The following is a 57,537-nucleotide window of genomic DNA, read 5'->3' as shown; positions in this document are numbered from 1 at the left end:
GACGGGAGGGTGCGGGCCTCCAGCAGCCGCTCGACGTACTTGGCGAGGACGTCGACCTCCAGGTTGACGCTCTCGCCGACGGCCCTGGTGCCCAGGGTGGTCAGCGCGAGGGTGGCCGGGATGAGGCTGACGGTGAAGCTGTCGCGGGCGGCCTCGACCACGGTGAGGCTGACGCCGTCGACGGTGATCGAGCCCTTCTCGACCAGGTAGCGCGAGACGGAGTCGGGCAGCGAGAACCGCAGCACCTCCCAGCGGAGTTCGCCGGCCGCGTCGCGCTGCCCCGGTTCGCGGCTCAACAGCCGGCCGGTGGCGTCGACATGGCCCTGCACCAGGTGCCCGCCGAGCCGGGCGCCGAGCGCCATGGCGCGCTCCAGGTTGACCCGGCCGCCGGGCTTCAACTCGCCCAGACTGGAACGGTTGAGCGTCTCGGCCATCACATCGGCGCTGAACTCACCGGTGCCGGAGGCGAGTTCCTCGGGGGTGTCGACGACGGTCAGGCAGACGCCGTTGACCGCGATGGAGTCGCCGTGCCGCGCGCCCTCGCAGACCACCGGGCCGCGCAGACGGATTCGCGAGGAGTCGCCGATCTCCTCGATCGACACGACCTCGCCGAGCTCTTCGATGATGCCGGTGAACACCCGGGTTCTCCTCGCGCTTGGGGCGCGGACTCCGGGGCGTGGCACGGGAGAAGGACGCGGACAGGTGTGGGGACGGGGGTACGCGGACCGCCGGACGGCAACGGGACCCGTCGCCGGGCTGCCGCCGAACCGGGCGCCGGAACGAGGGGGGACCCCGTCCGTCGCCGCACACCGCCTCCCGAGGTCCACCGGGGGACCACGGGCCCTGCTCACTCGTCCGCCGCGCACGCCTCCCATCCGGACTTTAACCGTCGGTCCAGGAATTTCACCTGGTCAACCGGCCGCTGGCTGCGGACGGGTCGCGGACTGTAACCGCCGGTTCGGATTTTCACCGACCCCGGAGTGCGCTGAACGTCACTGCTGATTCTGCCGTCATTCTGCCACGGTCCGCGCGGAGCCAGGGAGAGGCGTCCACTGTGGTCTCTTTCACTCGGCGCGGGGGAATGGACGGCGCGGGGTCGGAAGGGGCCGCCGTCGGGTGGTCCGGTGGCGGCCCGAGGGCGCCCGGTGGCGGGCCGGGGTGCGTCGGGCGCAGGCTGGTGGTACCGGGGCGGCGGCCCGCGCCGCCGCGGGCGACCGCAGGAGGTGCGGGAGCTATGGCCAAGTTCATGGACGTCCACCACGGGATGGCCGGCATCACCGAGGAAGAGTTGCGGATGGCGCACCAGGCGGACCTGGCGATCCAGGCCGAGGAGGGCGTGACCTTCGAGCAGGCCTGGGCCGATCCGGAGTCGGGCCACGTCTACTGCCTGTCCGAGGCTCCGTCGAAGGAGGCCGTGCAGCGGATCCACGAGCGCACCGGGCACCCGGCGGCCGAGGTGCACCCGGTTCCGCTGATCGTCTGAGCACGACCCGGCGGCGGGCCCCGACCGATCAGGGCGCGGGGACCGGCGTGAAGTGGGTGACCTCCGGCGGGTGGGCCAGGTAGCGAAGTTCGCCCTCCGACCAGACCGGCCGGATCCGCCACATCGGCCCCGCGTAGCCGAGCAGCGCCGCCTCGTCGCGCCAGCGGCTGACCACGAGCACCCGGTACCCGCCCTCGGTGACGGAGCGCAGCAGCTCGCCGCCGAGGCAGCCGTCGGTGCGCCCGAGTTGTGGGAGCACCTTGCTGGTCAGCACCTCGCAGAACTCCTCGATGTACCCGGCCATGACCTGTCCGGCCCAGATTCTGACGATCACGGCGACCACCTGCCCAGAAAGCGTCCTGGCCCCATTATCGACGCGAAAACGCTGGTGGCGAGGGGTTCGGAGGGGATTTCCCGGCGGCGAACGGCCGCTCCGGCACGGGCTCGGCTACCTTGATCGGTATGACCAGCACACCGGAGTCCGTTGTTCCGTCAACCCCCGGACCGGAGCTGCCCTCCGGCCTGTTCGAGGCGCTCGCCGCCACCTCCGTCCGTGACGCGGCCGGGCTGCGGGAGGTCTACGAGCAGCCCGGGGACCACGCCCACCGCAAGCAGGTGGACCGCATCCACGAGGTCGCCCGGCAACTGATCGCCTGCTCCTCGCTGGTCTTCCTGGCCAGCACGGACGCGGACGGGCGCTGCGACGTGTCCCCGCGCGGCGGCCCGGCCGGACTCGTGTCGGTGCTCGACGAGTTCACCCTGGCGATCCCGGACGCGACCGGCAACAAGCGGCTGGACACCCTCCACAACATCGTCGGGACCGGCCGGATCGGGCTGCTGTTCGTCGTACCGGGCCGGGACACCACCCTGCGGGTCAACGGGCGGGCCTGTGTCTCCACCGACCCCCGGCTGCTGGAGCAGCTGACGGCGGTCGGCAAGCCGCCGCGCAGCGCGATCGTGGTCGCGGTCGAGGAGGTGTTCGCGCACTGCCCGAAGGCGTTCCTGCGCGCCTCGGCGTGGAAGCCGGAGAACTGGCTCGCCAAGGACGCCCAGCCGAGTTCGGCCGAGGTCACGCTCTCGCACCTGGCGGACCCGACGCTGACCGTCGAGGCGATCGAGCAGAACGAGCGGGAGGCCCTGCTCTACCGCTACGAGTAGCGGCGCGGGGGCCCGAAGGTCGGGCGCGGGGGCCTTGCCGGACGGGGGCGGGGCCGGAACGACGACGGTTCGGGGCCGGCCGGGGCGCTCGTGCAGCCCCGGTCCGGCCCCGCACGGACCCGCCGGGGTCAGGCCGCTGCCACGGATTTGGCGACGTCCACCACGCTCGCGCCGTTCGCCGCCCGCTGGACGGCGTCGACGCCCTTGTGGGCGGCGTCCTTGCTCGCGTAGCCCTGGCCGGTCGCGACGATCTCGCCGTTGCCCGCCTTGAGCCGGAACCGGTACTTGCCGCCGGCGTCCTCGTACACCTCGAACTTGCCCGCCATCCGGGCCACCTCCTCGTCGACGGGACGCGCCGCGCGTCCCCTCTGCACGGTGCGCCCGGCCGCCGCCGGACCGCACCCGCTCGGGGTCCGGACGGGTGACCCGGGCGGGAGCGCGTGCCGGGACGGCCCGGGGCCGGTTGAATGGACGGATGGACTGCGTCTTCTGCGCGGTGGTCGCCGGTACGGAGCCCGCGCACCGGGTGCTGGACGACGAGGTGGCGGTGGCCTTCCTGGACCGTCGGCCGCTCTTCCCCGGCCACGTGCTGGTGGTCCCCCGCGACCACCACGCCACCCTCACAGACCTGCCGCCGGCGGCGGTGGGCCCCTTCTTCCTGCGGGTGCGGCGGGTGGCCGCGGCGGTGGAACTCGGGCTGGGGGCGGCGGGGAGCTTCGTCGCGGCGAACAACCGGGTCAGCCAGTCGGTGCCGCACCTGCACATCCATGTGGTGCCGCGCAACCCGAAGGACGGGCTGCGCGGCTTCTTCTGGCCGCGCCGGGCGTACTCCGACGAGGCGGACGCGGCGCTGGTCGCCGAGCGGCTGCGCGGCGCGCTCGCCCTCTGAGGCCGGTCGGGCCGGCCGGGCGGCCGGGCGGCCCGGCGGCCCGGCGGCCCGGCGGCCGGGCGGCCCGGCTCAGCCGACCCGGACGTTGTCGAGCACCCAGTACCAGTTGTTGCTGCCGGTGTAGCGGAAGCGCAGCCGCAGCCGGCTCGCGCCCGCCGGGACGGCGAGGTCCAGTCGCTGGCGGCCGTTGGTGTCGGCGGTGTAGCTCTTCACCTCGACGGGCGTGCCGCCGTCCCAGACCGCCAGCACCCGCGCGGTCTGGACGCCCTCCGGCCGGTAGAAGGTGTTGAAGGCGACCGGGACACTGCTCCGGCCCGCCACCGGGTACTCGGGGCTGACCAGGGTGGAGTCGTAGTTCCCCTGGAAGGTCCGGTCGGCCCACTCGTCGGAGTCGGCGACGGCGAAGACGTTGCGGGAGCGGACGTTGAGTTCGCGGTTCTGGTCGCGCTGGGCCTTGGTCCAGAACTCGTCGGTGGTGAACGACCAGCCGCGCCACTCGGTGACCCCGCCGGTGCCCATCGCCGAGTTGTCGACGGACCAGCCGGCCGGCGCGGTGCGGGTGAAGCCGAGGACCCCGGCGGCGATGCCGGTCTCGTCGACCCGGCCGGTGAGCTGCGGCCGCAGCGCGTCGAAGTCGTCCGGAACCAGGGCCGGGACCGGGGCGCCGTCGAGGCCCCAGGCGGGGTCGGCGGCGATGCCGAGGTGGGCCAGGGCGGTGGGCGCGATGTCGACCATCCGCACGTCGTGGCGGACCGAACCGGCCGGGAACGCCGAGCCGTTGGCGATCAGGAAGGTCTGCCGCTCCTCCCAGGTGGAGCCGCCGTGGCCGCCGGTGGGGGTGTGGCCGTGGTCGGCGGTGATCATCACCAGCCAGTCCTCCTGGGCGTAGCCTGCCCGGCCCCGGACGGCGGTGAGGATCTGGCCGACCTGGGCGTCCACGCCCCGGATCGCGTCCAGGTAGGCCTGGCTGGCGGAGCCGCTGCTGTGGCCGGCGTGGTCGACGTTGTCGAGCTGGACGAAGACCGCGTCGGGGTTGCCGTCGCGCAGCCGGGCGACGGCGCGGGCGGTGGTGCCGGTGTCGTACTCGGCGGACGGGGTGGCGACCCGGGTGTCGACCCGGCCGGAGTAGATGGTGTCGGCGATCGGCGCCCAGGAAGCCACCACGTAGGTGGCGAGCGCCGGGTTCGCGGTCTCGACCCGGGTCAGGAAGTCCGGGTAGGCGGCGAAGGCGGGGGCGGTGAAGTCGTTGTCGCGGACGTTGTGCTTGTCCGGCCAGACGCCGGTGGCGATGGTGGACCAGCCGGGGCCCGAGGAGGTGCCCGCCATCGGGTTGGCGTAGAGGCTGCTCGCGGCGGTGAGGCCGCCGGCCATCAGGGCGGCGAGGTTCGGGGCGCCGGAGTCCTTGACGCGGGTGAGCATGGTGCCGTCCAGGCCGATGACCAGGACCTTGGGGGTGCGGGCGGTGGCGGCGGTGACCGTGCGGGCGGCCGGGGCGGCGGTGGCCGCGTGGGCGGCGGTGGCGGCCAGCGGGCCGGCGGCGAGGGCCGCGGCGGTGCCGAGGAGCAGTCCCCGGCGGGACAGGCCCGGGGCGGCGGGGGCGGGCGGGGCGGTGTGGCTCGGCGGGGTGGCGTGGCTCTGCTGCGCGGCGGGGATCCGGGGGGTCACGTCGTTCTCCTGATGCGTCGTCATGGCGCGGAACGGGGCGGTGACTACGGTCGGAGCAGCGGGTGTCCAAGGGTCGCCGGATTTCCGACCCGGGTGTGAACAACGCCCGAATTCGGTCCAGACCCGTTACCTTCTCGTGATCATGAGCGGCCCGCCGAGGGGGTGGGGGGCGGTCAGTCCGCTTCGAGCCGGGTGGTGAAGCTGAACCGGTCGCCCCGGTAGAGCGAGCGGACCCGCTCCACCGGCCGGTCGGCGTCGTCCCTGGTCAGGCGGTGCAGCAGCAGCATCGGCAGCGCGGGCGGGGTGCCGATCAGCAGCGCCTCGCGCGGGGTCGCCAGCACGGTCTCGATCCGCTCGTCGGCGGCGCCGAAGGAGATGCCCACCTTCTCGCCGAGGTACGCGTACAACGAGGACCCGGGATCGAACTCCTCCTCCAGCCCCGGCACCCGCCCGACCGCCAGATAGGTGCTCTCCAGGCCCACCCGCTCACCGTCCGCGAGCAGCACCCGCTCCAGGTGCCAGACCGGATCGCCGGGACCGATCCGCAGCTGTCCGGCCAACTGGGGGTCGGCGCCGAGCCGTTCGAGGCCGATCAGGGTCCGACCCGGCACCCGGCCCTGGCGCCGCACGCCCTCGGTGTAGCTCGCCAGCGAGAGCGGCTGCTCCAGCTTGGGGCCGGCCACCACGGTGCTGCGGCCCCGCCGCCGGACCCGGCCCTGGATCAACAGCTCGCGCAGGGCCTGGCGGAGGGTCTCCCGGGCCACCTCGAAGCGGGCGGCGAGCTCGCGCTCGGTCGGCAGCACGCCCCCTTCGCCGAGCTCGTCGAGCAGCGCCTCCAGCCGGCCCTTGACGGCGTAGTACTTGGGCACCCGGCCGTGCTCCGGGATGCCCGACCTGATCGGTGCGCCGGGGCCCGACCGGGCGTCGGCGTCGGGGGTCTGGTCCACCCCGGCATCCTCGCAGACCCGGCGGCGGGGCCGCGACAGACCGTCCGGTGCCCCCTCGGCGGGCGTCGCCCCGGCCCCTTTCCGGGCGATTCGCCCCGACCCCCTTGACAGGTATAGACCACTCCGCTTGAGTCTGGGACAGCCCCGCACCCGGCCCGCACCCCGGTCGGCCCGTCCCCCACGACGCGGCCCCACCGCGGGGCCCGGCTCCCCTGCCCCGACCTCCCGTCCTCCACGACCGTGCGGCCCCCACCGCACAAGGGGTGATCAAGTGTCCACGAAACGCCTGCTCGCACTGCTCTCCGCCGTCCTCACGGCGCTCGCGGTGATCCTGCTGCTGCCCGCCGCCAACGCCAGCGCCGCCGTCTGCGCGACGCCCTGGAACTCCTCCGCCGTCTACACCGGCGGGGCCGCCGTCTCGTACAACGGCCACAACTGGCTCGCCAAGTGGTGGACCCAGAACGAGCCGCCGAGCACCGGCGGTTCGGGCGTCTGGTCCGACCAGGGCGGCTGCGGCACCGGCCCGAACCCGACCGGCACGCCCACCCCCACGGGCACCGTGAACCCGGGCGGATTCCCGGTCAGCCAGGCGCAGTTCAACCAGATGTTCCCGAACCGGAACCCCTTCTACACCTACCAGGGCCTGATCGACGCCCTCTCCGCGTACCCCGCGTTCGCCGCCACCGGCACCGACACCGTGCGCAAGCAGGAGGCCGCGGCGTTCCTCGCCAACGTCAACCACGAAACCGGCGCGCTGGTGTACGTGGTGGAGCAGAACACCGCCAACTACCCGCACTACTGCGACACTTCACAGCCCTACGGCTGCCCCGCCGGACAGTCCGCCTACTACGGGCGCGGGCCGATCCAGCTGAGCTGGAACTTCAACTACAAGGCCGCCGGCGACGCCCTCGGCATCGACCTGCTGCGCAACCCCAACCTGGTGCAGACCGACCCGGCCGTGGCCTGGAAGACCGCGCTCTGGTACTGGAACACCCAGAACGGGCCCGGCACCATGACCCCCCACAACGCCATGGTCAACGGCGCGGGCTTCGGCGAGACCATCCGCAGCATCAACGGCTCGCTGGAGTGCAACGGCGGCAACCCCGCGCAGGTGCAGAGCCGGATCGACGCCTACCAGCGCTTCACCCAGCTGCTCGGCACCGTCCCCGGTAACAACCTGGGCTGCTGACGGACCGGCGGGACGGCCGCGCCGTACGTCCCGGGGACGAGCGGCGGGTGCCGAAATCGTCGCCTCGGTGGACGCCACTGCCGTCCCGCCCCTCCTAGGCTCGTACTCATGAACGATCTTGGCAGCCTCGTCCAGCAGACCGCCGACCGCCTCGCCGGCCAACAGGTCGGCGCGGTGGTCGCCGGGCTCGCCCGCGGAACAGTGGAGATCCGCGGCGCCGGACGCACCGGCCCCGGGGCCGCCGGCGGTCCCCCCGGTCCCGACACCCTCTTCGAGATCGGCTCGGTGACCAAGGTCTTCACCTCGCTCGCGCTCGCCCGGCTGACGCTGGCGGGCACCGTCACCCTGGACGACCCGCTCGCCGACGTCCTCGCCGACGCCCTCCCGGCCGGCGTCACCGTCCCGGCCAAGGGCTCGGAGCCGCTCGCCCTGAGGCACCTCGCCACCCACACCTCCGGCCTGCCGAGGCTGCCCGCCGGCATGCTGCTCTCCTCCCTCCTCAGCCCCAACAAGCCCGACCCGTACGCGCACTGCACCGCCGACTCCCTGCTGGCCGGCCTCGGCCGGACCAGGCTCCGGGCCGCCCCCGGCCGCAGCTTCCGCTACTCCAACCTCGGCGCCGGACTCCTCGGCCTCGCACTCGCCCACCGGGCCGGCGTCGGCTACGGGGAACTCGTCCGGCGGGAGGTCTGCGAACCGCTCGGGCTGGCGGACACCGTCCTGGAGCCCGACCCGGAGCAGACGGCCCGCCTCGCCCCCGGGCACACCCCCGGCGGACGGCCGGTCCCCGCCTGGCACCTCGCCGACCTCGCCGGCGCGGGCGGACTCCGCTCCACCGCGGCCGACCTGGCGGTCCTCCTCCAGGCCCAACTGACCGGCGACGCCGAGGACACGCCGCTGGGGCCCGCGATCGCCCTCACCCGCGAGGTGCGGCACCGGGTCAACCCGGTCGCCTGGATGCACCTCGGCTGGCTCGGCCACCGCCTCCACTCACGCCAGGGCGGCCACCTCCAGATCTGGCACAACGGCGGCACGGGCGGCTACCGCTCCTTCATCGCCTTCGACCCGGAACGCCAGGTCGGCGTGATCGTCCTCGCCAACACCCGCCGCTCCGTCGACACCCCCGCCGTCCGCCTCCTGCGCACCCTCCAAACCACCCGCGCCACCTTCCCTGGCCGGTAGCGGGACGGGACTTTGCAAAGTCCCCGCTGACTTTGCAAAGTCCCGCTCCGGCCCGGGCGGGACTTTGCAAACACCTCGGGCGACTTTGCAAAGTGGCCAGGCGGGCCGGCGGACCACCACGCCCGGGGCTCCTCCCGGCCGCCGCTGTCCGGCGGCCGGGAGGCGGACGCACGGGCACGGCCGGGGCAAGGGGCCGGGAAAAGGGACCGGGTCAAGGGGCCGGGGCCCGGGCGGGACCGCCGGCCGTCGCCCCGGCCACGCGTCCACCCCGCCCGTTCACCCCACCCGCCCCGTCCACCCCGGCCCCCCCCCGCCCGCCCGGGCGGCGGGTGACCGCTCCGCGGAGCGGCTGTGCCGTGCGGGGGTGGTAGGGGGCATGGGAGGATGGCAGGGCTGATGGGACGACCTCCGGGCGGTGCTGGCCATGGTGACCGAGCATGGTGAACGAGCGTCGTGAGAGCGAGGCCGACGCGCCCGGGCGGGTACCGCCCGGCGACGGGGTGCGCCCCGAGCCGGCCGAGGGGCCGGACGCGCTGCTGATGGTGCCGATCGCCACCGCGCTGATCGAGGCCGACGGCCGGATCCTGCACTGGAGCAGCGATGCCGAGGCCCTGCTCGGCTACTCCGCGGAGGAGGCGATCGGCGCGCGGGCCGCCCAGTTGCTGGCCTCGGAGGAGCAGCGGCCGGAGGTGTTGGCGCTGTTCCAGAAGATCCTGGACGGCCGCGGCTGGTCCGGGGTGTTCCCGGTGCGCCACCGGGACGGGCACCACGTCAACCTGGAGTTCCGCACGCATCCGGTAGTCGGTCCGGCCGGCAGGCCGCTGGTGCTCGCGGTGGCCTCGGACGTGACCACACTGCGCCGGATCCAGGCGGACCTGGCGGTGCTGGACGGCTTCTTCTCGCAGTCGCCGGTCGGGATGGCCGTCTACGACTCCCAGCTCGCCTTCGTGCGGATCAACGAGGCGCTGGCCCGGGTCAACGGGCTGCCGGTCGCGCGGCACCTCGGGCACCGGCTGACCGAGCTGCTGCCCGGGATCAACGGCGCGGAGAGCGAGGCCGTGATGCGCCGGGTGCTGGAGACCGGCGAACCGGTACTGGACGCCCGCTCGCACGGCCGCACCCCGGGCGACCCGACCCACGACCACGCCTGGTCCGCCTCCTACTTCCGGCTGGAGGAGCCGGGCGGCCGGGTGCTCGGCGTGAGTTCGACCATCATCGACATCACCGAGCGCTTCCGGGCCGACGCCCGTGCCGCCCGCGCGCAGGAGCGGCTCGCCCTGCTGGTCGAGGCCACCGCCTCCATCGGCACCACCCTGGACCTGCGGCAGACCGCCCGGGAGCTGGCCGACGCCATGGTGCCCGAGGTGGCCGACATCAGCGGCGTCTTCGCCCTGGAGGCGCTGGCGGCCGGCCGGAGCGTCGAGCCGCTGGACCCGGCCGCGCCGCAGCACGTGCGCCGGCTGGCCCTGGCGACCTCCGATCCGCTGTACCCGGCGGAGGCGCTGCCGGTCGACACCGTGTACGAGCTGACGCCGGACTCCCCGTACGCGCGGGCGCTGGCCACCGGGCGGACGGTGGTGGTGCCGTCCTGGGAACTGCCGCCGCTGAGCGACACGATCACCGAGAGCCGGCGGCAGGCCTTCCTCGGCGACCGTCCGCGTTCGGTGCGGATCACCCCGCTGGTGGCGCGCGGCACCACGCTCGGCATGATCGTCTACTCCCGGCGCGGCGAACGGGAGTCCTTCGCCGCGGCCGACATCACGCTGGGTGACGAGCTTGCCTCCCGGGCCGCCGTGGCCATCGACAACGCGCGGCTCTACCTGCGCCAGCACCAGATCGTGCTCGCCCGCCAGCAGGCGCTGCGCGAGGCCAAGGCCGCGCAGGAGCGGCTCGCGCTGGTCAATGTGGCCTCCGCCCGGATCGGCACCACCCTGGACCTCGCGCAGACCGCCGAGGAGCTGGCCGCGGTGGCGACCCCCCGGCTGGCCGACACGGTGGTGGTCGAAGTGCTGGACGACCTGGTGCGCGGCGAGCGCGAGGCGCGGCCGTCCGGCGACGGCTCGGCGCTGCTGCGGCGAATGGCCTTCCATTCGGCGGACCGCTCCACCCTGCGGCCGATCGACCGGAGCGGCGGGGTGCACCGTTTCCCGGCCTCCTCCCCGTACGCCTGGGCGCTCCGCCACCGCCGTCCGGTGCTGGTCCCGCGGATGGACGAGGCCGGGATGGCCTGGTTCCGGGACGATCCGGTGCGCGCCGCGGCGGTGCACGAGCAGCAGGTCCGCTCGTTCATGGTGGTGCCGCTGATCGCGCGCGGTTCGCCGGTCGGCGTCGCGGCGTTCTACCGGACGGTGGTGGAACGCCCGTACGAGGACGACGACCTCGCGCTGGCCGGCGAGTTGGCGGTGCGGGCGGCCGTGTCGATCGACAACGCGCTGCTGTTCACCCGGGAGCGGGACGCGGCGGCCGCCCGGCAGCGCGCGCTCGACGAGGCGTGGGCCGCGCAGCAGCGGCTGTCGCTGCTCAACGAGGCGTCCAACCGGATCGGCACCACCCTGGATCTGCACCGCACCGCCCACGAGTTGATCGAGGTGGTGATCCCCCGGTTCGCCGACTTCGTCACCGTCGACCTGCGCGAGGCGGTGCTCGGCGGCGAGGACCCGGCGCCGGTGCCGCCGGACGGCTCGGTGCTGATGCGGGCGGTGGCGGTCGGCGAACTGGACGCCGACGGGCTGATGTCGGACGCCGCCGACGCGGTCGGCGAGACCTCGCAGTCGGCCCAGGTGTACGCGGAGAGCCTGCGCACCGGGCGGTCCATCCTGGTGTCGGAGGTCGACGAGGCGGGGCTGCGCCGGATCGTCGCCTCGGAGGACCGGGTCCAGCCGGGCCTGGACGCGGGTGTGCACTCGTACCTGATGGTGCCGTTGATGGCGCGCGGACTGGTGCTGGGCGGCGCGGAGTTCATCCGGACCCGCAATCCGCTGCCGTTCGGCCCGGCGGACCGCGCGCTGGCCGAGGAGCTGGTCGGGCGCACCGCGCTGGCCATCGACAACGGCCGGCTCTACCGGCGGGAGCGGGAGACCGCGCTCACCCTCCAGCGCAGCCTGCTGCCGCAGGAGATCCACCGCACGCTGGGGCTGGAGATCGCCTACCGCTACCTGCCGAGCAGTGTGGTGAGCGAGGTCGGCGGGGACTGGTTCGACGTCGTCCCGCTCTCCTCGGGCCGGGTCGCGCTGGTGGTCGGCGACGTGATGGGGCACGGCATCAGGGCCGCCGCCACGATGGGCCAACTGCGCACGGTGGCCCGGACGCTGATCACGCTGGAGCTGGCGCCCGACCGGGTGATGCAGCGGCTGGACGAGGCCACCACGGCGATCGGCGAGGGCCAGTTCGCCACCTGCGTCTGTGTGGTGTACGACCCGGTCGACCGGAGCTGCACCGCCGCCTGCGCGGGCCACCTGCCGCCGGTGGTGGCCGACACCGGGGGGAACGCCCGGCTGCTGGAGCTGCCGCCCGGCGCGCCGCTCGGGGTCGGCGGAGTGCCGTTCGAGAGCGTCGGGTTCACCCTCCCGGAGGAGGGCCTGCTGGCCCTGTACACCGACGGCCTGGTCGAACGGCGCGGGCGTGACCTCGACGAGGGGCTGCGGCTGCTGTGCCGCACCATCGCGGACCGGCGCGGCTCGCTGGAGCAGACCTGCGACGCGGTGCTCTCCGAACTCACCGGCCGCAGCAGCGAGGACGACATCGCGGTCATCATGGCGCAGGCCCGGCCGGCCGGTTCGGACCGGATCGCCACCCTTCCGCTCGACGACGACCACGCGATGGTGGCCCACTCGCGCCGGTTCACCCGGGAGACGCTCACCGGCTGGGGGCTGGCGCAGCTGGCCGACTGGGCCGAGCTGTTGACCAGCGAACTGATCACCAACGCGCTGGTGCACGCAGGTTCGCCCACGCAGCTGCGGCTGCTGTGCAACCGCACGCTGACCGTGGAGGTGGCCGACCGGGACGCCGGTACGCCCCGGATGCGGCGCGCCGACGAGGAGGACGAGGGCGGGCGCGGCATCCACCTGGTGAACGAGCTCGCCCACCGGTGGGGCACCCGGCGGACACCGGACGGGAAGGTGGTGTGGTTCGAACTGGAGCTGCCGCCGGGGCTGTCGGAGCGCTGAGCGCCCGGCGCGTTCCCGGCGGTGACGGGCCCGGGGCCCGTCCCGCCGAGGGTCGGTGGTCGCGCCGGCCCGGGCCGGGCTACCAGGACTCCGGGTCCGACCAGGCCGCCAGGGTCCGGCGGCTCTCGAAGCGGCATGGACGGCCGGTCAGCGGGTCGGTGAACTCCATCGCGGCGGAGAGCAGTTGGAGCGGGCGGCGGAAGTCGTCCGGGGCCGGCTCCGGCAGCACCACCGGGTACACCGGGTCGCCCAGGATCGGCAGGCCCAGGCCGCTCATGTGCAGCCGCAGCTGGTGCGTCCGGCCGGTGGACGGCCGCAGCAGGTAGTGGCCCAGCCCGTCGCGCCGCTCCAGCAGCCCGATCAGGCTCTCGCTGTTCGGCGGCGCGTCCAGCTCCTGGGCGGCGATCACGCCGCGCTCCTTCACGATGTGGCTGCGCACGGTGCGGGGCAGCTCCACCGCCGGGTCGTGGGCCGCCACCGCCCGGTACTCCTTGCGGACCAGCCGGTCCCGGAAGAGCGACTGGTAGGCGCCCCGGTCCTGCGGCCGCACCACGAACATCGCCAGCCCCGCCGTCAACCGGTCCAGCCGGTGCGCCGGGCTCAGCGCGGGCAGGGCCAGCGTGTGCCGCAGCCGGCTCAGGGCCGTCTCGACGACGTGCCGCCCGCGCGGGGTGGTGGCCAGGAAGTGCGGCTTGTCGACCACCACCAGGTGCTCGTCCCGGTGCAGCACCTCCAGCTCGAACGGGACCGGCACCTCGGCCGGCAGCTCCCGGTAGAACCACAGGTGGGCGCCCGGCCGGAACGGGTCGGCCGCGCCGACGGACCGGCCGTCCTCGCCGACCACCTCCCCGGCCCGCAGCAGCCCGTCCACCCGCTCCACCGCCACCGCGGGCAGCCGCTCCACCAGGTACTCCCGCACGGTCTCCCACGGCCCGCCGGTGACCGGCAGCCGCAGGTGCACCGGATCCACCCCCCGCCGCTGCGGCAGGGGGGAGGTCGGGGCCGCGCTCCTACGTCTCATCGCGTCGGTCAGCCTAGTTCGTCCCGGCCCCCGGGCGGACGGCGGGCGGACTCGGTACGGCGGGCGGGCGGACCCGTACGGCGGGCGTACAGAGGCCGGTACGGCGGGCGCCGGGATGCCGGTGGGGCGGGCGGCGGTGGAGAGTGGACGGAGGGGGCGGCGCCCCGGTGGGCGCCGCCGTCGAGTCGTCGGACCGTCGAGTGTCCTGGAGGCGGGTGCGTGAGCGCGAGCGGCGAGGGCCCCGAGGGCGCCGCGGCACCGGAGGCCGTGCCGCCGCCCCGGCTGCCGCGGCGGACCAGGCTGCTGCTCGGCGGTGCCTTCCTGCTGCTGGTCGGGGCCGTCCTGACGGACCTGCTGACCGGCCCCGGCAGCACCCTGTCGCCGGTGCTCGCCGCGGCGCCCGTCCTGGTCGGGGCCACCACCCGCCGGGCCCGGGTGCCGCTCGCCACCGGTGTGGCCGCCGTCGTCGTGGCCGGTCTGCTGGAGGAGTTCAACTCCCACCTGCCGCTCTCCGTCCACCTCGCCTCGCTGATCACCATCACCGCCACCACCCTCGCCAGCACCGCCAACGTGGTGCTGATCGCCGCCCGCGAGCGCGAGCTGTTCCAGGTGCGGACCGTCGCCGAGGCGGCCCAGCGGGCCCTGCTGCGCCCGCCGCCCGAGCGGATCGGGCCGCTGCGGATCGCCGTCCGGTACGTGGCGGCGGCGGCCGAGGCGAGGATCGGCGGCGACCTGTACGAGGTGGTGGACACGCCGTTCGGGATCCGGATCCTGCTCGGGGACGTCCAGGGCCACGGCCTGTCGGCCGTCGAGACCGCGGCGGACGTGCTCGGCGCCTTCCGCTCGACCGCGCGCACCGAGCCGGACCTCGCCCGGCTCGCCGAACACCTGGACGCCGCGCTGGCCGGGCGGCCCGCCGAGGGGCGGTTCGTGACCGCGGTGCTGCTCGGCGTGGACCGCGGGGACAGCGCGGCCCTGCTGGTCAACTGCGGCCATCCGCACCCGCTGCTGCGCCGCGCCGGCCGGGTCACCGAGCTCGTTCCCACCCGGCACGCCCCGCCGCTGGGCCTGCTGGGCCTGCTCGGGGACGGCCGCTACACCGCCGAGCCGGTCGACCCGTGGCCCGGCGACCTGCTGCTGCTGTACACCGACGGGGTCTCCGAGGCCCGTGACGCGGCGGGCGAGTTCTACCCCCTGCCCGCCCGTTTCGCCGAGCTCCCGGCCGGGACCCCGGACGACCTGATGGACGCCCTGCTGCCCGACCTCGCCTCCTGGGTCTCCCCGGGCGGCCTCGCCGACGACGCCGCCGCCCTCGCCGTCCGCTGGGACCGCTGACCGCTGACTGCTGACTGCTGACTGCTGACTCTCGGACCGCCGGCCGTTCCGGGGCGGGTTGTCAGTGGGACGTGCGAGGGTGGGCCCGCGGTCGGTACTGACCGGGCGCGCGGGCTTCGTCGAGGGGACGGTGCGATGGGCGGCAGGGCGAGTGGGGCCTTCGAGGTGACGGCGTTCGAGCCGGAGGAGACGGACGAGCAGCCGGGTGCGACGCTCGGCCGGGTGCGGATCACCAAGGAGTTCACCGGCGGGCTGACCGGGGCAAGCGTGGTGCGGATGCTGTCGGTGCTGGACGGCGCGGGCGGCCCGGCCGCGTACGTGGCGGTGGAGCGGTTCACGGGCGCCCTGGACGGGCGGCAGGGGTCGTTCGTGCTGCAGCACTCGGCGCCGGGCAGCCACGGCGAGCGGCTGGCGATCCGGGTGGTCGCGGGCACGGGCTCGGGCGAGCTGACGGGGATCACGGGGGTGTTCGAGCTGGAGGTGGACGAGGAGGGCCGGCACACCTACGTCCTGGAGTACGAGCTGGGCTGAGGCGCGGCGCCGGTGCGGTACGTCCGACTGCTGTCACGATGATGCGATCAATACACGGTCGACATCGGAGAGTGACGGATGGCCGGGGTATCGACGGAGAGTGACGGATGGCCGGGGTATCGACAGGGCGCACGGACGGGGCGCGGGGGATCGACGGCGTGCTCCGGCGGCTGCGGGCGATCGGGGCCGGACTGCCGCCCACCGACGGGGTGGCGGTGTTCAACCGGATGTACCTGACCGTCACCGAGGGCGTCCGGACCGGACTGGGCGGGTTCGCCGATCCGCCCGCCGTGGCCGCGCTGGACGTGCTGTTCGCCGGGCGCTACCTGCTGGCGGTGGACGCGGTGGACGCGGTGGCGGCGGGCCGGCGGCCACCGGCCTGCTGGCGGCCGCTGTTCGAGCTGCGCGCCGATCCGGAGGTGCACCCGCTGCAGTTCGCGCTGGCCGGGATGAACGCCCACATCCAGCACGACCTGCCGCTCGCCGTCGTCGACACCTGCCGGCGGCTCGGCCGCGAACCGGAGCAGTTGGAGGACGACTACCACCGGATCAACGCCCTGCTGGCGGCGGTCGAGACGGCCGTGCGCGAGCAGCTGATGCCCGGGCCGGACGTGCTGGAGCGGCTGGAGCCGATGACGCACCGGATCGGGGCGTGGTCGGTCGGCACCGCCCGGGAGGCGGCCTGGGGCTCGGTGCTGCTGCTCTGGGGGCTGCGCGGGCGGCCGTCGGCGGCGCGGGCGTGCGCGACGGCGCTGGACGGGGCGGTCGGGCTGCTCGGCCGCGCGCTGCTCCTGCCGCTGGGCCTGCGGGCCCCGGCGGTCGGGCCGCCCGCGGCCGGGGTGCCGGGCACGCCTGTCGCCGGGGCGCCCACCGCGGCCGTGCCGGTGGCCGTAGCACCGGTGGCCGGAGCGCCGGTGGCCGGCCTGCTCCCCGTGGCGAGGAGCGGACCGGCCACCGACGCGACGCGTACCGGGCGGTGATCAGGCCCAGCTGGTGTGCAGCGGCTTGCCCTCGGCGTAGCCGGCCGCGCTCTGGATGCCGACCACGGCCTTCTCGTGGAACTCCTCCAGGCTGGCCGCGCCCGCGTAGGTGCAGGAACTGCGCACGCCCGCGACGATGGAGTCGATGAGGTCCTCGACGCCCGGGCGGGCCGGGTCGAGGAACATCCGGGAGTGCGAGATGCCCTCCTCGAACAGCGCCTTGCGGGCGCGGTCGTACGAGGAGTCCTGGGCGGTGCGGTTGCCCACGGCCCGCTTGGAGGCCATGCCGAAGGACTCCTTGTACTGGCGGCCGTCCGCAGTGGTCTGGAGGTCGCCGGGCGACTCGTAGGTGCCGGCGAGCCAGGAGCCGACCATCACGTTGGACGCGCCGGCGGCCAGCGCCATGGCGACGTCGCGCGGGTGGCGCACCCCGCCGTCGGCCCAGACGTGCTTGCCCAGCCGGCGGGCCTCGGCGGCGCACTCCAGCACGGCGGAGAACTGCGGGCGGCCGACGCCGGTCATCATCCGGGTGGTGCACATGGCGCCCGGGCCGACGCCGACCTTCAGGATGTCCGCGCCGGCCTCGACCAGGTCGCGTACACCGGCGGCCGAGACGACGTTGCCGGCGACGATCGGGACCTGCGGGTCCAGCCCGCGCACGGCGCGCAGCGCGCTGATCATCGACTCCTGGTGGCCGTGCGCGGTGTCCACGACGAGGGTGTCGGCGCCGGCCTCCAGCAGGGCCTTGGCCTTGCCGGCGACATCGCCGTTGATGCCGACGGTGGCGGCGATCCGCAGCTTGCCGGCGGCGTCGACGGCCGGGGTGTAGAGGGTGGCGCGCAGCGCGTTCTTGCGGGTGAGCAGGCCGACCAGGCGGCCGTCGCGGTCGATGACGGGGGCGAGCTTGCGGTGTGCCTCGCTGAGCCGGTCGAAGGCATCGCGCGGGTCGATGTCCTCGTCCAGCAGCAGCAGGTCGCGGGACATCACCTCGGCGAGCGAGGTGAAGCGGTCGACGCCCTGGCAGTCGGAGTCGGTGACGACGCCGACGGGGCGGCCGTCCTCGACCACGACCAGCGCGCCGTGGGCGCGCTTGTGCAGCAGCGAGAGCGCCTCGGCGACGGTGGCGCCGGGGTCGAGGGTGATGGCGGTGTCGTGCACCAGGTGGCGCTGCTTGACCCAGCCGACGACCTCGGCGATGACCTCGGTCGGGATGTCCTGGGGGATGGCGACCAGCCCGCCGCGGCGGGCGACGGTCTCGGCCATCCGGCGGCCGGCGATGGCGGTCATATTGGCGACGACCAGCGGGATGGTGGTGCCGGTGCCGTCGTTGGAGGAGAGGTCGACAGCCTGGCGGGAGCCCACGGCGGATCGGCTGGGGACCATGAAGACGTCGTCGTACGTGAGGTCGTACGAGGGCATGAGGTCGTTCAGGAAGCGCATGAAACGGGGCTCTCTGGCTGGGAGAAATTACATCTCGGGTGCGGGTGCGGCACGGCCGCAGGGCGCACTCGGGAGCCCCTGCACCCAACGTTCGATTCTCCGGCACCGGTAGGACAAACGCCAGCTGGCCGCCGTTTGCTGGGTCTGCGTACAAGCCATCATCAAAGCTCCGCGCGTAGATATGGAGGATCGTCCAACTCCCCGGCTTTCGCCCCGGCCGGGGCCGCTCCCGTAGCATTCACGCGGTAGACGCGGCGGACGCCGTGATCGCGAGGCGAGCGGGAACGGCAGAGGCATGGCGGCGGGATTGACGGCAGCGGCGGGCGTGGACACCGGGCAGCAGCGGGGCGAAGAGGACATCGAGGCGGTCCCGGAGGCCGACGCGGTCCCGGAGGCCGATCTCGCCGGGGCGGCCGAGGACATCGACTACGGCCCCGGCCTCGACCCCGAGCGGCTCCGGCTCTGCCTGGAGGTGCTGGCCGAGCTGGACGAACTGCATGTCGACCACCCGGACGCGATCACCGTCCGGCAGGCCGTCGGCGGCGTGTTCCGCACCCTCAAGCAGCGCCGCCGCCAGGAGACCCGGGCCCGAAAGACCGCCAACGACCGCGAGGTCACCGCGCGCACCGCGACCGGCGCGCCGAGCCGGATCGACGACGAGACGGCCGGCGCCTTCGGCCTGACCACCGTCACCACCACGGAGATCGCCGGGATCCTGGAGCGCCCCCGCTCCTGCTACATCTGCAAGCAGCGCTACACCGAGGTCGACGCGTTCTACCACAACCTCTGCCAGGGCTGTGCGACCAAGAACCGGGCCCGGCGCGACGCCCGCGCCGACCTGACCGGAAAGCGCGCGCTGCTGACCGGCGGCCGCGCCAAGATCGGTATGTACATCGCGCTGATGCTGCTGCGCGACGGCGCGCACACCACCATCACCACCCGCTTCCCCAGCGACGCGATCCGCCGCTTCACCGCGATGCCGGACAGCGCCGAGTGGCTGCACCGGCTGAAGATCATCGGCATCGACCTGCGCGACCCGGCCCAGGTGATGGCGCTGGCCGACGAGGTCGCGGCGGACGGCCCGCTGGACATCCTGATCAACAACGCCGCGCAGACCGTGCGCCGCCCGCCGGAGTCCTACCGGGAGCTGGTCGCCGCCGAGTCGGCGCCGCTGCCGGCCGGCGAGCTGCCGCAGTCGACCACCATCGGCCGGTTCAACAGCGGCAGCGTCGACCTGCCCGCGCTGCCGCACCAGGCCTCGGACCCCGCCGAGCGGATCTCCGCCGAGGACGTCACCTCGCTCGCCCTGGTCACCGGTTCGGCCACGCCGGAGCGGATCCTGGCCGGGACGGCGATCGACGCCGGCGGCCTGGTCCCGGACCTCGCGGACACCAACAGCTGGGTGCAGACCGTCAACGAGGTCGGCCCGGTGGAGCTGCTGGAGGTGCAGCTCTGCAACTCCACGGCGCCGTTCATCCTGATCAGCCGGCTCCGCCCGGCGATGGCCGCCTCAACGTCCCGCCGCAAGTACGTGGTCAACGTGTCCGCCATGGAGGGCGTCTTCTCCCGCGGCTACAAGGGTGCCGGCCACCCGCACACCAACATGGCCAAGGCCGCGCTCAACATGCTCACCCGCACCAGCGCGGTGGAGATGTTCCAGACCGACGGCATCCTGATGACCGCCGTCGACACCGGCTGGATCACCGACGAGCGCCCGCACCCGGACAAGATGCGCCTCGCCGACGAGGGTTTCCACGCCCCGCTCGACCTGGTCGACGGCGCGGCCCGGGTCTACGACCCGATCGTGCGCGGCGAGCAGGGCGAGGACCTCTTCGGGTGCTTCCTCAAGGACTTCGAGCGCGCCGCCTGGTAGCCGTCCGGCGGGACGTCGCGTCACCGTGCCGTCCCGCCGACCCGTCAGCCCGTTCGGAGGAACCGACGTGACCCACGCACCGCTGCTCGGCGCCGGAGTGATCGTCCCCACCGGGGACGGCCGGGTGCTGATCGGCCGCCGCACCACGGCCGGCGAGCCGCCGACCTGGAGCCTGCCCGGCGGCAAGGTCGACCCCGGCGAGTCCTTCGAGCGGACGGCCGCCCGCGAGCTGGCCGAGGAGACCGGGATCGTGCTGCCCGTCGAGGGGATGCGGGTGCTCGCGGTGCTGCTCGACCACGAGCTGGGCCGCCCCCGGCTCACCGCCGCGGTGCTCGCCCCGCCGAGCCTGGCGACCGCGGTGGTCACCGAGCCGCACTCCTGCGGCGGCTGGGAGCGGCTGCCGCTGGACGCGCTGCCGGAGCCGATGTTCTACCCGTCCGGGCTGGTGCTGGGCGCCTGGCGGGCGGAGCTGGGGTTCGCGCCCCGGCCGGGGACGCACGCGTACGCCGTCGTCCGCTGACCCACCGCCGTCCGCAGACCCGCCGCCGGTCCGCACGCGCGGAACCCCGCTCCCCCGGTTCCTAGGTCCGAGGGGGCGGGGTTCACGCTCGTCCGGCCGGGCGTCAGCCGTTGCGGGCCGCCTCCGGGCCGGTGATCCGCTTCAGCAGCGGCAGCGTGGAGGCGATGATCCCGAGCGAGGACGCCAGCCCGAGCAGCACCAGGCCGAAGTACACCGCGCCGGGCGACACCAGGTCGTACGCCATCTGGGACTTGAGGAACATCGCGGCCGCGCCGAAGCCCGTCCCGATCGCGATGGCCGACACCACCAGCAGCGGCAGCGCGCTCTCCAAGCCGATCACCACCCGCAGCATCCGCAGCGGCGCCCCGGTGAGCCGGAGCATCGCGAACGGCCGGCGCCGGTCGGACAGGCCCGCGACCACACTCACCGCCAGGCTGCAGCCGGCGATCGGCAGGGTGGTGAGCAGCACCACGTCGGCCAGTTGCCGCCAGCCCGCGAGCTGCTTCTGCTGGCTGGAGGCCCAGTCCTGCACCATCCGGGCGTGCTGGTCGGGGAAGGTCCGGCTGAGCAGGGTGCGGACGCGTTCCTTGGCGGCGGTCGTGCCGTCCGTCGTCACGTAGAGCGACAGTACGGGCAGCCGGTCGACGGCCTCGGCGGTGACCGGCGCGGTCGGCCATTCCTTCGCGGCCTGGGAGGTCAGGCTAAGGAAGCCGAACGGCTCGACGGCGGCGACGGCGGCGCCGGGGGCGCAGTGGCCGACCACCGGGGCCTGGGCGAGGTCGGCGCAGGTCACCAGGGAGGCTTCGGGCCAGTCGGGCGGGGTGTCCGGGTCGTGGGCCAGGCGGTCCGGGTTGGCGTGGGCGACGGCGACGGCCCGAAAGCCCGGGACGGCGCGCAGTTCGGCGAGGAAGCGTTCCGGGAGGGCGCCGGCCATCACCGGGTCGCCCGGCCGCGCGCCGTGCTCCACCGCGACCCGGGTCTCCGGATCACCGCCGAGCACACCGCGGTTGGTGTCGATGGTGCCGATGATGGCGACCGTCGCGGTGGTGACGAACAGGGCCAGGATCAGGCCGGCCACCGAGCGGAACCCGGCCCTCGGGTCGTCGGCGAGCCGCCGGACGGCGATCAGGGTGGCCGGCCGGCTGGTCCGGGCGGCGACCAGGCGGGCCACGGCCATGGTCAGCCAGGGGCCGGCGATCACCAGGCCGAACATGACCACCAGGAAGCCGGTCAGATAGGCGGCGGTCTGGCCGTTGGTGGTGTGCGGGCGGCGTCCGACGAACCAGGCGAGTTCGGCGAGCCCGGCCAGCAGCGGCGCCACCCGCCAGGCGGACGGCGGCTTCGGGGTGGTGCGGCGGGTGACGCCGAGCGGGGAGACGGTGACCCGGCGCAGGGCGAGCCGGGCTGCGACGGCCGCCGCCACCGGGACACCGAGCAGTACGGCCGGCCCCTGCGGCAGGGTGAGGGTCAGGTCGTCCACGAAGAAGCGCTCCCCGGTGAACGGCACGCCCGCGACCAGCGGGCGCAGCACCAGGAAGAGGCCGAAGCCGAGGGCGGTGCCGGCGACGGCGGCCACGGTGGACTCGGCGGCCGCGATCAGGGTGATCTGCCGCGGTGTCGCCCCGACCAGGCGCATCGCGGCGTAGCGCTGTTCGCGAGTGGCGGCGGACAGCCGGGTGGCCGTGCCGATGAAGATCACCACGGGGAAGAGCAGGGCGCCCGCGACCACCGAGAGGATGAGCGTCATGGCGTCCCCGCGAACGCCGGTGCCCGGGCAGTCCGCTTCGCAGTTCGGCGGCAGGGCGGTGGCGATGGTGGTGACCTGTCGGGCGCCCGGCCGGGCGGCGAGGGCCGCCGGGTCCTGGCCGCTCACCATGACCAGGGAGTCCGGGGAGGCGAGGGCGGCCTTGCCGACCTCGCCGGCGAGGTGGCCGGGGAAGCGGTCGGAGAGCTGGTCGGCGGGCCGCTCCCGGAGCAGCGTCGCCAGGGCGGGCGAGGCGTAGTACTCGCCGGCCGCGGGCAGCTTCGACAGCCCCGGGGGCACCGGCGAGGTCGGTCCGGTGGCGGCGACCTCGACGAGGAGGAGTTCGTGGCCGTCGTAGTACTCGGGGGTGTGGTCGCGCCACCAGAGCGGATCCACGGCCGCGCTCCCGGTGCCGCTCTCGGTGCGGCTCTCGATGGGGCTCTCGGTGCGGCTCTCGGTGCGGCTCTTGGCGCCGCTGTTGGCCCAGAGCACCCGGTCGTTGGCGGCCCCGACGGCGTTGACGGCGGCGAGCGTGGAGAGCAGCAGGCCGACGCCGACGGCGGTGGCGGCGGTGATGGTGAGCAGTCGGGCGACGGCCTGGCGGCCCCCGCTGACGGCGAGGCGCAGCGCGAAGGCGATCACGGGGCGACCCGCTCGGCCGCGCCCGGCGCGTACCCGGTGGAGAGCACCCGGGCCCGGCCGTCCCGGACCACGGCCTCGCGGTCGGCGTAGGCGGCGACCCGGGGCTCGTGGGTGACCAGGACGACGGTGGTGCCCTGGTCGCGGGCGGCGCCGACCATCAGTTCCATGACCTGTTCGCCGGTGAGCGAGTCCAGCGCGCCGGTCGGCTCGTCGGCGAACAGCACCCGGGGGCGGGTGACCAGGCCGCGGGCGAGCGCGATCCGCTGGGCCTGGCCGCCGGAGAGTTCGCCGGAGCGGCGGCCCCCCAGGCCGTCGAGGCCGAGCCGGGCGAACCAGGGGCGGGCCTCGGCGAGGGCGGTGGTCCGGCGGACGCCGCCGAGCAGCAGCGGCAGGGCGATGTTCTCCTCGGCCGTCAGTTCCGGGACGAGCTGGCCGAACTGGAACACGAAGCCGAAGGCGTCCCGGCGCAGGGCGCTGCGCCGGTTCTCGTCCAGCCGGTCGATCCGCTGTCCGTCGAAGTGCACCTCGCCCGCGTCGGGGACGAGGATGCCGGCCAGGCAGTGCAGCAGGGTGGACTTGCCGGAGCCGCTGGCGCCCATCACGGCGAGCACCTCCCCGGCCTCGGCGGCCAGGCTGGCGCCGCGCAGGGCCGGGGTCTCGCCGAAGGCGAGTTCGACGTCGCGGGCTTCTATCAGGGGGCTCATGTGCGTACCTCCGCGGCGAGGGCGTCCAGGCGGGCCGTGGTCAGGTCGATCCAGCGGAGGTCCGCTTCCAGGTGGAAGAGGCCGTGGTCGGCGAGCAGGGCGTCGACCAGCGGGCCGGTGCGGCGCAGTTCGGTGAGTTCGCGCATCCGGCGCAGGTGGGCGGCGCGCTGGGTGTCGAGGTACGCCTCGGCGTCGCGGCCGAGCAGCAGGGCGAGCACGACCTTGGTGAACAGCACCGACTGGAGGGTGGGTTCGGGGGCGACGGGCTCGGCGAGCCAGTGCTCGAACTCGGTCACCCCGGCCTCGGTGATGACGTAGCGCTTGCGTTCGGGTCCGTCGCCGGGCTCGGCCTCGCCGGCGACGACCTTGCCGTCCCGGGCCAGGCGGCCGAGCGTGGAATAGACCTGACCGTACGGCAGGGGCTTGCCGCGTCCGAAGAAGGCGTCGTAGTCGCGCTTGAGGTCGTAGCCGTGGCTCGGCTCGCGCTCCAGTAGCCCGAGAAGGGTGAGGGGGACACTCATGGGAGGAACATACACCAGGGATATACACCGAGTGTATAGCTTGCGAGAATACCGCGCTGACCTGCGGAAATTGAGTGTCGTACGGCCGGCAGGGTCGAGCCGGTCGAGCCGGTCCTGAAACGCGGCGGGCGGGGGACAGCGGCCCGGCCCCTGTCCCCCGCCCTGCACGGCGGCCCGGCGAGCCCCCACAGCGGGCCGGACCACCGCGCCCCCGGCACAGGGGGCGCGGCCGGTGCCAGCCTGCCCCCTCGACCCCCGGCCCGCCGAGGGCCGAACGTCCCGGCCCCGGCGTCCGGCACCGGGCCGGGAGTCCCGCGCACCGGCCGCCCGACCGACTCTTGTGCCCGGGGGCGGTGCCGGGGGAAATTGGAGTCCGACGGGGCCCACGCACGCCAACCGCCGTGAGGAGCACGCATCGTGTCCAGGACTCCCCGCCCGGCCCGCACCGTGCCGCCGCCCCGGCGGGCCGGCCGCGCGCTGCGCCTCGCCCTCGGCCGCCGGCGCACCGTCCGGGCCCGCGAACCCCTCGCCCGCCCGGTCGACCGCGCCCGCAGCCGCGCCTGGCTCGCCGCCGGCCTCGCCCTCGCGCTCGGCCTGGCCGGGATCGCCGCCGCCGCCGTCCTCGGCCACCGCGCCGCCGGGCGCACCGCCGAGGCCGAACGCGGCCGACTGCACCGCACCGAGGCACTCGTCCTCGGCCGGCTCCGCGCCGAGGACACCGGCGCCGGCCGGTGGAGCGGCGGCTACGAGAAGCGGGTCGACACCTCGGTCTCCTGGACCTCCCCCGACGGCCTGGCCCGCACCGGCACCGTCGAGGCCCCGCGCAGCGCCGCCACCGGATCCACCGTCACCCTCTGGGTCGACGACGACGGGCGGCCCGCGACGGCCCCGGCCACCACGATCGGCCTGGCCGTCGGGGTGGTCTGCACCGGCCTGGCTTCCACGGCCACCCTGACCGCCCTGCTCGGCGGCCTGCTCGCCCTGCGACTGCGCGCCCTCGACCGGCGGGCCGCCCGCGACTGGGAACGCTCCTGGGCCCACTGGGAGCCCCGCTGGTCCGGCCGCGCCAGCCAGCCGCAGGACGACTGAACGGCACCGAGAACCCTCGATCACCCGAATCATCCGAACCACCCGAATCACCCGATGGAGACACCCTTGTTCAGCACCGAACGGCTGACCGCCCGCCTCTGGCAGCACGCCGACGCCGAGCGCGCGTTCGACACCTACTCCCGTTGGGAGGTCGCCCAGTGGTTGGGCGCCACCCCGAAGGCCCTGGAGTCGCCCGCCGAGGTGCCGGCCATGATCGACCGCTGGCGGCAGCGCTCGGCCGACCCCCGCTACGGGATCTGGGCCCTGGAGCGCAAGGACACCGGCGTGGTGGCCGGCTCGGTGATCCTGATCCCGCTGCCGGACCCGGACGGCACCGGCAACGGCGAGATCGAGGTCGGCTGGCACCTGCACCCCGACTCCTGGGGCCACGGCTTCGCCACCGAGGCCGCCACCGCCGCCCTCGCCAAGGGCTTCGCCGACGGCCTCACCGAGATCCACGCCGTGGTCCGCCCCGGCAACGACCGCTCCGCCGCGGTCTGCCGCCGCCTCGGCATGACCCCGCGGGGCCGCACCACCCGCTGGTACGGCGCCGAGTTCGACGCCTTCCTCGCCACCCGCCCCTGAGCCCCGGCCGGGGCCGGGCCCACCCCGACAGCCGACAGCCGACAGCCGTCAGCGGCCGGGGTCCGGGTGGGTCCAGGGGGCGGCGGGATCGGCGGAGGCGTGGTGGGTGAGGGCGGCGACGGTGAGGAGGAGGGCGAGGGCGGCGGCGAGGGCGACCGGGACGGCGGCGTGCAGGACGAGCACCGCGCCGAGCAGGGCGCCCGCGAACATCCAGGCGGCCGAGGCCAGGCGGCGGGGGCCGGCGCGGTCGGCGGCCAGGGCGGTGAGGGTCATCGTCAGCACGGTGGTGGTCAGGTCCGGCACCTTGAGCGCGCGGGCCACCGCGTTCTGCAGGCCCATCGCGCCGGCCAGGACACCGATCAGGGTGTAGCGGACCGGTTCGGCGGTGTGGCCGAGGGTCGCGGCGAGGAGGGCGCAGGCGGCGAACAGCGCCGACTGGACCGTCACGGCGAGGACCAGCAGCCGCCCGCGGTGGGCGGGGCGGCGGCGGGCGAGGTGGCCGCCGGCGAGCGCGCCGGCCAGGAAGGCCGCGAGGGCGGCCAGCGAGGCCGGCGCGGAGAGGCCGGGCGCGCCGGCCAGGGCGAAGCCGAGGAAGACCACATTGCCGGTCATATTGCCGACGAAGACGTGCCCGAGGGCGAGGTAGCTCACGGCGTCGACCAGTCCGGTGACCACGGTGAGCACCAGCAGCATCGCCACCAGCGGCCCGTGCCGGGGGTCGCGCATCCCGACCCTCCCGCCGCTCGCCCTCGCCTCCCGGCAGCCTAGCCGGAACGGACCGGTGGGGCCCGACACGCGTGTGTCGGGCCCCAGGGTCGGAGGGTGTGTCAGACCGCGAGCGCCGGGCGGTGGTGGTCCAGCCAGAGGGCGAGGTCGACGACCCGCTCCAGCCGGAGCCGGTGGCCCCACTCCAGCTGGTCGGACGGCGTGTCCAGGCTGGCCTTGATCACCGTCTCGTCGGCGATGTCGCGCACGTGCGGCGCGTCCAGCGCCTCACGGGCGAGCCGCTGGAGCCCGCTGTTGTACTCGGCGTGGTGGGTCGCCGGGTAGTGGTTCTTGGGCCGCCACAGCACCGAGTCCGGGGCGATGCCCTGGCCGGCCGCGCGCAGCAGGCTCTTCTCCCGGCCGTCGTAGCTCTTCATCGCCCAGGGGGCGTTGAACGCGTACTCGACCAGCCGGTGGTCGCAGTACGGCACCCGCACCTCCAGGCCCTGGGCCATCGAGAGGCGGTCCTTGCGGTGCAGCAGCTGGCGCAGCCAGCGGGTCAGCGACAGGTGCTGCATCTCGCGCTGGCGGTGGTCCTCGGGGCTCTCGCCGTCCGCGTGCGGGACGGCGGCCAGGGCGCTGCGGTAGGTGTCGTCGCGGAACTCGGCGATCCGCAGGTGGGCGGCGAGGTCCGGGTTGATCGGCATGGCCGCCTCGTCCCCGGTGACGAGCAGCCAGGGGAAGGTCTGCGCGGCGAGCGCCTTGGGGTTGTGGAACCACGGGTAGCCGCCGAACACCTCGTCGGCCGCCTCGCCGGAGAGCGCGACCGTGGAGTGCTTGCGGATCTCGCCGAACAGCAGGTAGAGCGAGGTGTCCATGTCGCCGACACCGATCGGCGAGTCCCGGGAGACGACGACGGCGCGGCGGTGCTCCAGGTCCAGCAGGGTGCGCGGGTCGAGCACCACGGTCGAGTGGTCGCTGCCGATGAACGCGCCGGCCTCGGCGGCGAACGGGGTGTCGTGGCCGGTGCGCAGCACGTCGCCGGTGAACTGCTCGGCCTGGTCGCTGTAGTCGACGGCGTAGGAGCGCAGCTTGGCCTGCGGGCCCTCCTGGAGGCGCAGTTCGTCGGCGACCAGGGCGGTGACGATGGTCGAGTCCAGGCCGCCGGAGAGCAGGCTGCAGAGCGGGACGTCGGCCTCCAGCTGGGCGCGGGCGGCGCGGTTGACGAGCTCGCCGATCCGCTCCTTGGTGACGTCCAGGCTGTCGGTGTGGGGGCGGGCCGTGAGCTCCCAGTAGCGGGTCTCGCGGATGCCGCTGCGGTCGAGGACGAGCAGGGCGCCGGGGTGGACCTCGCGGACGCCGGCCCAGACGGTGGGGCCCGTGTTGAAGAGCAGGCTGTACGCCTCGCGCAGGCCGTCGGCGTCCACCGTGGGGGTGATCTCCGGGTGGGCGAAGAGCGCCTTGGGCTCGGAGCCGAAGGCGAGGCCGCCGTCGATCTCGGCCCAGAACAGCGGCTTGACGCCGAGCCGGTCGCGGACCAGCAGCAGGCGCTGCTCGCGCTCGTCCCAGACGGCGAAGGCGTACATGCCCTCGAGCCGCTCGACGAGGGCGTCGCCCCACTCCTGGTAGGCGCGGAGCACCACCTCGGTGTCGCTGCGGGTCTCGAAGCGGTGGCCCTTGGCGCGGAGTTCGGCGCGCAGCTGGTGGTGGTTGTAGACCTCACCGCTGTAGGTGAGGACGACGCCCGGCTCGTCCCGGCGGTCGGGCATGGGCTGGGCGCCGCCGTCGATGTCGATGACGGCGAGGCGGCGGTGGCCGAGGGCGGCGTGGCGGCCGAGCCAGACACCGCCGGCGTCGGGGCCGCGCAGGGTCATGGTGGCGGTCATCGCCTCGATGACGGGGGCGCTGTGGCGGACGTCCTGGTGGAAGGACACCCAGCCGGTGATTCCGCACATGCGCGAGTACTCCTTGGGCGAGCTTGGGCGAGCAGACGATCGGATCCGGACCACCAGTCGGGTGAACGCCGAGGGTGGTTCCACGGATTCGGACACATTTCCGGCCATGTCCTGGCGCCAGCAGCATTTTGAACACGTTCAGGTCGACCGCTAGGGTGCGCACGACCAATCGTTTCGAGGGGGGACCGCGATGAGGATCGTCATACCCGGTGGAACCGGCCAGATCGGGCGCATCCTGGACCGGGCGCTCACCGAGGACGGCCACGAGGTGGTGGTGCTGACCCGCCGGCCCCGCCGTGACCAGGAGATCTTCTGGGACGGCCGCTCGCTGGGCCGCTGGACCGCCGCGATCGACGGCGCCGACGCCGTCGTCAACCTCGCCGGGCGCAGCGTCGACTGCCGCTACACCGAGGAGAACCTGCGCGACCTGGTGGACTCCCGGGTGCACTCCACCCGGGCCGTCGGCCGCGCGATCGCGGGCGCCCGGCGCCCGCCCCGGGTCTGGCTGCAGATGAGCACCGCCACCATCTACTCCCACACCTACGGCGCCCCGCACGACGAGGACACCGGTGTCATCGGCGGCGCCGAGCCCGGCGTCCCCGCGTACTGGGAGCGCAGCGTGCGGATCGCCCGCGCCTGGGAGCGCGAGCAGACCGAGGCGGCCACCCCGCACACCCGGCGGGTCGCGCTGCGCACCGCCATGGTGATGAGCCCGGAGGCGGGCGGCGCCTTCCACCAGTTGCTGCGGCTGGCCAGGACCGGCCTGGGCGGGCCGGTCGACGGCGGCGGGCAGTACCTGTCGTGGATCCACGACCGGGACCTGGTCCGTTCGGTCCGCTTCCTGCTCGACCGGGAGGACATCGCCGGACCGGTCAACATCGCCGCTCCGACGCCGCTGCCGCAGCGGGAGTTCATGCGGACGATCCGGCGGGCCAAGGGCATCCCGGTGGGGCTCCCGGCCACCCGGTGGATGGCCGAACTGGGCGCGTTCGCGCTCCGCTCGGACACCGAACTGCTGCTGAAGAGCCGCGCGGTGGCCCCGGGGCGGCTGCTGGCGGCGGGGTTCGGCTTCGAACAGCCGCACTGGCCCGCGGCGGCCACGGACCTGCTCCGGCGGATGCGCCGCTGAGCCCGGCGGCGGCGAGCGGGCGCCTTGCCCGGGCAGCCGGACCCCCGCGCCCCCGCGCCCCCGGCGCGCGCCGGGGGCGCGGGACCCTCCGCCCGCGCTCTTCCGAGCGGGTCGGGAGGAGACCGCCGACGGTCCGCGAGCCGTCCACGCGCCGCCCGTGCACTGGGCGCGCCGCCCGGCCCGCACCGCCCGCCGCACCGCCCTCCCGAGCCCCGGCGGCACCGGTAGTGCAACAGAGTGCACAGAGAGGGCAAGGTCACACCCTTCGCCTCTCCTGCGCCCCCGCGACCGGGCGCTAACCTGCGGGGCATGACGGTCCCGCCCGAAGGGCTTCCCCTGGCCGCCGAGTTCCCGGCCGCCCACCGCGAGCAGTGGCAGACCCTCGTCGAGGGTGTGCTCCGCAAGGCGGGGGCCCAGCCCGAGAACGGCGCCGCGGCCGAGCACGCGCTCAGCACCGCGCTCCAGGACGGGCTGCGCGCCCGCCCGCTGTACACCGCCGAGGACGCCCCGGCCGACCCCGGCCTCCCCGGCTTCCCGCCGTTCGTGCGCGGCGCCCGGCCGCAGGGCGCCTCGGTCTCGGGCTGGGACGTGCGCCAGCGCCACAGCGACCCCGATCCGCGCCGCGCCAACCAGGCCGCGCTGGCCGACCTGGAGCACGGCGGCGGTTCGCTCTGGCTGGAACTCGGCGGGGAGGGGCTGCCCGTCACCGCGCTGGGCGAGGCCCTCACCGGCGTCTACCTCGACCTGGCCGGCGTGGTCCTCGACGCGGGCGCCGAGTTCCCCGCCGCCGCCGAGCAGCTGTTCGCCCTGTACCGGGAGCGCGAGGTCTCCCCCGGCTCAGCCGTCGCCACCCTGGGCGCCGACCCGCTCGGCCTCCAGGCCCGGACCGGCGACGCCGCGCGCACCGACGCCCTGCTCGCCGAGGCCGCCGCGCTCGCCACCCGCTGCGCCGAGGGCTTCCCCGGCCTGCGCGCGCTGGCCGTCGACGCCCTGCCGTACCACGGGGCCGGCGCCTCGCCCGCCCAGGAGCTGGGCGCCTCGCTGGCCACCGGCGTCGCCTACCTGCGCACGCTCACCGCCGCCGGCCTCTCCGTGGACGCCGCGCTCGGCCAGCTGGAGTTCCGCTACGCGGCGGACGCCGACCAGTTCCTGACGATCGCGAAACTCCGCGCCGCCCGCCGGCTCTGGGCCCGGGTGGCCGAGGTCTCCGGCGCCACCCCGGCCGCCTCGGCGCAGCGCCAGCACGCCGTCACCTCCAACGTGATGATGACCGCCCGCGACCCGTGGGTGAACATGCTGCGCACCACCATCGCCTGCCTCGCCGCCGGTGTCGGCGGGGCCGACGCGGTGACCGTGCTGCCGTTCGACACCGCCGTCGGCCTGCCGGACGCCTTCGCCCGCCGGATCGCCCGCAACACCCAGGCGATCCTGCTGGAGGAGTCGCACCTGGCCCGGGTCGTCGACCCGGCCGGCGGCTCCTGGTACGTGGAGCGGCTGACCGACGAACTCGCCCACGCCGCCTGGGCCTGGTTCCAGGAGATCGAGCGGGCCGGCGGCCTGCGCGCGGCACTGGAGTCCGGCCTGGTCGAGGAGCGGATCGCCGCCACCTGGGCCGAGCGCTCGGTCCGGCTCGCCAAGCGGCGCGAACCGGTCACCGGCGTCAGCGAGTTCCCGAACCTCGACGAACGGGCGCTGGTCCGCGAACCGGCCCCGGCCGGCCCCGGCGGCGGACTGCCGACAGTGCGGCGCGCCGAGGCCTACGAGGCGCTGCGCGACCGCTCGGACGCCCACCTCGCGGCCACCGGCGGGCGGCCGGCGCTCTTCCTGGCGTCGATCGGCACCGCCTCCGCGCACACCGCGCGCACCACCTTCGCCGCCAACCTGTTCCAGGCCGGCGGCATCGCCACCACCGCGCACGAGGGCACCGACCCGGCGGCCTTCGCCGAGGCGTTCACCGCCACCGGCGCCGCGGTGGCCTGCCTCTGCTCCAGCGACGCCCTGTACGGCGAGCACGCCGAGGCGGTGGCCGGCGCACTCAGGGCGGCCGGCGCGCGGCGGGTGCTGCTGGCCGGCCGGCCGGGCGAGAACCCGCCCGCAGGCGTGGACGGCTTCGTCTTCGCCGGCGGCGACGCCGTCGCCGTCCTGACCTCCCTGCTCGACGAGATCGGAGTGGCCCGATGATCCCCGACTTCACCGCGATCGGGCTGGACCCGGACGCCGACGGCGCCCCCGCGCGTCCGGACACCACCCCCACCGCCACCGCCACCGAGGGCCAGTGGCGCGCCGCCTGGCGGCAGGCCACCGGCAAGGACGTCGACGAGCAGCTCTGGGACACCCCCGAGGGCATCGGCGTCAAGCCGCTGTACACCGCCGAGGACCTCGCCGGCCTGGACTTCCTGGGCACCTACCCGGGCATCGCCCCGTACCTGCGCGGCCCGTACCCGACGATGTACGTGAACCAGCCGTGGACGGTCCGGCAGTACGCGGGCTTCTCCACCGCCGAGGAGTCCAACGCCTTCTACCGCCGCAACCTGGCGGCCGGCCAGAAGGGCCTGTCGGTCGCCTTCGACCTGCCGACCCACCGCGGCTACGACAGCGACCACCCGCGGGTCACCGGCGACGTCGGCATGGCGGGCGTGGCGATCGACTCGATCTACGACATGCGCCAGCTGTTCGACGGCATCCCGCTGGACCGGATGTCCGTCTCGATGACCATGAACGGCGCGGTGCTGCCCGTACTGGCGCTGTACATCGTGGCGGCCGAGGAGCAGGGGGTGCCGCCGGAGAAGCTGGCCGGGACCATCCAGAACGACATCCTCAAGGAGTTCATGGTCCGCAACACGTACATCTACCCGCCGCAGCCGTCGATGCGGATCATCTCCGACATCTTCGCGTACACCTCGCAGAAGATGCCGCGGTACAACTCGATCTCCATCTCCGGCTACCACATCCAGGAGGCCGGGGCCACCGCCGACCTGGAGCTGGCCTACACCCTGGCCGACGGCGTCGAGTACCTGCGGGCCGGTCTGGACGTCGGCCTGGACGTGGACGCGTTCGCGCCGCGGCTGTCGTTCTTCTGGGCGATCGGCATGAACTTCTTCATGGAGGTCGCCAAGCTGCGCGCGGCCCGGCTGCTCTGGGCCAAGCTGGTCAAGCAGTTCGACCCGAAGAACGCCAAGTCGCTGTCGCTGCGCACCCACTCGCAGACCTCCGGCTGGTCGCTCACCGCCCAGGACGTCTTCAACAACGTCGCCCGCACCTGCGTGGAGGCGATGGCCGCCACCCAGGGCCACACCCAGTCGCTGCACACCAACGCGCTGGACGAGGCGCTCGCACTGCCGACCGACTTCTCCGCCCGGATCGCCCGCAACACCCAGCTGCTGCTCCAGCAGGAGTCCGGCACCTGCCGGGTCATCGACCCGTGGGGCGGCTCGGCGTACGTCGAGAAGCTCACCCACGACCTGGCGAACCGCGCCTGGCAGCACATCCAGGAGGTCGAGGCGGCCGGCGGCATGGCCAAGGCGATCGACGCCGGCATCCCCAAGCTGCGGGTCGAGGAGGCGGCCGCCCGCACCCAGGCGCGGATCGACTCCGGCCGCCAGCCGGTGATCGGCGTCAACAAGTACCGGGTGGAGAGCGACGAGCAGATCGACGTGCTCAAGGTCGACAACTCCGCCGTGCGCGCCGCCCAGATCGAGAAGCTGCGCCGGCTGCGCGCGGAGCGCGACGAGGCCGCCACCCGCTCCGCCCTGGACGCGCTCACCCGGGCCGCCGGGGCCGGGCCCTCGCGCGGCGGCTCGCTCGACGGCAACCTGCTGCACCTGGCCGTGAACGCGGCCCGCGCCAAGGCCACCGTCGGCGAGATCTCGGACGCCCTGGAGAAGGTGTACGGCCGGCACTCGGGCCAGATCCGTACCATCTCCGGTGTGTACCGAGACGAAGCGGGCCCCTCCGCCCCCCTGCAGCGCACCCGCGACCTGGTCGAGCGGTTCGAGCGGGCCGAGGGCCGCCGGCCTCGCATCCTGGTCGCCAAGATGGGCCAGGACGGCCACGACCGCGGCCAGAAGGTGATCGCCACCGCCTTCGCCGACCTCGGTTTCACCGTCGACGTCGGTCCGCTGTTCCAGACCCCGGCCGAGGTCGCCCGGCAGGCCGTCGAGGCGGACGTGCACATCGTCGGCGTCTCCTCGCTCGCCGCCGGCCACCTCACCCTGGTGCCCGCGCTGCGCGCCGAACTCGCCGCCGCCGGGCGCGAGGACATCACCATCGTGGTCGGCGGGGTGATCCCGCCGCAGGACTTCGACGCCCTGTACGAGGCGGGCGCCGCGGCGGTCTTCCCGCCCGGCACGGTGATCCCGGAGGCCGCCTACGACCTCCTGAAGTCGCTGGCCGCCGACCTCGGCCACGAGCTCTGAGGCGCTGAGCCGATGCCGCCCCGGACGATCGACCTCGACAGCTACGAGACGGGTGTGCGGGAGGGCTCGCGCGCGTACATCGCGCGGGCCATCACCCTCGTCGAGTCCACCCGGCCCGACCATCGCGCGCTGGCGCAGCAGCTGCTGACCAGGCTGCTGCCGCACGCGGGCGGGGCCGTGCGGGTGGGCATCACGGGGGTGCCCGGGGTCGGCAAGTCGACCTTCATCGACGCCTTCGGCACCATGCTCACCGGGCAGGGGCACAAGGTCGCGGTGCTGGCCGTCGACCCGACGTCCAGCCGGACCGGCGGCTCGATCCTGGGCGACAAGACCCGGATGGAGCGTCTGGCGGTGGACCCTCATGCCTTCGTCCGGCCGTCGCCGACCTCCGGCACGCTCGGCGGGGTGGCCAAGGCCACCCGGGAGTCGATGCTGGTGATGGAGGCCGCCGGCTATGACGTGGTGCTGATCGAGACGGTCGGCGTCGGCCAGTCGGAGACCACCGTGGCCGGCATGGTCGACTCCTTCCTGCTGCTGTCGCTGGCCCGCACCGGCGATCAGCTGCAGGGCATCAAGAAGGGCGTGCTGGAACTCGCCGACGTCATCGCGGTCAACAAGGCCGACGGCCCGCACGAACTCGACGCCAAGGCCGCCGCCCGCGAACTCGCCGGCGCCCTGCGCCTGTTGCAGGCCCCGGACGCCCCGTGGACGCCACCCGTGCTGACCTGCTCGGGCCGCGACGGGGGCGGCCTGGACGTCGTCTGGGAGCGGCTCCAGCAGCACCGCAAGGTCCTGGACGCGACCGGCGCCCTGGCCGCCAAGCGCCGCGACCAGCAGGTCGAGTGGACCTGGGCGATGGTGCACGACCAGCTCCTCACCCGCCTCCACTCCCACCCCGAGGTGGGCCGCCTGGCCCCCGAGCTGGAACGCCGGGTGCGCGAGGGCACGATGACTGCGACGCTCGCGGCGGACCGCATCCTGGACGCGTTCGGCCTGCCACCGGCGACCTGAGCGCGAGATCGAGCGCCGTGCCCCACCCATGCGTGGGGCACGGCGCTTCGTGCTGCTCGGGGACCTCGAACCAGACCACCTTGCCGTCCCCGTTCGGGTACCAGCCCCACGCAACTGCCAGTGCCTCCACGAGCAACAGCCCACGCCCACCGGTCGCTTCGGCCCCGCGCTCCCGCCGCGGGAGCGCGGGGCACCGGTCGGTCACCTCGACCCGCAGCCGCCCCGGCCGCCGCAACACCGTCACGGCGCAGCGGTCCCCGGTGTGCAGCAACGCGTTGGCGATCACCTCGCTGGCACACAGCTCCAGGTCCTTGAACACATCGTCCGCGAGCGGCACACCCCACTCCCGCACGATCGCCGCCACCAGCCACCGCGCCGCCGGCACCGCCTCCGGTGCCGGCGGCTCCCCCCATTCCAGCGGAACCGGGAACCGGGCACTGCTGAGCGGGCTGACGGTCACATTCCACCCCATCGATCCTCCACGACCACAGATGGACAGCGTTGCTGGCACATGGCAGCGCCAGAGAGGCGATCGTGACCATCGGCCACGATGACAACACTGAAGGTAGTCACAGAAAAACTGTGAGTCAAGAATTACTGCGACTCACAGTTCTTCACCGAGTTGTGCGAGACTCGACCGATCCTGGAAGGGGAGAAGCATGGGATTCGGCCTCGTTGTACGCTTCGTCGCCCGTGATGTGACAGCCGCTCACGCTTTCGACGAACTGGCACGGGAAGCACTCGAAGGAATCCGCGCCAAGGAGCCCGGAACTCTCGTCTACGTCAATCACGCCGTACCGGACGAGCCGCATGTCCGCGTCTTCTACGAGCTGTACGCGGACCGCGAGGCGTTCGAGGAGCACGAACGGCAGCCTCACGTCCGCCGGTTCCTCACTGAGCGCGGCCAGTACCTCGAATCGTTCGAGGTCACGTTCCTGGACGAGATCGACGGCAAGGGGTCGGCCGCCCGCGAGGGCGGCCGGTGAGTCCCGAGGAGCAGCGAGCGTTCGGCGCTCGGGTGGCCCAGCTCCGCAAAAGCCGTGGCATGCGACAGGATCAGCTCGCCAGCGCCGTCAACCGGACCGCCAGCTGGGTCTCGCAGGTCGAGCGCGGTATCCAACCGGTCGTACGTCTCGATGTCCTCCAGTTGCTCGCTGATGGCCTCGGCGTCTCCGTCCAGACGCTGAGGCCGGATGCCCCGTCGCCCGCCCGATCCGAGTCGGCGACTTCGGATCAGGTCAACGACCTCGACCTGGTCCGGCTCGCACTCTCGGGGCATCCCGCGCTCGGTGCCGTGCTCGACGAGAATCCCGCCGCAACTGCGCCCGACGCGGCCGAGCTGGCCACCGCTGTGGCGCAGCTCTGGCATCTGACGCACAACGCTCGATTCGCGGAGCTCAGCACAGCTGTCGCCGACACCCTGCCCCGACTCGAAGCCGCCACGCGGACCGCTTCTCCTGAGCAAAGGCCGGAACTTCAACTCCTTCTCAGCCAGGCGTATCAGGCGGTCGCGGCGGCATTCGTCCGCCAGGACGAGGCTGACGCAGCCTGGGTGGCCGCCGATCGGGCGATCCGGGCCGCCGAGGAGTCCGGCGAGCCTCTCCAAGTCTTCGCAGGCATCTACCGCTTGGCCCACGCCTTCGTCCGGCTCCGGCGGTTGGACCAGGCGGAACACGCGGCCGGAAAAGGCGTAACAACCCTTCGGGACTACATCTCGGCAGCCGGACCACCTTCGCCGGAAGCCCTCTCCGTGCTCGGCTCGCTCCACTTGGTCCTCGCGTTGGCCGCCGCCCGCGCCGGCCAACGCGACCAGGCCCGGAAGGAACTCACCGACGCGCGAGAGGTCGCAGCACTGCTCGGTGAGGATCGCAATGACTTCAACTTGGAGTTCGGACCGACGAACGTCGAGATCCAGGCGGTATCAACGGCGATCGACCTCGGCGATGCGGGCGAGGCGCTGGACCTGGGGCAACGGATCGATGCAAGTCGACTCTCACCCGAGCGGAGGTCGCGACTGCTGGTCGACCTCGGAAGGGCCCACGCGCAGCGGCGGCACCTCGGGGAGGCCGTCGACTGCCTTCTCCGGGCCGAGGAGTTGGCACCGGAGAGCCTCCGGAGCCACCTGGCGGCCCGGTCGGCCATCCGCGAGCTCATCCTGCTGGCGGGCCGGAGCGCACCGCCGGAGCTGGTGAAGCTCGCCAAACGCGCCAACGCGACAGAGTAACGACCTGAGCAGTGGGAGCGGGGACGCTCCCACTGTCGGTCCATCCAAAAAGGCCATGCGCTGCGGAGATCGTTCAGCACATCGCTGCTGTCCAAGGCGATCCGTTACTTCGACAAGCGGCTGCACGGCACACACCCCCAGGAGAAGACAATGCGGATCGGGATCACGGGGCACCGCGGGTTGGATGCCGAACTGGGGCGGAAGGTCCGGCAGTTGCTGGCCGACTCGCTGGCGGGCGAAGACACGTCCGAACTCACCGTCGTGTCCTGCATCGCGGACGGGCCGGACGCGTGGATCGCCGAACTCGCGCTCGACCGGGGTGCCCGGCTCGAAGTGGTCGTCCCCGCCCAGCGGTACCGCGACGGCCTGCCGCAGTGGCACCATCCGGTCTACGACCGTCTCCTCCGGGACGCCTCCGAGCAGCACCACACCGGTCGGGTGGAGTCCGACGAGGCCGCGCACATGGCCGGGAGCGAGCTGCTCGTCGGGCAGGTCGACCGGCTGGTCGCCGTCTGGGACGGCCTGCCCGCCCGGGGTCTCGGCGGGACGGCGGACGTCGTCGCCCACGCGCGGCGGCTGGGCGTTCCCGTCGAGGTGCTGTGGCCGGCCGGGGCCCGGCGCTGACCGATGAAGGAAGGGGAGAAACATGGGATTCGGCCTCGTTGTACGGTTCACCGCCCGTGATGTGACAGCCGCTCACGCCTTCGACGAGCTGGCGCGGGAAGCACTCGAAGGGATCCGCGCCCAGGAGCCCGGCACTCTCGTCTACGTCAATCACGCCGTGCCGGACGAGCCGCGCGTCCGGGTCTTCTACGAGCTGTACGCGGACCGCGAGGCGTTCGAGGAGCACGAGCGGCAGCCTCATGTCCGCCGGTTCCTGGCCGAGCGCGGCCAGTACCTCGAATCGTTCGAGGTCACGTTCCTGGACGAGATCGACGGCAAAAGGTCTGCCTGACCTGAACGACAGGGCCCCCGGACGGTTCGCACCGTCCGGGGGCTCTTCGTTACCTGCCCTGCCCCGGGTCAGGTGTTCTCGGGCGGCTCACCCCAGAAGAGGAGGGGTCAGGCGCTCTTCGCGGCCGTGAAGCGGGCCGACACGTCCTGCCAGTTGACGACGTCCCACAGGCGGGTGACGTAGTCGGGGCGGACGTTGCGGTACTGCAGGTAGTAGGCGTGCTCCCAGGCGTCGAAGGCCAGCAGCGGGGTGGTGCCCTGGCCGACGTTGCCGTGGTGGTCGTAGACCTGCTCGACGATCAGGCGGCCGGCCAGCGGCTCCCAGGAGAGGATGCCCCAGCCCGAGCCCTGCACGCCGGTGGTGGCGGTGCTCAGCTGCTTCTTGAAGGCGTCGAAGCTGCCGAAGTGCTCGGTGATGGCGTCGGCCAGCTCGCCCTCGGGGCGGTCGCCGCCCTCCGGGGAGAGGTTCTGCCAGAACAGCGAGTGCAGCACGTGGCCGGACAGGTGGAAGGCGAAGGTCTTCTGCAGGCCGACCAGGCCGCCGAACTGCTCCTTGTCGCGCGCCTCGGCGAGCTGCTCCAGGGTGTCGTTGGCGCCCTTGACGTACGCGGCGTGGTGCTTGGAGTGGTGCAGCTCCAGGATCTCCGCGGACATCGCGCGCTCCAGCGCGGAGTAGTCGTACGGCAGGTCGGGAAGCGAGTAGGTGCTCATCAGGAGACGGGCCCTTTCAGCGAGTTCAACGGTGACGATCGTGCCGGGTCAACACTATTGCGTATCGATTGCAGAAACTAAGCAGCAGCTCCTGCATATTCCTCCCACCCCGGAGATCCTCACCCTGCTTCCTTGTTGCACAATAGTTGCAAGTAAGAGATGCAAGCAATAAGGGTGGACACTGTGGCCGGATCGCCGGTGGTGCTGGGCATCGAGTCGTCCTGCGACGAGACCGGCGCGGGGCTGGTGCGCGACGGCGTACTGCTCGGCCAGGCGGTGGCGTCCTCGATGGACGAGCACGCCCGCTACGGCGGCGTGGTCCCCGAGATCGCCGCCCGCGCGCACCTGCACGCGATGGCGCCGGTGGTCGACGAGGCCCTGCGGCGGGCCGGGCTCACCCTGGCCGACGTCGGCGCGGTGGCGGTGACGACCGGTCCGGGCCTGGCCGGGGCGCTGCGGATCGGGGTTTCGGCCGCCAAGGCCTACGCCTTCTCGCTCGGCGTCCCGCTGTACGGGGTGCACCACCTCGCCGGGCACGTGGCCGCCGCGACGCTCGACGGCGGGCCGCTCCCGGACCCGTGCGTCGTGCTCATCGTCTCCGGCGGGCACACCTCACTGCTGCTGGTGCGCGACCTGGCGCGCGATCCGGTCGTCCACCTCGGGGACACCCTGGACGACGCGGCCGGCGAGTGCTTCGACAAGGTCGCCCGGATCCTGGGCCTGCCCTACCCGGGCGGACCGGCGATCGACCGGGCCGCCCGGGACGGCGACCGGCGCGCGGTGCGCCTCCCGCGCCCGCTGAGCGGACCGAACGACCCGCCCTACGCCTTCTCCTTCTCCGGCCTGAAGACCGCCGCCGCCCGCTGGGTGGAGACCCAACGGGCGGCCGGCACCGAGCCGAACGTCCCGGACGCGGCCGCCGCGCTCCAGGAGGCGATCGCCGACGTGCTGACCCGCAAGGCCGTCGGGGCCTGCCTGGACCACGGGATCGGCACGCTGGTGGTGGTCGGCGGGGTGGCCGCCAACTCGCGGGTGCGGGAACTGGCCGAGCGGCGCTGCGCCTCGGCCGGGATCACCCTGCGGGTGCCGCCGCTGCGGCTGTGCACCGACAACGGGGCGATGGTTGCGGCCGTCGGCGACCTGCTGGTCCGGGCCGGTGCCGAACCGGCCCCGGCGGACCTGTCGGTCGACCCCTCGGCCCCGCTGGAGGCGGCGGCCCTCACCCCACGGGCCACCGCCGCACGCTCCGCCACACCGGCCGCCTGAGCTCTACCAGGACAAATGCCTCACCTGGGAGCCGCCTGACAACGTTTCGGTTGCGGCGAACGATTATTCGACCCCCGGGCCTTCCCGGCGGCTGGCAGTGTGTGCCATTTTACATGTCACACATCGAGTGGCCGCGTCCCCCAAACCGCGGCCCCGAACGGCCCCGGAGGCCCCCACAGATGCGTCCCTCCCGGATAAACACGGCCAACGCGCGCAAGCTCCCTGCGCTCGGCGCGGCCTTCTTCATCGCCCTCGGACTGTTCGCCCCCCAGGCCCAGGCCGCCACGACCGGCGCCTCCGCCCCGGCCGGTGCCAGCGCCGCGGCCGGTACCAGCGCCACGGCCGCCACGCCGCGGTCGATCCCGGTCCCGAAGTCGCCCGATGCCAAGAGCACCAGCGCCTACAAGATCTCCGCGCAGGACAGCAGCACCGAGCACGCCCCGCCGGCCGCTCCGGTCACCGCTCCGGTCAAGGCCGCGAAGCAGTTCTCGGCCGCCGCCGCGGGCGACCCGTGTCCCGACCTGTCCGGGGTGCTCAACGCCTCGGGCAGCTCCCTGGTCCAGCAGCTCAAGGCCCTGCCGCGGGTCGACTGCACCTGGCCGCTGTTCAACATCAACGTCGCCACCTCGGGCTCCGCCTTCCGCGAGGCCAACATGGTGACCGTCGCCAACGCGCTGCGCGACGCCGCCCCGGCCTACCCGGGCGACAACAGCACCGCCGTCGGCCAGTTGGTGCTCTTCCTGCGGGCGGGCTACTACCTGCACGAGACCAACCCGAACGCCATCGGCAGCTACGGCCCGACGCTGGCCGCCGCCACCCGCGCCGGGCTGGACGCGTTCTTCGCCAACAACCACAGCAAGGACGCCACCGCCGCCAACGGCGACCTCCTCGTCGAGGTCGTCAAGGTGATCGGCCAGACCGACACCCTCGGCCGCTACGCCGGCTTCTTCAAGTGGCTGCTCAACAACTACACCGGCACCTGGCCCGAGCGGATGACGGCCACCGTCGCCGAGTTCGACTGGGTCCTCAAGGACGGCTTCGCGGCCAAGGACGACAGCAAGGGCTGGAAGGCCGCCCTCAAGGCCGACCCCAGCATCCTCAACTCCTGGTCCGGCTTCATCACCCGCAACGACTCCCTGCTGAACCGCTTCGACATCGTCAGCAACATCGGCCGCTACCTCGGCTACGCGCTGCAGGTCCCGGAGCTGAAGCCCCAGCTGCGGCCGATCATGAAGGACCTGATCAACCGCTACCCGAACGTCGGCCCGACCGCCCCGATCACCATGAACCTGGGCTGGGCCACGCGTGAGTTCGACAAGGGCCACTGCGCGGACTTCGGCATCTGCGACCTGAACACCCGCCTGATGCCGATCATCCTGCCGATCCAGAAGGTCTGCAACGACGGCCTGAAGATCAAGGCCCAGGACATGTCCCCGGGCCAGCTCGACGCCACTTGCACCAGCCTGATCAACCAGGATGCCTACTTCCACAAGATCATCGGTGACAAGGGCTCCGTCCCCGGCGACGTGAACACCAACCTCGAGGTCGTCGCCTTCGACGACTACGACCAGTACTCGCTGTACGCCTGGGCCTTCTACGACATCGCCGTCGACAACGGCGGCATGTACGAGGAGGGCGACCCGTCCAAGGCCGGCAACCAGGCCCGCTTCATCGCCCACGAGGCCTCCTGGCTGCGTCCGGACTTCTCGATCTGGAACCTGAACCACGAGTACACCCACTACCTCGACGGCCGCTACAACATGGCCGGCGACTTCGAGGCCGGCATCGTGACCCCGACCATCTGGTGGGTCGAGGGCATCGCCGAGAACATCTCCTTCGGCTACCGCAACATGCGCAACGCCGACGCGATCGCCGAGGCCGGCAAGAAGACCTACAAGCTCAGCGAGCTCTTCGACACCGTCTACGACCAGACCGCCGACGCCGACGCCAACTCCAACCGGGTCTACCGCTGGGGCTGGCTGGCCACCCGCTACATGCTGCAGCAGCACCGCTCCGACATGGACGCCGTGCTCGCCAAGTACCGCACGGGTGACTGGAACGGCGCCCGCACCATCCTGAAGACCACCATCGGCACCCGCTACGACGCCGACTTCAGCACCTGGCTCGGCGCCTGCGCCAGCAACGACTGCGGTCCGCTGCCGGAGGCCCCGACCGGCCCGGTCGCCCCGACCACCGCGCTCTGCACCATCCCGGACACCCGTCAGTTCGACAACAACTGCCGTCGTGACAACCTGGCCGCCGCCACCGGCAACTACAGCTACCACTTCCTCAACCTGCCGGCCGGCGTCAAGACGCTGACCCTCACCAGCAGCGGCGGCACCGGCAACGCCGACCTGTACTACGGCGGCTCCAGCTGGGCCACCACCAGCAGCTTCCTGGCCAAGTCCACCAACGCCGGCAACGGCGAGACGCTGACCATCACCAACCCCCCGGCCGGCTGGGTCTACTTCAGCCTCGCCGCGCAGCAGGACTTCGCGGGCACCACCCTCTCCGTGCAGTACCAGTAGCAGAATCCGCACCACCAGGGTGAACCCCTGAGCACCACGCAAGGGCCCCGCCGGTACCACCGGCGGGGCCTTCGCCGTGCCCCGGGGCCACATTCCCGTCGCCGTGCCCCAGCCCCACATTCCCGGCGGCGTGCCGCACGGCCCGCCCGGCACGGACGGAGGAGCCGGAGGAGCTCAGAGCAGGGCCTCCGGGGGGAGGCGGTGGACGCCGGGGAGGTGGGAGTCGAGCTCGCCCGGTTCGAAGCGGCACATGCCGACGGCGTGCCAGAACTCGCCGGCGACGTCGCCCTCGCACTTGTAGGCGCCGGAGGGCAGCAGGGCGGCCCAGCCGTCGGGGGTGCCGAGCAGGGTCGCGAGCGCCGCGGGGCGGCCCTCCTCGGGGACCCGCCAGAGCCGGATCGTGCCGTCCTCGCCGCCACTGGCCAGCAGGGAGCCGTCCGGACTGAAGGTGACGGCCAGGATCCGGCCGGTGTGGCCGCGCAGCCCCGCCACCTCGGTGCCGGCGAGCGGGTCCCAGAGCCGGACCACCCGGTCGTCCCCGGCGGTGGCGAGCAGCGGGCGGTGCGGGTGGGCGGCGGCGGTCCACAGCCGGCCGACGTGGCCGGTCAGCCGGTGCCGGACGGCCCGGTCCACCCAGATCACCGCGGTGCCGTCCCACGAGGCGCTGGCCAGCCAGGTGCTGTCGGCGGCCGGCGAGACGGCGTACACCCGATCGGTGTGGCCGTCGAGTTCGGCCACCACCCGCCCCGCGTCGACGTCGGAGATCCGCACCCGGCTGTCGTCGCAGCCGGTCAGCAGCTGCCGCCCGTCCGGACTGAACGCGATCGAGCGGACCCGCCCCCGGTGCTCGCGGAGCGTGGTGAGGTGGGCGCCGGTGCGCCGGTACCAGAGCCGGACGGTGTCGTCGTCGTTGGCGGTGGCCACCAGGACGCCGTCGGCGCTGAACGCCTCCGCCCAGACGTGCTCGGTCTCGACGTCCATCTCGCGCAGGTACTCGCCGGTGCGGGCGTTCCACAGGCACAGGTCGCCGTCGTTGGTGGCGGTGGCCAGCACCGCCTCCTCCGGGCTGAACACGGCCGAGACCAGCCGGCTGCTGCGGCCCGAGAGCTCGCGCAGCCGGCGGCCGGTGGAGGGTTCCCAGAGCCGGACCCGGCCGTCGTTGCCGCCGGCCGCCAGCAGGGTGCCGTCACCGCTGAAGGTGAGCGAGCCGATCCGCCGGCCGTGGCCGCGCAGCAGTTGGCGGCTGCGGCCCGAGGACGGGTCCCAGAGCCGGACCCGGCCGTCGTTGGCGCCGGTGACCAGCAGCGGGTCGCTCTCCGCGCCGCCCCGGCCGGAGCCGGGCCGGAACCGGCAGGCCCAGACCGAGCCCCGGTGCTCGGGCGGCTGCCGGCGCAGCGGTGTCACCTCCCGGGCTCCCCCGGTGCCGTCGGCGGGGCCGACCCGCCAGACCCGGACGCCGCCGTCGCTGTCGCTGGCCGCGAACCGGGTGCCGGCCTCGTCGAAGGTGACCTGGTAGATCTTGCCGGTGGAGTCCTCCGGGCGGCCCGCGGAGGTGCCGTCGAGCGGGTTCCAGAGCCGGATCCGCCCCTCGGTGTCGCCGCTGGCGAGCAGGTCGCCGTCGGGGTGGAAGGCGAGGGTGTAGATCCGCCCGGCGTGGCCGGGCATGCTGTGACGCAGCCGGCGGGAGGCGACCTCCCAGATCCGGACGGTGCCGCCGGTGCCGTCGTCGGGACCGCCGTCGGCGGTGGCCAGCAGGGTGCCGTCCGGGCTGAACGCGGAGCGGTACAGGGTGCCGCGGTGGCCGGGGAGTTCGGCGAGCCGGCGGCCGTTCGCGGTGGACCACAGCCGGCCGCCGCCGCGCTGGTCGCCGGTCACCAGCAGGGCGCCGTCGGGGCTGAACACGGCCGTGTAGACGGGCGCGGCGTGGCCGGGCAGGAGGTGCCGGGGCTCGCCGGTGGCGGTGTCCCAGAGGGTGACCACGCCGTTCAGGTCGCCGGTGGCGGCCAGCCGTCCGTCCGGGGCGAGCGAGAGCGGCCAGACGCCGCCGGGGTGCACGTCGAGGCGGTGGCGGCACTCGCCGGAGACCGGGTCCCAGAGCCGGACGGTGCCGTCGGCGCTGCCGGTGGCGAGCACGTCGCCGGCGAACTTGACCGAGTAGACCCGCCCGATGTGGTCCTTGAGGGTGCGCAGGGCGATGCCGGTGACGGCGTCGCAGATCAGCACGCTGCCGTCCTCGGAGCCGACGGCGAGCAGATGGCCGTCCCGGCTGAAGGCGACCGGCTCGGGCAGCCGGGTGGAGCGCACGTCGAAGCCGTAGGGGACGCCGACCTCGGAGGGGCTGAATCCGGCCTCGACCGGGAGCCCGGGGGCGATCGCGGCGGCGCGCAGCTCGGGGGCCGCGAGCACCTCCTCGTCGGTGACGGCGGAGATCAGCGCGGCCCGCTGCCAGTGGCTGCCGCGCAGCCGGGCGCCGCGCAGGTCGGTGCGGACCAGCCGGGCGCCGCGCAGGTCGGCGAAGCGCAGGTCCGCGCCGGTGAGGTCGGCGGAGTCGAGGCGGGCGCCGGCCAGCCGGGCGCCGCGCAGGTCCGCGCCGGAGAGGTTGGCGCCGAGCAGCCGGGCGCCGCGCAGGTCCGCGCCGAACAGGTCGACGCCGGACAGGTCGCGGTGCGACAGGTCCTCGCCGGCCAGCGTGGCGCCGCGCAGGTCGGTGTGGGCGGGGACGCGCAGCCGGTCGAGCACCTTGACGGCGTTGAGCCTGGCCGCCTCGGTGCTGCTCTCGGGGGCGTCCAGGACGGAGCGGGCCCAGCGCTGGCAGGCCTGGTGGTCGGCCAGGTCGCAGAGGAACTCGACGGCGAGCCGGCTGAGCGGGCCGCGGGCGAGCAGGCTGGTGTCCTCGCGGGCCAGCGCCTCGGCGGCGGCGCGGGCGACCAGCCACTCCCCCACCGAGCCGTGGATGAACTGGAACATGCCCTCCTCGGAGCGGACCAGCAGGCTGCCGGAGCCGACGGCGTGGGCGACCTGCGGGGTGGGCATCCGGTTGTCGGCGAGGCCGTTGAGGACGCCGGCGATGTCGACGATCTCGTCCAGCGGGATGGAGCTGCGCCCGCTCTCCCACAGCCGCAGGGCGAGCAGGGTGACGGCCTGCCAGAGCTGGTCGAGCCGGAGTCCGGGCGCGGCGCCGGGGCCGCCGTGGCCGCGCCGCTCCTCGAACCGCAGCCAGGAGGTGAACACCTCCTCGTACAGGCCCGCGGCGCTGAGCGCCCGCCCGGCGCCGGCGACGGCGCGCAGCCGGTCGTGGTCGAGGTCGGCGACGAAGCTCAGCAGCCGGGGGTTGCGGCACAGCGCGAGCAGGTCGGGGACGGCCTCCAGCAGCCGCATCCGGCGGGCGGCGGCCTCCTCGTCGCCGTAGCGGTTGCCGAGGTAGCCGCGGATCTGGTGCGGGGTGAAGTCCTGGACGGCGATCAGTCGGCGCTGCGGGAGGAGGCCGACCCGCTCGCCGAGGGCGGTGAGCACCTGCTCGTGGGAGCTGAAGTGCTGGGTGCGGCTGGTGACGACGATCTTGGCGTTGTCCACGGCCGCGTCGAGCAGCACCTGGAGGTGGTCGGCGGCGCGTTCGTAGCTGACCCGGTTGACCAGTTCGTCGAAGCCGTCGAACAGCAGCACCACCCGCCCCTGCCGGAGCATGTAGCGGAAGGCCCGCAGGTCGAGGGTGTCGATGCCGTGCTCGGTGAGGTGGGCGGCGACCAGGCCGTCCAGGGAGTGCGCCTTGTCGAGTGCGCTGAGTTCGATGAACAGGGGTGCCAGGTGGGGGAGTTCGGCGGGCAGTCGGCGGGCCAGCTCGCGCAGGGCGAAGGTCTTGCCGCGGCCGAAGTCGCCGAGCAGCAGGACGAAGCGGCCGTGGTCGGAGTCCAGCAGCCGGAGCAGTTCGTCGACCAGGCCGTCGCGTTCGTCGGCGTCGGGGCGTTCGGCGTCGCGGTAGCGCTGCGGGAGGTAGAGGTCGGGGTGGTACTGGCTGTCGGTGGAGAGCCGTTCGGTCTGGGCGCCGACGTAGCCGCGCAGGTCGAGCAGGCCCTGGAACTCCAGGAAGCTGCGCAGCCGCACGCCGCGGCGGCGGGCCCGGTCGCGCAGTTCGCGGGAGGGCGGCGGGCCGTCGTGGACGAGTTCCGCGTCGAGACCGGCGCCGTCGGCGTGCACGGCGTCGACGAACTGCTCGACCTCCCGCTCGGTGGGGGTGCCGACGCAGGCGGCCACCCGCTGCTGGCGGACCAGGCCGGATTCGGCCCAGGTGACGAAGAGCTGGGTCGTGGTGCCGGCCACCGGGCGGATCTGGGCACCGGGGTGGCGGGTGCGGCAGACCTCGGCGACCCGGGCGAGCAGGGCCTCCTGGGGGGAGGCGAGGGCGCGGGTCTCGTGGTCGGTGTCGGCGGGTGCGCGGGACTCCTCCAGCTGCGGGGGACCGGAGCGGGGGGTCGGTGCGGGGGCCGGGAAGGCGCGCTCGGCCCGGCGCCAGGCGACGGTGAGGCGTTCGGGGGTGCTGGGGCCGATGGGGTTGGCGGCGTTGGCGGGTGCGGAGGCGGGCCAGCGGGTGAGGCCGTCGCGGGTGAGCCGGAGCAGCTGGTGGGCGCCGGGGGCGGTGGCGCCGAGCACGGGCAGCTCGCCTGCCGTGGTGGGGAGCAGGTGCGGGGGGAGCGGGTGCCGGGGGAGCGGGCGCGCGGCGGGGCCGGGGCCGTCGGCGTCGGTGGCTGGTCCGTGCAGCAGCAGGTGGAGGCGGGGGGCGGTGAGCCGGGTGAAGCGGTCGGCGTCGCGCAGCGGTCCGACGCCTTCGGCGGGGCCGGGCCCCGTGCCACCGGTGGTGACCGGGTGCCGGACCGCGCCGATCCGCAGCCACCCGTCGTTCTCGTACGGGCGCAGCGCCTGGGCGAACCAGGCCGCCTGCTCGGGCCCGAGCCAGCCGTAGCGGTCCTCGGGCCGGTGGGTCCAGGCCATCGAGGAGTTGAGCCCGGCGACGACGGTGCCGAGCTCGGGCACCGGGAAGAGCGTCCACGGCTGGGCGCTGTCGAAGACCACGTCCAGGCCCTGGTAGAACTCCTGGAACAGCCGGGAGTAGTGCCGCCACTTGGGCCAGTACGGCGCGGCGGGCCGCAGTTCGTCGGCCTCGCAGGTGGCGAAGTAGGCGCGGGAGGCGGCCTGGCTGACGTCCTGGCCGCCGGGGAGTACGGCCACCCGGTGCGGTTCGAGCCCGAGCAGGGACCGGATCCCGGTGAGGAAGGTCAGCGCCTGCTCGCACTCGCGGGGGCTGCCGGTGGCGGTGAGGTCGCCGGTGACGACGACGAGTTCGGGCGCGGGGGCGCCGGCGTCGGCGAGTTCGACGAGATCGCCCCAGAGCGCCGACTGGAGGTCCACCGGGTCGGCGCCCCGGCCGAAGGCGGGGCCGGCCAGGTGGAGGACGGAGACCGCCTCGCGTCCGGCGGCGCGGCCGGCGGCCTGCGGGTACTCGGGCCGGGCGGAGGGGCGGCGGCGGCCCGCCCGGCCGGTGTCGCCGCCCGGGCGGGGGGCGGGGACGAGGTCCTGGCCGGTGCCGGTGCCTGTCACGGCCCCGATCCCGATCCCGATCCCGGTCCCGTTCCCGTTTTCGGTCCCGTTCCCGTTGCCCGGGTAGCCGGGGGACAGCTCGGGGCGGGCCCGGCCCTCCATCGCCTGGGCGACCCGGGTGAGCAGCAGCCCGCGGGCGCGGTCGGGCTCGGTGACGCCGACCAGGTCGATGTAGGTGAGGGTGGCGAGCAGGCCGTCCACCGGGATGTCCTCGATCCGGACCGTGACCAGCCGCCGTTCCGGCTCGTCCGGGTCGGCGCGCAGCGCGGCCTGCCACTCCATCCGGCCGTAGCGGGAGCGCTCGTAGTTGCGCGAGAGCAGGGCGATCACGGCGGCGGACTCGGTGACACCCCGGTCCATGAAGTCGACGAAGTTGGTCCCGGGCACGAAGTCCCAGGCCTGGAGGAAGGCGCGGTAGCCCGCCTCCTCCAAGGTCCAGGCGATCCAGGCCGCCCAGCGCTCGTCGGCCGGGGAGTAGCTGATGAAGAAGTCGATCGGCCCGGGGCCACCCGGGATCGCGTCAAGAGCCCCCATGGAAGGAGCTTATGACCGATCAGGAGTGGCTCAACCCCGTTTCACCGCAATGGATCCGGGTGGTTTTTCCGGCGCGCCGCACGAACACCCGGTCGAGCGGTGGCCTGATGTTCGCACGGCGGCCTCGATTTGGAACGCCTCGTGTGCGACCCTGGCGTCCGTGTTCGCGTACCGGCCCGCCGTCAAACGGCTTCATCCCCTGGACCTGCTGGCGGCGGGACTGCTCGCCTGCGGCCTGCTCTTCCTCGCCACCGGGCTCCTCCCGACGGACGCCGCCGGGTCGGCCGTCCAGCGGATCGCGCCGCTGCTGGCCTTCCTCGGCTCGGTGATCGTGCTCGCCGAACTGACCAGCGCGGCCGAGGTGTTCGACGTGGTCGCGACCTGGGTCGCGCGGGCCGGGCGGGGCAGCTACCCCGCGCTGTTCCTGCTCTGCGTCGGCTTCGCCGCGCTGACCACCACGGTGCTCAACCTCGACACCACCGCCGTGCTGCTGACCCCCGTCATGCTGGCCCTCGCCGGCCGGGTCGGCATCGCCCCGCTGCCCCTGGCGATGACCACGGTCTGGCTGGCCAACACGGCGAGCCTGCTGCTGCCGGTCTCCAACCTCACCAACCTGCTGGCCGCCGACCGGGTCGCGCTCTCCCCCGCCGGCCTGGCCCGCGCCATGTGGGCGCCGCAACTGGCCGCGCTGCTGGCCACCATGGCCTGCCTGTGGGCCTTCTACTGGCGGCGCGGACGGCGCGGCGCGGACGGCTACCGACCGCCGGCCGCCCACCGGCCCGGCGACCGGGTGCTGTTCCGGATCTGCGCGCTGGCCTGCGCCGGCTTCCTGGTGGCCAGCCTGGCGGCGGTCGTCCCGCTGTGGGTGGCCTCGGGCGCGGCGGCGGCCGTGGTGGTGGCGGCCTTCGCGCTGCGCCGGCCGGACGCGCTGCGGGCCTCGTTGATACCGTGGCGGCTGCTGGTGATGGTGCCCGGCATGTTCCTGGTGGTGCAGACCGTGGACGCGCACGGGCTGCACCGGCTGCTCGCCGACGCGATCGGCACCGACGGCGGCACCCTCGGCCTGTTCCGGGCCTCGGCGGTCGGCGCGGGCCTGTCCAACCTGCTGAACAACCTCCCGGTCTACCTGGCCGGGGAGGCCGCCGTGCCGGCGGGCAACCACACCCAGCTGCTGGCACTGCTGATCGGCACCAACGTCGGCCCGCTGGTGGCGCCCTGGGCCTCGCTGGCCACCCTGCTCTGGTACGAGCGCTGCCGGTCGGCCGGCCTGCGGGTGCCGCTGCGGGGGGTGGCCGGGGCGAGCGCGGTGCTGGCGGTCGGCGGCGTCGCACTGGCGACGGCGGCGCTCGCGCTGACCGGCGGTACGTGACCGGCCAAGGAATCTGGTAAGACCTGACGTTCAGTCAATCATTCTGCTGACAGGTACGGGATTCACGAGAGGCGGGGAGCGCATGGCCACGAACCCGAGGGGCACCTCGAACACCTTGGTCGACTACGCGTTCACGGTGGCGTGCCTGGTCACCCTGATCGTCGGCATCGTGTTCGTCAATCTGGATCACAGTCTGACCGCACGTCAGATCCTTGCAAATCTCGGACTCAGCCTGGTCGCGAGTGTCATCTTCGCGGTGATCTTCTCGGTCCTGAGCTCACGTCTCCAGGAAAAGGGCCTGCAGCAGTCGCTCGCGGCCAGCTTCACCCACTACTCGCAAGAACTGACGGCGACCGTCGCACAGGGCAACAGCGAGTATCTCCCCAACGCGCTCTACCCTCCACTGGATCCCAAGGACGGCCAGTACGGAGAGCGGTTCAACATCGACATGATCCGCAGCCTCGAAGAAACCGGGTTCTACGCATTCCGCGGCCCGAGCGCCCGCTACGTGGCTGCTCGACTCCGGGCCTCGAACCACTATCCGCAACAAGTGAAGGTCGCCATGCTCAGCCCGGGCGACGCGAGGGCCATCGGACGACGCGCCGCCGACCGGGTCTACTGGGAACGGTTCGCGGGCAAGGAGCCCCAACAGCTGGAAGCCGAACTCCGCTACGAGCTCATCATCAGCGTGGTCTCGCTGTTCGACTACCGCCGCTTCTGCCAGGTCGATCTTCTCTACATCGAGGACACCGCGGTCTACCGCTACGAGATGTTCGACGAATCCGTCTACATCTCCTGGTACCACGGTGCGCAGTCCCAGGCCAAAGAGATGCCCGAATCCATGCGGTTCCCGGCGAACTCGTTCCACTACAAAACGCTCCGCCTCGACCTGACGCGCAGGTTCGGCATCTCGAACAGCAAGGTGAGCTTCACTCCCGAGCAGAACGACGACTTCCTGGCCACTCATCTGGCCGGACTGCTCGGGGAACCGGTGACCCAGGCCGACATCGACAAGTGGCGGCGGGACTATCAGGACCATGTCGACGACTTCTCCAGGTTCCTGGAGTCGAAGTACCGGGACCTGCGCCGTCTCGCCTGAGCCGGCCCGTCACCTGGGTCCACCGACGCACCGTCCACCGATCCTCCTGGCGACCTCCCCGGCGATCCGGGCCGTCCGGTCCGCGTCGCACAACCGCCGCACCACCCGCCGGGCGCCCCCGTCCACCGGCCCCAGCACCACGTCCACCGGCCCCGGCACGGTGCGGCCCAGCACCACGGTGGCGGCGGGCTCGTCGTCCGGCAGCGCCGTGACGTGGAACTCCCCCGCCGCCAGGGTGTACGTCCCGCCCCGCCCGCTGACCTCCTCGCCCAACGGCTCCCAGCGGACCAGCCGCGCCGTGGGCCGGACCTCGTCCACCCCGGCGGCCGCGTCGCTGTACACCTCGAAGGCCCGGTGGCTCGGCCGCGCGGCCTCGTCGTGCACGCCGACCCGCAGATTGCCGACCCGCCCGTACAGCACGCTGCTCTTCAGCTCCCAGCTGTGGCAGTGGATCTCGCGCCGCCCGGCGGCCCTGACCGGGTCGAACACGTGCACGCACACCCCGAGCGCGCCCTCGCGCAGCACCGGCAGACAGTAGAACCCCAGCGGATGGTCCACGGCCCGCAGCACCCGACTGCCGTCCGCCACCTGCGCCAGCAGCCCGCCCACCAGGCCGTCCAGCCCCGGCCCGGCGGCAGTGCGCCCGGCGGCCCGGTCGAGCGTCGTGAAGAGTTCGTTCATCGCTCCCCCTGTGCTCCCCGCCAACATGCTAGGCCCGGGGGTGAGTTGACGGCCATACGGCGGACAGACCGGTCCCGGCGGGCGGGAGCGCGAGCGGCGCGCGAACGACCCCGGGCCCGCGACGCGGAGTGCGTCGCGGGCCCGGGGGGTGTATGGGCTGTACGGTCAGGCGGTGCTGGGGGACAGCGTCCACCGCTGGTTGGCGTTGCCGTAGCACTGCCAGATGCCCAGCGCCGTCCCGTTGGCGTCGTTCCAGCCCGGCAGCTCCAGGCAGGAGTCGGAGGCGGGGTTGTAGATCGAGCCGTCCTCGCGGTACGTCCAGATCTGTCCGCCGGCGGCCTGGCAGTCCGTCATCACCACCGGAGCGCCCCAGTCGGTCCGGTTGTCCTCGACACCGACGCAGCGGCCGCCGGTGCGCAGCGTGCCGTCCGAGGCGAACCAGAAGTCCTGGCTCGCGCCGTTCCAGCAGTCGTACAACCGCAGCGCGCTGTTGTTCGACGCGCCGTAGTTGTCGAGGCAGCGGCCCTGGCTGTGGATGGAGCCGATGTTGTAACCGGCGGGCTGGGCCGAAAGCGGACGCGGCTCACCGAAGCGCGGCAGGTCCCCCTCCGGGGCGATGCCCGGGTAGCGCACCTTGCGGCCGTCGGCGAAGCCGACCACGAGGTCGGCGTGGCCGGCCGCGTCGAAGTCACCGGGCGAGTCGACGAGGGGGGCGACACCGGCGGCGAGCCCGAGCGGCAGCACGGCGCGGGTGGCGGGCACCGTCCACCGGTCGCTCGCCCCGTCGTGGCAGTCCGCGATCACCAGGTGGGCGCCCGGCCCGGCGGTGCCGGGCGCGTCGAGGCACCTGCCCGAGTTCGGGTTCACCAGCGTGCCCAGGTGAGGACCGGCGACCCACTTCTGGGCCGGGCTGTTGTTGCAGTCCCACAGGTTGACGGGAGAACCGCTCTCGGTCAGGGCGTCGGTGACGTCCAGGCACTTGCCGAGGACGTGCACCGAACCGTCGGTGCCGAAGGTGAACGCCTGGCTGGAGGCCGCGCCCTGCTCCGAACAGGTCCCCAGCACGGCGGCGGTGCCGTTGCCCGTCCACCCGTGGTCGATGTCGGCGCACAGGCCCGCGCCGCCGTCACCCTGGAGCGCGGACAGCAGGGGCTTGTGGGCGGGCAGTGGCAGCGGGGCGAAGCCGCTCACCGCCTGGCCCTTGGCGTCCAGCGGCAGCGGCAGGCCGGTGACGGCCCCGGTCACGGTGTCCCGCACCCACAGGGTCGGCACACCGTTGACGTCGCCCGGGTACATCAGGGTGACGCCGCTCCAGTCCTCGCCCGGGGCGCCGAGCTCGACACCGGCACTGAGGCAGTTGTTCTGGCCGCTGCGCGTGCCGTAGTAGTACCGCAGGTGACCCTGTTCAACGGTGACCAGGCTGGTCCCACCGGTACCCCACCGTACGGCGGTCATCCGGGTGATGTGGTTCCAGGTGCCGTCGATGCCATTGCTGCGGCAGAAGCTCACCCCGCCCAGCGGGCTGACGGAGCGGGTGAAGCGCCCGAACACGGGGTTCGGCGTCGCGTTCCCGTCGTTGGCGTAGACGAAGAGCTGCTTGGTTTCCTTGTGGTAGGCGAAGAGCGAGTCGCCTTGTCCGACGACGGCCCCGCGGTGGGCCAGCAGATAGTTGTTCCAGTCGTCGTGCAGGGGGCTGCTCGCAGCCGGGGACACCGTCTCCGGCTGCGACGCGGCACCGCTGCCGCCGCGGAACAGCGCCAGCGAGCCGTCGGCGGCCGGAGCCACGAAGTCGGGCACACCGTCGACATCGACGTCGCCGGCCACGTCCGGGCGGTCCCTCCACGGGGCATAGAAGTGGTAGTCGGAGGTCCGCGGATCGGCGTTGCCGGCCCCGTCGACAGCACTGACGCTCAACTGGCGCGAACCCCAGTCGTCGGCCCCCACGCTGATCGGGACATCGGCGTACGCGGTACCGTCCGCGGCGAAGGAGGCGGGGACGACACCGGTGACGCCGGGCCAACCGACGTCGAGGGTGTACCGGAACTCACGGACGCCACTGGCGAGGCAGCCGTCGACGCAGCCTCCCGGAACCGGGTCCTTGCTGGTGACCCGGACGGTGATGCCCGGGTCACCGGCGCGGCCGGTGGGCGTGGTCCCGCTGCCCGACGGCGGGAACGCCGTGGAGGGCGCGATGGACGCCGGCGTGGGCGAGGTGAGGTCGACCTTGAAGGCGCAGTCCGCCGTCACGGGGCTGTTCACGCCGCCGCCGGTGGTCCAGGCGTTCCAGTCGTACTGGTGACCGTCCGCGAGCGCGCGGCCGACGGTGGCCTGCCCCCAGCCTCCGGTGCCGACGACGCTCTGGCTGGTCCGCGTGACGCCACCGGAGTCACCGGACTCGCCTGCCGTGGCATCCCACACCCGGAAGCCGACGGTGACAGTGCCGACGCCGGGCTGCGCGGTGCCGCTCCAGGCGAACAGGCTGACGTCGGACGTGCCGTCGCCCAGGGGAACGGTCCTGCCGATCCACCCGGGCGCGCCGGCTCCGCAGCCGTCGCCGCCCTGGTCCACGGGCTGCGGCTTGACGTACAGCTTGCTGGGGGTGGACGGTGCGGGGCCGTCAGCGGCCGGAGCCGGAGCCGGGGCCTGCTCGGCCGCCGGTGCGGCCTCCTGGGCCGTCGGGGCACTGGCCGGCGCGCCGGTCGGAGCGCCGGTCGGGGCTCCGACCAGGGCTCCAGTCGGGGCATCGGTCGGGGTCGCGCCCGGATCCGCGAACGCGGCTCCGGGCGCTGCCAGCACGAGGCCTATCGCGAGCAGCGGCGCCAAGTGCCTCGCCGACCGGCCGCGCGGCGGCGCGGATGAACGGGTTTCTCGCATGAGGTGTCAGTTCGCCTTCGCAGCAGAGACCCCTCGGTCCGCGGCCGATCGCCGACTGCCTGCCGTGATCGACGTGAACGAGGGGATTTGTCCGGGTGTGATGCGCGTTCCGATCACGCGCCAGGTGACGTGCTCGCGCTTCGGGAGTCGGTGCGCGATCGAACGTTAGTGTGTGGCGATCGCGGCTGGCAATCCCGTTTCCGCGATCGCCGTACGTGCCCCGAAATGTGCATCGGCGCAGGTCACGGGAGCGGCCGGGGTCCTGGGCGGCAGCTGGTCGACAGGGGAGGACGGAGTGGTCCGCGCAGGTCGAGGACCAGGCGAGCCGGGCGACCAGGATGCGGCGCCGGTCAGCTCCTTCCCAGCCCCGGACCAGGTCCGCACGGGTGGACCCGGGCGGGCCGCCGGCCCCGGTTGTCCCGCGCGTGGTGGGCCCGGCGGCAGCCGGTGGAATTCGGTCGAGCCGGGTCCGGCGGTCCGAGTAGCCTCGCCCTCATGGTGGATGAGGAGCGGTACGCCCTGTACCGGGAAGAATCGAAGGTGCTGGCCGCGATCGGGGAGCACGTCCACGCCCAGGTCGGCCAGGTGACGGTGCGGCTGCCCAGGGCCGTCGCGCAGGCCGCGGTGGACGCCTGGGAGCGCGACGACCCGGACGACGGGCTGCGCGGCGAAACGATCGAGCAGTACGAGCTGCGGGGCAAGGCGGGCGACGTGGCCCTGATCGGCCTCGTCATCTCGGAGCACGGCCGTTGGGAGGACGAGGAGGTCGTCGTCGACCTGGACGTCACGTCCGCGGGGTCGGCCCTGCTGACGTACATCGAGGCCGCGGGGCCGGACTACCGGCCGGCGGAGCGGCCTGGGCGGTCAGGCAGCTAGGTTCGGTCCGGACGCCGTCGCGACCCGGTACGGCAAGCGCGCCTCCGTGTTCTTCCACAGCACCGTCGTCGTCGCGTCAATACGCCTTCGGCTCGGACCCTGATCAGCCCGCGTCCGAAGCGTCGGTCCGCTTCGCCAGTTCGGCAGTGACCTGGCGCAGCAATACCGTCGGCGACGGCATGACGGCATACCAGGTGTTTTCGCTATCGTCGGCGGCCGGGGCCCAGGCTGCCACCACGGGGAGTTCGCAGTGATCGCCGGCGTGCAGCGGGGGCAGCGTCCAGGACATGCCGTGGTAGGGGCCGTACTCCACACCCCAGGTGCTGAACGAATGATCGTGCACCTCGTCGATCAGCGCAGCCCACCGCCGGGGTACCTCCCCCGCGTTGGCGGACCAGCAGATCGCCTCCTCGTCGTTGCCCCCAATGGTGAGCCGGGTCTTCTCGTCCTCCACCGTGATCGCAGCCAGTGCCTGACCCCCGTCGTACCCTCCGTCGGCGCCCTCCGGAAGCCGCGCCGGCAGCCCCGCCGAGAACCGCACCCGTCCGAGCGGCGCGATGGCGTCGATCCGCCACACCGCCGCGCGGCAGTTGGTCAGCGGTCCCCAGGTCTCGGGGTCGAGTTCGGGATCGTACGGGGTCAGCAGCAACTCGACGCGGGCCCCGGAAGTCACCCAGCGGGCGAGCGTGCGGTCACCGGGCAGTTGGAACAGCTCGTCGGGCAGCGGCGGAAGGCCGGTGTTCCCGATCGTCGTGGCGAAGGCCACCGGGCCGAACGGCGTGTCGATAGCGGGCTGAACGGCGGACGACAGCCGGATGCGCGGGACGGTAGGAAGCAACACCACCGCAGCGTACTGCGGCGTCAGGTACCGGGATCCGCCGGACAGGAACCTAGCGCGACCGGCGGTCGGCCTCCCAGGAGATGAGCATCCGCAGGGCGTCCTCGGAGGGGCTGCCGGGGTCGGCGGTGTAGGTGACCAGGGCCTGGTCGGGGTCGTCGGCGGAGCGGAGGGTGTCGTAGACCAGTTCCATCCGGCCGACCAGCGGGTGGTGGAACACCTTGTGGCCGGAGGTCTTGTCGCGGACCGGGTGCTCGGCCCACCAGTGGCGGAACTCCTGGCTGCGCACCGAGAGTTCGCCGACCAGTTCGGCGAGCCGGGGGTCGTCGGGGCGACGGCCGGCCTCCAGATGGAGGAAGGCGACGTTCTCGCGGGCACAGCCCACCCAGTCGTCGTAGAGGGTGCGCGAGGCCGGGTCGAGGAAGGTGATCCGGGCGATGTTCCGCTCGGCGGGGGCGAGCGTCCCGTAGTCGCCGAGGAGGGCGACGGCGGCGCTGTTCCAGGCCAGGATGTCCATCCGGCGGCCCATCACCACGGCCGGGACGTCGGGCATCGCGTCGAGCAGCCGGACCATCGACGGCCTGACCTTCTGCGGGGCGGCGGGGCCCCGGCCCGGGCCGCGACCTGCGCCGCCGGTCCTGGTCGGGCGGGTGCGGGCGAGGCGGTGCAGGTGGCCGGCCTCCTCGGGGTCGAGGCGCAGCGCGCGGGCGACGGCGTCGAGCACGGCGTCGGACGGGTTGCCGACCCGGCCCTGTTCGAGCCGGGTGTAGTAGTCGACGCTGACACCGGCGAGTTGGGCGAGCTCCTCGCGGCGCAGGCCCGCCACCCGGCGGCGGCCGCCGAAGTCGGGGAGGTCGACGTCCTCGGGCCGGAGCCGGGAGCGGCGGGTGCGCAGGAACTCGGCGAGGCCGCTCGGAGTGCCGGCGGCGGCGCTGGTGGCGGCGCTGGTGGCCGCGCTGGTGGCGGTGCCGGAGGTGGGGTCGGGGCGGCTCGTTCGGTTCACGCTCATGCGGTCATTCTGTCCGTTCGGCGCCCGGGCTGCCTGGTCCTGGCAGGACCAGGCAGATCGGGCTGTCGGGGCTGATGGGGCTGATGGCGCAATCCAGGCTGAT

Annotated in this window: 44 protein-coding genes, 1 pseudogene and 1 riboswitch (1 of these 46 only partly in view); of the genes and pseudogenes, 26 read left to right on the top strand and 19 right to left on the bottom strand. The window is 73.7% G+C overall.

All coding sequences use genetic code 11. The features are described 5' to 3' along the window. Window positions 1-638, bottom strand: partial view of a riboflavin synthase gene (locus tag SM793_RS07870; protein WP_320437321.1) — the 5' portion only. The gene continues 67 nt to the left of window position 1, outside the view; only the first 638 of its 705 coding nucleotides appear in the window; the start codon lies at window positions 636-638; its stop codon lies beyond the left edge, outside the window. Between the two features lie 221 nt (window positions 639-859). Then, a riboswitch (FMN riboswitch) is annotated at window positions 860-987 on the bottom strand. Window positions 988-1,234: 247 nt separating this feature from the next. Between SM793_RS07870 and SM793_RS07865 the strand changes: the two genes are divergently transcribed. Continuing rightward, window positions 1,235-1,483 carry an SCO4226 family nickel-binding protein gene (locus SM793_RS07865; protein ID WP_320437320.1) on the top strand — a complete coding sequence of 83 codons (249 nt, stop codon included), beginning with the start codon at window positions 1,235-1,237 and terminating at the stop codon, window positions 1,481-1,483. 28 nt (window positions 1,484-1,511) lie between these two features. Here the strand turns inward: SM793_RS07865 and SM793_RS07860 are convergent, their stop codons facing one another. After that, a complete protein-coding gene (locus tag SM793_RS07860) occupies window positions 1,512-1,817 on the bottom strand; it encodes an antibiotic biosynthesis monooxygenase family protein (RefSeq protein WP_320437319.1) in 306 nt (101 codons plus the stop codon). Window positions 1,818-1,945: 128 nt separating this feature from the next. Between SM793_RS07860 and SM793_RS07855 the strand changes: the two genes are divergently transcribed. Next, the gene (locus SM793_RS07855; RefSeq protein WP_320437318.1) at window positions 1,946-2,641 is read left to right on the top strand and encodes an MSMEG_1061 family FMN-dependent PPOX-type flavoprotein; all 696 of its coding nucleotides are present in this window, start codon (window positions 1,946-1,948) and stop codon (window positions 2,639-2,641) included. A gap of 128 nt (window positions 2,642-2,769) precedes the next feature. Here the strand turns inward: SM793_RS07855 and SM793_RS07850 are convergent, their stop codons facing one another. Beyond that, window positions 2,770-2,967 (bottom strand): YegP family protein, encoded by a 198-nt coding sequence (locus SM793_RS07850; RefSeq protein WP_320437317.1) that lies wholly within the window; start codon window positions 2,965-2,967, stop codon window positions 2,770-2,772. Between the two features lie 149 nt (window positions 2,968-3,116). Here SM793_RS07850 and SM793_RS07845 point away from each other — a divergent pair, with 149 nt between their 5' ends. Beyond that, the gene (locus SM793_RS07845; protein ID WP_320437316.1) at window positions 3,117-3,530 is read left to right on the top strand and encodes an HIT family protein; all 414 of its coding nucleotides are present in this window, start codon (window positions 3,117-3,119) and stop codon (window positions 3,528-3,530) included. A gap of 69 nt (window positions 3,531-3,599) precedes the next feature. Here SM793_RS07845 and SM793_RS07840 read toward each other — a convergent pair whose 3' ends face one another. Continuing rightward, the gene (locus SM793_RS07840; protein WP_320437315.1) at window positions 3,600-5,219 is read right to left on the bottom strand and encodes an alkaline phosphatase family protein; all 1,620 of its coding nucleotides are present in this window, start codon (window positions 5,217-5,219) and stop codon (window positions 3,600-3,602) included. Between the two features lie 149 nt (window positions 5,220-5,368). Continuing rightward, on the bottom strand, window positions 5,369-6,142 hold the full coding sequence (locus SM793_RS07835) for a GntR family transcriptional regulator (RefSeq protein ID WP_320437314.1): 774 nt from the start codon (window positions 6,140-6,142) through the stop codon (window positions 5,369-5,371). Between the two features lie 271 nt (window positions 6,143-6,413). On the opposite strand from SM793_RS07835, the gene SM793_RS07830 reads away from it, so the two are divergent. The 3 genes from SM793_RS07830 (at window position 6,414) to SM793_RS07820 (ending at window position 12,679) form a co-directional block, all read left to right on the top strand. Continuing rightward, entirely contained in the window at window positions 6,414-7,331 is a 918-nt protein-coding gene (locus tag SM793_RS07830) for a glycoside hydrolase family 19 protein (protein WP_320437313.1), read from the top strand. A 108-nt stretch (window positions 7,332-7,439) separates the two neighbouring features. Then, window positions 7,440-8,513: a serine hydrolase domain-containing protein gene (locus tag SM793_RS07825; protein ID WP_320437312.1), complete on the top strand. Its 1,074-nt coding sequence runs from the start codon at window positions 7,440-7,442 to the stop codon at window positions 8,511-8,513. 437 nt (window positions 8,514-8,950) lie between these two features. After that, the gene (locus SM793_RS07820) at window positions 8,951-12,679 is read left to right on the top strand and encodes a SpoIIE family protein phosphatase (RefSeq protein ID WP_320437311.1); all 3,729 of its coding nucleotides are present in this window, start codon (window positions 8,951-8,953) and stop codon (window positions 12,677-12,679) included. 79 nt (window positions 12,680-12,758) lie between these two features. Here SM793_RS07820 and SM793_RS07815 read toward each other — a convergent pair whose 3' ends face one another. Then, the gene (locus tag SM793_RS07815) at window positions 12,759-13,700 is read right to left on the bottom strand and encodes a pseudouridine synthase (RefSeq protein ID WP_320437310.1); all 942 of its coding nucleotides are present in this window, start codon (window positions 13,698-13,700) and stop codon (window positions 12,759-12,761) included. 219 nt (window positions 13,701-13,919) lie between these two features. Here SM793_RS07815 and SM793_RS07810 point away from each other — a divergent pair, with 219 nt between their 5' ends. The 3 genes from SM793_RS07810 (at window position 13,920) to SM793_RS07800 (ending at window position 16,546) form a co-directional block, all read left to right on the top strand. After that, window positions 13,920-15,035, top strand: a complete 1,116-nt coding sequence (locus SM793_RS07810) for a PP2C family protein-serine/threonine phosphatase (protein WP_320437309.1) — start codon at window positions 13,920-13,922, stop codon at window positions 15,033-15,035. 135 nt (window positions 15,036-15,170) lie between these two features. Further along, window positions 15,171-15,566: a DUF3224 domain-containing protein gene (locus SM793_RS07805; protein ID WP_320437308.1), complete on the top strand. Its 396-nt coding sequence runs from the start codon at window positions 15,171-15,173 to the stop codon at window positions 15,564-15,566. A gap of 107 nt (window positions 15,567-15,673) precedes the next feature. After that, window positions 15,674-16,546, top strand: coding sequence for a DUF5995 family protein (locus tag SM793_RS07800; RefSeq protein ID WP_320437307.1), 873 nt, complete (start codon window positions 15,674-15,676; stop codon window positions 16,544-16,546). Here the strand turns inward: SM793_RS07800 and SM793_RS07795 are convergent, their stop codons facing one another. Beyond that, complete coding sequence (locus SM793_RS07795; protein ID WP_320437306.1) at window positions 16,547-17,986, bottom strand: GuaB1 family IMP dehydrogenase-related protein; 1,440 nt, start codon at window positions 17,984-17,986, stop codon at window positions 16,547-16,549. Window positions 17,987-18,281: 295 nt separating this feature from the next. On the opposite strand from SM793_RS07795, the gene SM793_RS07790 reads away from it, so the two are divergent. After that, window positions 18,282-19,859 (top strand): SDR family NAD(P)-dependent oxidoreductase, encoded by a 1,578-nt coding sequence (locus SM793_RS07790; RefSeq protein ID WP_320437305.1) that lies wholly within the window; start codon window positions 18,282-18,284, stop codon window positions 19,857-19,859. A 67-nt stretch (window positions 19,860-19,926) separates the two neighbouring features. Further along, window positions 19,927-20,379, top strand: coding sequence for a nucleotide triphosphate diphosphatase NUDT15 (locus SM793_RS07785; RefSeq protein ID WP_320437304.1), 453 nt, complete (start codon window positions 19,927-19,929; stop codon window positions 20,377-20,379). A 103-nt stretch (window positions 20,380-20,482) separates the two neighbouring features. Here the strand turns inward: SM793_RS07785 and SM793_RS07780 are convergent, their stop codons facing one another. Genes SM793_RS07780 through SM793_RS07770 form a run of 3 tightly spaced genes read right to left on the bottom strand, consistent with a single transcriptional unit; the run spans window position 20,483 to window position 23,990 of the window. Then, window positions 20,483-22,765 carry an ABC transporter permease gene (locus SM793_RS07780; RefSeq protein WP_320437303.1) on the bottom strand — a complete coding sequence of 761 codons (2,283 nt, stop codon included), beginning with the start codon at window positions 22,763-22,765 and terminating at the stop codon, window positions 20,483-20,485. Beyond that, window positions 22,762-23,469: an ABC transporter ATP-binding protein gene (locus tag SM793_RS07775; RefSeq protein WP_320437302.1), complete on the bottom strand. Its 708-nt coding sequence runs from the start codon at window positions 23,467-23,469 to the stop codon at window positions 22,762-22,764. Before SM793_RS07775 ends, SM793_RS07780 begins: the two co-directional genes overlap by 4 nt. Then, window positions 23,466-23,990, bottom strand: coding sequence for a PadR family transcriptional regulator (locus SM793_RS07770; protein ID WP_320437301.1), 525 nt, complete (start codon window positions 23,988-23,990; stop codon window positions 23,466-23,468). The genes SM793_RS07775 and SM793_RS07770 overlap by 4 nt, the downstream gene beginning before the upstream one ends. A gap of 417 nt (window positions 23,991-24,407) precedes the next feature. Here SM793_RS07770 and SM793_RS07765 point away from each other — a divergent pair, with 417 nt between their 5' ends. Together SM793_RS07765 and SM793_RS07760 are read left to right on the top strand one after the other, a co-directional pair. Continuing rightward, window positions 24,408-25,079 carry a hypothetical protein gene (locus SM793_RS07765; protein ID WP_320437300.1) on the top strand — a complete coding sequence of 224 codons (672 nt, stop codon included), beginning with the start codon at window positions 24,408-24,410 and terminating at the stop codon, window positions 25,077-25,079. A gap of 66 nt (window positions 25,080-25,145) precedes the next feature. After that, the gene (locus SM793_RS07760; protein WP_320437299.1) at window positions 25,146-25,664 is read left to right on the top strand and encodes a GNAT family N-acetyltransferase; all 519 of its coding nucleotides are present in this window, start codon (window positions 25,146-25,148) and stop codon (window positions 25,662-25,664) included. Window positions 25,665-25,712: 48 nt separating this feature from the next. On the opposite strand, the gene SM793_RS07755 is transcribed toward SM793_RS07760, so the two are convergent. Continuing rightward, window positions 25,713-26,390, bottom strand: a complete 678-nt coding sequence (locus SM793_RS07755; protein WP_320437298.1) for a YoaK family protein — start codon at window positions 26,388-26,390, stop codon at window positions 25,713-25,715. A 101-nt stretch (window positions 26,391-26,491) separates the two neighbouring features. After that, on the bottom strand, window positions 26,492-28,324 hold the full coding sequence (asnB, locus tag SM793_RS07750) for an asparagine synthase (glutamine-hydrolyzing) (RefSeq protein ID WP_320437297.1): 1,833 nt from the start codon (window positions 28,322-28,324) through the stop codon (window positions 26,492-26,494). A 190-nt stretch (window positions 28,325-28,514) separates the two neighbouring features. Here asnB and SM793_RS07745 point away from each other — a divergent pair, with 190 nt between their 5' ends. From SM793_RS07745 to meaB, 4 genes are all read left to right on the top strand, one after another. After that, window positions 28,515-29,453, top strand: a complete 939-nt coding sequence (locus SM793_RS07745; RefSeq protein ID WP_320437296.1) for a TIGR01777 family oxidoreductase — start codon at window positions 28,515-28,517, stop codon at window positions 29,451-29,453. Window positions 29,454-29,762: 309 nt separating this feature from the next. Continuing rightward, the gene (locus SM793_RS07740; protein ID WP_320437295.1) at window positions 29,763-31,634 is read left to right on the top strand and encodes a methylmalonyl-CoA mutase subunit beta; all 1,872 of its coding nucleotides are present in this window, start codon (window positions 29,763-29,765) and stop codon (window positions 31,632-31,634) included. Further along, complete coding sequence (gene scpA / locus SM793_RS07735) at window positions 31,631-33,868, top strand: methylmalonyl-CoA mutase (RefSeq protein WP_320437294.1); 2,238 nt, start codon at window positions 31,631-31,633, stop codon at window positions 33,866-33,868. Before SM793_RS07740 ends, scpA begins: the two co-directional genes overlap by 4 nt. 12 nt (window positions 33,869-33,880) lie before the next feature. Next, on the top strand, window positions 33,881-34,879 hold the full coding sequence (meaB, locus tag SM793_RS07730; RefSeq protein WP_320437293.1) for a methylmalonyl Co-A mutase-associated GTPase MeaB: 999 nt from the start codon (window positions 33,881-33,883) through the stop codon (window positions 34,877-34,879). Between the two features lie 79 nt (window positions 34,880-34,958). On the opposite strand, the pseudogene SM793_RS36355 reads toward meaB, so the two are convergent. Continuing rightward, window positions 34,959-35,351, bottom strand: a pseudogene (locus SM793_RS36355) (ATP-binding protein); the annotation flags it as partial. Window positions 35,352-35,577: 226 nt separating this feature from the next. Here SM793_RS36355 and SM793_RS07725 point away from each other — a divergent pair. The 4 genes from SM793_RS07725 to SM793_RS07710 all read left to right on the top strand — a co-directional run bounded on the left by SM793_RS07725 (window position 35,578) and on the right by SM793_RS07710 (window position 38,058). Further along, on the top strand, window positions 35,578-35,865 hold the full coding sequence (locus SM793_RS07725; RefSeq protein WP_413815894.1) for a putative quinol monooxygenase: 288 nt from the start codon (window positions 35,578-35,580) through the stop codon (window positions 35,863-35,865). Next, window positions 35,862-37,103, top strand: a complete 1,242-nt coding sequence (locus SM793_RS07720) for a helix-turn-helix domain-containing protein (protein WP_320437291.1) — start codon at window positions 35,862-35,864, stop codon at window positions 37,101-37,103. The genes SM793_RS07725 and SM793_RS07720 overlap by 4 nt, the downstream gene beginning before the upstream one ends. A 150-nt stretch (window positions 37,104-37,253) precedes the next feature. Continuing rightward, window positions 37,254-37,727, top strand: a complete 474-nt coding sequence (locus SM793_RS07715; protein ID WP_320437290.1) for a hypothetical protein — start codon at window positions 37,254-37,256, stop codon at window positions 37,725-37,727. Between the two features lie 61 nt (window positions 37,728-37,788). After that, window positions 37,789-38,058: a putative quinol monooxygenase gene (locus SM793_RS07710; RefSeq protein WP_413815893.1), complete on the top strand. Its 270-nt coding sequence runs from the start codon at window positions 37,789-37,791 to the stop codon at window positions 38,056-38,058. Window positions 38,059-38,165: 107 nt separating this feature from the next. Here SM793_RS07710 and SM793_RS07705 read toward each other — a convergent pair whose 3' ends face one another. After that, window positions 38,166-38,768 (bottom strand): superoxide dismutase, encoded by a 603-nt coding sequence (locus tag SM793_RS07705; RefSeq protein ID WP_043472659.1) that lies wholly within the window; start codon window positions 38,766-38,768, stop codon window positions 38,166-38,168. A gap of 159 nt (window positions 38,769-38,927) precedes the next feature. Here SM793_RS07705 and tsaD point away from each other — a divergent pair, with 159 nt between their 5' ends. Further along, window positions 38,928-40,034, top strand: a complete 1,107-nt coding sequence (gene tsaD, locus SM793_RS07700; RefSeq protein WP_320437288.1) for a tRNA (adenosine(37)-N6)-threonylcarbamoyltransferase complex transferase subunit TsaD — start codon at window positions 38,928-38,930, stop codon at window positions 40,032-40,034. Between the two features lie 179 nt (window positions 40,035-40,213). Next, entirely contained in the window at window positions 40,214-42,562 is a 2,349-nt protein-coding gene (locus tag SM793_RS07695; protein ID WP_320437287.1) for a M9 family metallopeptidase, read from the top strand. A 174-nt stretch (window positions 42,563-42,736) separates the two neighbouring features. Here the strand turns inward: SM793_RS07695 and SM793_RS07690 are convergent, their stop codons facing one another. Next, window positions 42,737-48,688, bottom strand: coding sequence for a TIR domain-containing protein (locus SM793_RS07690; protein WP_320437286.1), 5,952 nt, complete (start codon window positions 48,686-48,688; stop codon window positions 42,737-42,739). A gap of 160 nt (window positions 48,689-48,848) precedes the next feature. On the opposite strand from SM793_RS07690, the gene SM793_RS07685 reads away from it, so the two are divergent. Both SM793_RS07685 and SM793_RS07680 read left to right on the top strand, forming a co-directional pair. Next, window positions 48,849-50,057 carry an SLC13 family permease gene (locus tag SM793_RS07685; RefSeq protein ID WP_320437285.1) on the top strand — a complete coding sequence of 403 codons (1,209 nt, stop codon included), beginning with the start codon at window positions 48,849-48,851 and terminating at the stop codon, window positions 50,055-50,057. Between the two features lie 82 nt (window positions 50,058-50,139). Further along, window positions 50,140-51,156 carry a hypothetical protein gene (locus SM793_RS07680; RefSeq protein WP_320437284.1) on the top strand — a complete coding sequence of 339 codons (1,017 nt, stop codon included), beginning with the start codon at window positions 50,140-50,142 and terminating at the stop codon, window positions 51,154-51,156. Window positions 51,157-51,165: 9 nt separating this feature from the next. On the opposite strand, the gene SM793_RS07675 is transcribed toward SM793_RS07680, so the two are convergent. After that, a complete protein-coding gene (locus tag SM793_RS07675; protein WP_320437283.1) occupies window positions 51,166-51,837 on the bottom strand; it encodes a hypothetical protein in 672 nt (223 codons plus the stop codon). A gap of 165 nt (window positions 51,838-52,002) precedes the next feature. Then, window positions 52,003-54,633, bottom strand: coding sequence for a ricin-type beta-trefoil lectin domain protein (locus tag SM793_RS07670; protein WP_320437282.1), 2,631 nt, complete (start codon window positions 54,631-54,633; stop codon window positions 52,003-52,005). 573 nt (window positions 54,634-55,206) lie between these two features. Here SM793_RS07670 and SM793_RS07665 point away from each other — a divergent pair. After that, window positions 55,207-55,587 carry a hypothetical protein gene (locus SM793_RS07665; RefSeq protein ID WP_320437281.1) on the top strand — a complete coding sequence of 127 codons (381 nt, stop codon included), beginning with the start codon at window positions 55,207-55,209 and terminating at the stop codon, window positions 55,585-55,587. A gap of 103 nt (window positions 55,588-55,690) precedes the next feature. Here SM793_RS07665 and SM793_RS07660 read toward each other — a convergent pair whose 3' ends face one another. Beyond that, a complete protein-coding gene (locus SM793_RS07660; RefSeq protein WP_320437280.1) occupies window positions 55,691-56,428 on the bottom strand; it encodes a hypothetical protein in 738 nt (245 codons plus the stop codon). Between the two features lie 49 nt (window positions 56,429-56,477). Further along, window positions 56,478-57,434, bottom strand: coding sequence for a helix-turn-helix transcriptional regulator (locus tag SM793_RS07655; RefSeq protein WP_320437279.1), 957 nt, complete (start codon window positions 57,432-57,434; stop codon window positions 56,478-56,480). Window positions 57,435-57,537: the final 103 nt, after the last annotated feature.

Source organism: Kitasatospora purpeofusca (assembly GCF_034043715.1).
Lineage (GTDB): Bacteria > Actinomycetota > Actinomycetes > Streptomycetales > Streptomycetaceae > Kitasatospora > Kitasatospora purpeofusca_A.
The sequence above is the reverse complement of the archived record's forward strand: the minus strand, read 5'-3'. Positions and strand labels throughout refer to the sequence as shown.

What these genes read in the sequence shown, in the direction of transcription:
- SM793_RS07865 (WP_320437320.1), top strand. Translation starts at nt 1,235, where the DNA reads ATGGCCAAGTTCATGGACGTCCACCACGGGATGGCCGGCATCACCGAG.
- SM793_RS07855 (WP_320437318.1), top strand. Translation starts at nt 1,946, where the DNA reads ATGACCAGCACACCGGAGTCCGTTGTTCCGTCAACCCCCGGACCGGAG.
- SM793_RS07850 (WP_320437317.1), bottom strand. Translation starts at nt 2,967, where the DNA reads ATGGCGGGCAAGTTCGAGGTGTACGAGGACGCCGGCGGCAAGTACCGG.
- SM793_RS07845 (WP_320437316.1), top strand. Translation starts at nt 3,117, where the DNA reads ATGGACTGCGTCTTCTGCGCGGTGGTCGCCGGTACGGAGCCCGCGCAC.
- SM793_RS07840 (WP_320437315.1), bottom strand. Translation starts at nt 5,219, where the DNA reads ATGACGACGCATCAGGAGAACGACGTGACCCCCCGGATCCCCGCCGCG.
- SM793_RS07825 (WP_320437312.1), top strand. Translation starts at nt 7,440, where the DNA reads ATGAACGATCTTGGCAGCCTCGTCCAGCAGACCGCCGACCGCCTCGCC.
- SM793_RS07820 (WP_320437311.1), top strand. Translation starts at nt 8,951, where the DNA reads ATGGTGAACGAGCGTCGTGAGAGCGAGGCCGACGCGCCCGGGCGGGTA.
- SM793_RS07815 (WP_320437310.1), bottom strand. Translation starts at nt 13,700, where the DNA reads ATGAGACGTAGGAGCGCGGCCCCGACCTCCCCCCTGCCGCAGCGGCGG.
- SM793_RS07805 (WP_320437308.1), top strand. Translation starts at nt 15,171, where the DNA reads ATGGGCGGCAGGGCGAGTGGGGCCTTCGAGGTGACGGCGTTCGAGCCG.
- SM793_RS07800 (WP_320437307.1), top strand. Translation starts at nt 15,674, where the DNA reads ATGGCCGGGGTATCGACAGGGCGCACGGACGGGGCGCGGGGGATCGAC.
- SM793_RS07795 (WP_320437306.1), bottom strand. Translation starts at nt 17,986, where the DNA reads ATGCGCTTCCTGAACGACCTCATGCCCTCGTACGACCTCACGTACGAC.
- SM793_RS07790 (WP_320437305.1), top strand. Translation starts at nt 18,282, where the DNA reads ATGGCGGCGGGATTGACGGCAGCGGCGGGCGTGGACACCGGGCAGCAG.
- SM793_RS07775 (WP_320437302.1), bottom strand. Translation starts at nt 23,469, where the DNA reads ATGAGCCCCCTGATAGAAGCCCGCGACGTCGAACTCGCCTTCGGCGAG.
- SM793_RS07770 (WP_320437301.1), bottom strand. Translation starts at nt 23,990, where the DNA reads ATGAGTGTCCCCCTCACCCTTCTCGGGCTACTGGAGCGCGAGCCGAGC.
- SM793_RS07755 (WP_320437298.1), bottom strand. Translation starts at nt 26,390, where the DNA reads ATGCGCGACCCCCGGCACGGGCCGCTGGTGGCGATGCTGCTGGTGCTC.
- asnB (WP_320437297.1), bottom strand. Translation starts at nt 28,324, where the DNA reads ATGTGCGGAATCACCGGCTGGGTGTCCTTCCACCAGGACGTCCGCCAC.
- SM793_RS07745 (WP_320437296.1), top strand. Translation starts at nt 28,515, where the DNA reads ATGAGGATCGTCATACCCGGTGGAACCGGCCAGATCGGGCGCATCCTG.
- SM793_RS07740 (WP_320437295.1), top strand. Translation starts at nt 29,763, where the DNA reads ATGACGGTCCCGCCCGAAGGGCTTCCCCTGGCCGCCGAGTTCCCGGCC.
- scpA (WP_320437294.1), top strand. Translation starts at nt 31,631, where the DNA reads ATGATCCCCGACTTCACCGCGATCGGGCTGGACCCGGACGCCGACGGC.
- meaB (WP_320437293.1), top strand. Translation starts at nt 33,881, where the DNA reads ATGCCGCCCCGGACGATCGACCTCGACAGCTACGAGACGGGTGTGCGG.
- SM793_RS07715 (WP_320437290.1), top strand. Translation starts at nt 37,254, where the DNA reads ATGCGGATCGGGATCACGGGGCACCGCGGGTTGGATGCCGAACTGGGG.
- SM793_RS07705 (WP_043472659.1), bottom strand. Translation starts at nt 38,768, where the DNA reads ATGAGCACCTACTCGCTTCCCGACCTGCCGTACGACTACTCCGCGCTG.
- tsaD (WP_320437288.1), top strand. Translation starts at nt 38,928, where the DNA reads ATGCAAGCAATAAGGGTGGACACTGTGGCCGGATCGCCGGTGGTGCTG.
- SM793_RS07695 (WP_320437287.1), top strand. Translation starts at nt 40,214, where the DNA reads ATGCGTCCCTCCCGGATAAACACGGCCAACGCGCGCAAGCTCCCTGCG.
- SM793_RS07690 (WP_320437286.1), bottom strand. Translation starts at nt 48,688, where the DNA reads ATGGGGGCTCTTGACGCGATCCCGGGTGGCCCCGGGCCGATCGACTTC.
- SM793_RS07680 (WP_320437284.1), top strand. Translation starts at nt 50,140, where the DNA reads ATGGCCACGAACCCGAGGGGCACCTCGAACACCTTGGTCGACTACGCG.
- SM793_RS07675 (WP_320437283.1), bottom strand. Translation starts at nt 51,837, where the DNA reads ATGAACGAACTCTTCACGACGCTCGACCGGGCCGCCGGGCGCACTGCC.
- SM793_RS07665 (WP_320437281.1), top strand. Translation starts at nt 55,207, where the DNA reads ATGGTGGATGAGGAGCGGTACGCCCTGTACCGGGAAGAATCGAAGGTG.
- SM793_RS07655 (WP_320437279.1), bottom strand. Translation starts at nt 57,434, where the DNA reads ATGAGCGTGAACCGAACGAGCCGCCCCGACCCCACCTCCGGCACCGCC.